The sequence below is a fragment of the Psychrobacillus sp. Z16_25 genome (assembly GCF_056856695.1).
This window is the reverse complement of sequence record NZ_JBXEOV010000001.1, coordinates 1-57671: the sequence shown is the minus strand read 5'-3', so window position 1 is coordinate 57671 and position 57671 is coordinate 1. Positions and strand designations below refer to the sequence as shown.

Below are 57671 nucleotides of genomic sequence, written 5' to 3'. Positions count from 1 at the left end.
ATCAACTCTTTTATTCCATAAACCCTCAAGTCTCTCTTCAAAATGATCAAAAAAATCATACTACTAATATTAGAAACCCAGGTCTGATTATAGATTTTATTCACAAATAACAGAAAATTAAGCTCAATAGGTGCATCTATTATTTTATTTTCCGACATGTGATATAATCCTTTCTAGTCATGTAAAATGATTTTATATTTTATTCTTTTTAATGTATAATCCCTAAATGAACCATGCATATATTAAAAATCATTTTAAAGGGATTGGTTACTAAGTGGTTAAAATTGTTTGTAGATATACTTATTTTAAGTGTGTAATATAAAGTAGATTAATAGTATTTGTATATATAGATTGGGGATCATAATGGATAGAATGTTACAGAAATTCCAGAAAATATATAGTAAATATACGGTCTTTTTCTTTACAGCTGTCCTTCTTTTGTGGATAAAGACGTATATTGTTCAATTAACGCAGTTTGATTTAGGCATAGGAAATTCACTTCAAGAATTTCTTTTATTTCTAAACCCTTTAGGGTCTGCTATTGTATTTTTAAGCTTTGCATGGTTATTTAAAGGAAAAAGAAAGTACATTTGGTTACTTGTTATTGATTTTCTTTTGTCTTTCCTTTTATATGCCAATGTCTTATATTATCGTTTCTTTAACGATTTCATCACATTGCCGACCATCATGCAGACCCAAAATTTCGGGGATGTAAGTAGCAGTATCACTTCTCTTTTGAGACCATATGATTTGTTATTCTTCCTTGATATCATCATCCTAATTGGAATGCTTGCTTTTAAATTTGTAAAAGTAGACGTGACGAATTTCAAGCCTCGTAGAATGGCAATCATCTTCCTATTGGGAATAGGGATTTCAGGGGTGAATTTAGCTTTGGCAGAAATGGATCGACCTCAATTGTTAACAAGAGGCTTCGACCGTAATTATATTGTGAAATATTTAGGAATGTATAATTACACCATTTACGATGCGGTAAAAAGTACAAGTGCATCTGCGCAAAGAGCTTTGGCAGACAGCGATGACATGACAGAAGTGATTAACCACACCAAATCTACACATGCTGAACCAAATCCAACATACTTTGGAGCTGGTAAAGGAATGAATGTCATCTTTTTGCACCTTGAATCCATACAAGAGTTTTTAATTGATTACAAGTTACACGGGGAAGAAGTTACTCCATTTTTAAATTCTCTAACTAAGGAAGAGAATATGATGTATTTCGATAATTTCTTCCATCAAACGGCACAAGGAAAAACCTCTGATGCAGAGTTTATGTTGGAAAATTCACTATATGGCTTGCCACAAGGGTCAGCGTTTACCACAAAAGGTTTGAACACGTACCAAGCGGCACCTGCGATTTTAGATTCTCTAGGGTATACATCAGCAGTGTTCCATCCGAACTCAGGAACCTTCTGGAACCGTAATGAAATTTATAAATCGTTTGGATATGATCATTTCTTTGATTCCAGTTACTATGATATGGACCCAGCGCAATTAGCGGATTATGGGTTACACGATAAACCGTTTTATGAGCAATCGATTTCCTTGTTAGAAACGTTGCCTCAACCATTCTATACAAAATTTATAACGGTATCGCATCATTATCCGTACACGATGAATCAGGAAGAAGCTACGATTGCACCGCATACGACGGGTGATCGATCAGTAGATAATTACTTCCAAACAGCTCGTTATGCAGATGAAGCATTGAAGCAGTTCTTTGATTACTTAAAGGAATCTGGACTATACGATAATTCGATTATTGTCATGTACGGAGACCACTACGGTATTTCTCAAAACCATAACAAAGCAATGGAAACCGTTCTCGGTAAAGAAGTAACACCTTTTGTAAGTAAGGCAGAGCTACAACGAGTACCATTATTTATTCGCGTACCTGGCGTTGAAGGTGGCGTTAATCATGAATATGGAGGACAAATAGATATCCTTCCAACGCTCCTTCATTTATTAGGAGAAGAGACAAAGGATTACGTACACTTTGGTACAGACTTATTATCTCCAGAGCATATTGAGATTGTGCCATTCCGTAACGGTGAATTTGTTAGCCCAGACATTACTTATGTAGCTGACAAGTTTTACGACACAAAAACCGGGTTACTGTCGGAAGAAGATCAACTAGATGTAGCGAAAAACTATCAAAAATTTGTACAGGACAGATTAGATTTATCAGACCGAGTAGTGAATGGAGATTTACTGCGATTCTATACACCAGAAAACTTCACACCAGTCGATCGTTCTGAATACAATTATATCAACTCAGAAATTAAACAAACCGATGTTGAATCAGGTTTGAAATAGTGCTCTAGTTAAGTTTTAAAGGCAGAAATGTTATAAATAACGTTTCTGCCTTTTTTTAATGAAAAATATAGTAAAAAAGAGCTGATTACAGCTCTTGATCTATCACTCGATTACATATTTGATAACTGCCATTTCCTTACCGAATCTGTCGCCATGATCAATAAATCCCAAACTCGAGTATAAACTATGTGCTCCAATGTTTTCAGGGTGATAACCTACAACAATCTTTTTTGCATTCGGTAATTTAGCCATTTCGGTGATCATTAATTTGGTCGCAGCTTTACCTATACCTTGGCCCTGATGTTCCTTATCCACCATTATTCTATAGATCCAATAACCATCAAGTTCTTCTTGAACGGAATTGTACATCAAAAAACCAACTATTTTATCTGCAGCATAAATAGCATATGGCTTTAATGTAGGCTCAAACTTTGACTGAGCTATTGATATGGCATTGGGCTCCATGTATGCTTTTTGTTCGGTTGATACCTCTAATTCGCAACAATCGTACCAATTGTCTGCATTTAATTCTACAATCTTCACATTTTCTGTACTCATAATTTTCCCCTTTCAAAAATCGGGGAAACGCTAAACAATTTGTTAAGCAGTCGTTATCCCCTTGTAATCGTTAAACATATAAATACTTTTATTTGTCATAATGAACGCCTCCTCAACAAATATTGACTAAAAATTATACCCATTTATTTTTAGACTCTTTCATTATACTATTTTTCTCCATTAAATTCCTTTTCCTAAAAATTTTCTTCCTCGTTAATTCAATAAGAAAAAGGCTTTACTCCTTCCTGAATTAAACCTCGTTACTTGAATAACTTATACCAATATAAAGTGGTTTCTATATTAGGATTAAAAGAATGTTTCATTGTGTCCACTCCGCCTAGTACGAATCCTTGCTTCACATAAAATCTGCATGCTCCAAGATTATCGTCTTGAGCCTCTAAAGACATTCCAAGTAGTTTTCTTTGTTTTGCCCACTCTTCCGCTTTCGTTAAGAGCAACTTTCCAATTCCATATTCTCTAAATTCTTTTTTTACAGCGATATTTTCGATATAACAGAAGCGATTCCAATCCTTTATTATTCTAATTTGCCCAATGCAATTATTATGCTGGTAAGCTAAAAATAGAGCGTTATCTTCACGGTCTATATATTGGCTCCAATCAAGTTTATCCTCTGGGAAACGAATTTCTTTTGCTTCTTCAAATAAATGCTCTTCAAAAGACCATTCTCCTGATTGAAAACTTGGTACAACCTTACCAAACACTGTAAAATAATCATTTGTTTTATTGATATCCTCCACTAATTCATCCTGTAATGGATAAATAATGATTTCTTCTGCTATATTCATTCTGCCACCTTCTCATTCTTTACTCTGCTCTCTGTCTATATTCTATTAAGTTAGCAATAATCCTTTTACTTTAGGAAGAAAGAAGTTGGGGTGATGGGGAAAAGTTACAATCGATAACGTAAATAACAGGTTTAATCAGCATCTATATCACCAGTAAAACAAGTAAATAATGAACAAGAAAAAGTGCTCAAAAATCTGAGCACTCTTTAGCGAAATATTCTACTATCCTTATTGAACTAAAGCCCCCGTCGTATTATAAGGTCAGCCAGAGAAATCTGGTTGACTATTTTTTATTCAATTTATAGATTGATAGATTGATAGTAGCCGGGGTAGAACGGAAGCCCCCGTGGGACTTGATCCCGACAACTAAACTGTTCGCCCTCTACTTGTTAACACATGATTAGGCTGGTTGGGACATCGTGATCCCGTATAACAAGCGAAGATATTTCATAGTACTAACCATTCTTTCAGAAATGCCTCCGATTCCTTCCCATACCGTTCGATGAAAAATTTAGAAAACTGATTGCTATCTACATGTTTGTAGCGGAATTCACGGAAATAGGCTGCTAAAAACTTTAGGGCCTCTTCCTCCCCTCCATTTTCTTCAAAAAACGAATACAGAATTAAGGGAACTTTTCCATAAACACTTGATATATATTCGCCTGAATTTGCGAAATGAGTGATTGGATAATTAGCAAATTCACTTTCATTTTCACTGGATTCCAAGAATTTCTGAGGGGATTCGAACCCTTTCGTAGAATCTCCATATTTTTGAGTTAAGTAAAGTGAAGTTGCCAATTGAGCTAACCCTTCATCAATCCACGCATCATAAAACGGATCATTTGAGGTCATATGATAGAACCACTGATGGGCGATTTCATGCACGATAACATGTTCACTTTCCGGGGATATATCGACGACATGCGGGTACTCCATCTGACCACGATTTCCGAGTAGGTCAAGTTCCCGTGAGTCATATTGACCGATTTTCTCCTCAAAAAACCGAAAGGCTTCCTTGGCGGTGCTTTGCACAAATTCGGCCAAACCCTTGTCTCGTTTAAGTAACAAGGTTCGAACCTCGGTATCACCGCTATTTTCTATTAAAGGCATCCAATCTTTTGGATTTAGAAATGCCAAATAAAAATCCTTTACCTGTTTTACTTCGATTTTTCCGGTTGAAACAGGGGTTGCCGGATCACTCTCCCCTGAACTGACAATGAGATAATCTTTTGGAAGTTGATACGTTACATCATAGGAACCGTAACCCGTGTTGTAGGATTCACCTGAAAGATAATAGTAATCCTCAATCCTCCAACCATCGCTGTAATAAGCGAGCATTGGGTACCATTGGGCAAGATAATAGCTGTCATCTTTCATTTTTAGTCTGGATCCATCTTCTGATAATTTCAATGAATATTCGATCCTGACTACCAGAGACTCTCCAGAATGAAGCAATTCGGACAATTCGACGGTCAATCGTTCCTTTTGAAGCTCATAAGACAGATTAACTCCATTAATCTCAATCAATTTGACATCAAGTTGCTGAGCATTTTTAATAAATTCCGGTTTATTTTCCTCAGTAAAGGCATTGGGTATGAAGTAAAAACCAATGTCTTTCCAGTCATCATTCGAGCGGTTCTCTACTTCTATGTCTGCCTGAATGTTAAATGTCCCGGTGTCATCCATCTTGACGATTAATTTGTAGTTACCTACCGCCCCGGATTCTAACTGAAGGGTTTTCGGTAGTTTAATCGGCTCGTTCGGAGGTCCTTCTATTTCAGCAGACTGATTGGATACCACTGAACCGGATACTGGTGCTGTAACTGGAACTGAATCATTTACATCTTTAGCTGAATAATAATTGAAAAATAATATTCCGATTATTGAACAAGCAATGACTCCTGAGGCTGTTAAAATTGTCAATCTCTTGAATCGCGAACCGGTATTTTTTATTACCAATGATGAAGATTTTCTTCCCCAACCTACCAAGACATAAATTAAAAAGAACCAAATTAATCCAGAGGTAAAAGTTCCAATTAAACTCCAAAATAGCAACTGTTTCAACAAAAACGAGGAACAAATACTAATTAGCATTCCCAATCCAATTGCAGGAAGTGCCCATACTGCTATATCTTTTTGGATGTATCTGGCTATTTCTTTTTTTGACCATCCGATCACATAATACATATCCAGCTCATTTTTCCTTAAAGTGAGTAGAGTATTTAGCGTTTCGCTTAAAGCAAATAAGGAGAGAATAAACGTCATGACCAAAATTGTCATTTGGAACCACATTGATTGATCTGCAACAAATTGCCCGAGGCTTGTCGTTTTAGCTTCTTCTAACAAGCTCAGGATGCTAATGAGTTGCATGGATATTAAAGCGGTTGAAAGCGTAACAATAATAGCAGCCGGAATAATGATTCGACGGTAATAGGATATCGAAGGAAATTTTTTAGCTCGAAATGATTGTTTGTTAATAGATTTGTTCGTTGGTTGGAATACAACAAGTAAGAGAATTAGAAAGATGAACCATATGCCTATCGAAAAAAGATAACCATTCCTCCCCAAATGTAAGAGGTTAATCAGTGGCAAGCTAATAAGAAAAGCCAAAGTAATTAGGATGGCTTGTTCGATTACATTGCGGTGGAATATTCGTCTATTTTGCCAACCAACAAGTATTAAAAGAGCATCTTCTTCCCTTAGGGCATTCCTCTCAAATAGGAGACGAGTTGAGAACCAGACTACACCAAAAGCACTGAATAGAATGGTGGACAGAATAGACATGAAATTCCATTCTTCTTCCAATTTTTGAGTGACACCCAAAGTTGTCCAAGGCGTTTCAGCAAGGCCAATCCCTTCTACATTCAGAGTGACCGTTTGGAAGGACGAACCAGCCACAATATCTACTTCGTATCCTTCCTTTAAGAGGCGGGTGGCAACAGCTTCAATCTTCTTTTGAGCCTCTTTCGTATAGGAAGTGATTCCAGCCACGCGAATTCTAACCGCATCAATCGGTTTTGTCCCTTTTATCATTTCTGCCGATTCAATTGATATTAGCCCTCCGGCGGCCTGAGGGATAAAGCTGCCAGGAATGGTGGTCGGTTTCAAAATTTCTCCATTTTCCGCCCTGACTACTTCGGTTGAATAAATACCTAATGGATTAGAAGCCAACGTGTTTCCTATTTTATTTGAGTGTTCAAACATTCCAACTTGATGAAGGATAAATGGATGTGATCTTGTTTCTAATAGACTTTTTCCGTGTTTATGGATTTGTTTATATGACGGCGGATTTCCATTTTCTTCAATTTTCACACCAAGTTGCCCGTCAGCTTGAATGTAGTTTAGTTTATCTGCCGTAAAATAAACTGGTTTATCTACTTGTCCGTAACCATAGTTCCCATCAGCAGGCAACACTTCAAATTTCTCCGTAAGACGTAAAGCTGTTCCATCAAAAGGCTTTTGGTAAGGTGAAAGATCAATTTGATATTTGTCCTCTTCTAAAGGTTTTAATTTTGAAATTTCGTCAAATGCTTTATTTATAAGTTCCGGACCTGCACTCATAATAAATGCTTCTTCGGGAACCCCTAATTTCTCCTGGTATTCGGAAAGTGTAATATCAAGGGACTTCTTTTGAATTTTAAGGATGATCGGGACATTAAGGTCTTGTCTTTGAATGACTTTAATTATGGGGACATTAGGGTAAGTATCGTCCAAAAATCTCTTGTCTTCCTCTGTAACCTCATTCTTCAATTCGGTGAAGTCGATACCAGTGAGCTTTTCTTCGCTTTCTATATCAACCGCGGCAATATGGTAATAAGCGGGAGGCATAAAAGCAAACATCGTAAGACTATTCGCATCTAAATCGGATTTTAGATATTGGATTTCTCCTGTCTCTGTTTTTTCAAAATAGACGACACTTACAGGCTCACTTATTGGATATTCTTGTTTTCCATCCGAAGTAAAAAACTGATATTCCATTTCACCCGGTTGACTTAATTCGGGCAACTGTACGCTAAAATTTTTACCTGTAAAATATCCGACGGAAGACACAGGTGCAGCCACTTCAATGTCGGAGGATTTTTGGATGTCCCTCCATTCCTTAATGGAAATTCCACCCTTACTATCTCCAATGTAATTATCCTCAACTATGCCGGAACTCTTCTCAACAGGGGTTCTGGAATCTGATGGACGGACCAAAATATCATACGTTCCTCTCCCCTTCTCAGCTATCGCATTTTGGACAGCCAAATGGGATTCCTTTGCTTGCTGAATACCCATTGGGACTAAGAGCATTACACTGACTAAAGTTAGAACAAGCATGAAAGAAACAAATTTACGGTTCATGATTCGCTTATACGCTAAACGGATCATAAGGAAACCTCCATTTTCTCCAACAACCCATTAGTCAGTCGATAAGTCTGATCGCCGCGTTTGGCCACTTCTAAGTCATGCGTGACTAAAATGATCGTATGACCAGAACTTTTAATTTCATCAAACAACTTAAGCAGTTGATCGCGATTTTCGGTATCCAAATTTCCCGTTGGCTCGTCCCCGATTAAAACTTGAGGTTTTGCGATTAAAGCCCGTGCAATAGCAACGCGTTGCTTTTCTCCACCAGATAACCTGTTCGGCAACCGATTAAATTTATCTTCAGTAATACCGACTTTTAATAGGAGTTCCTTCGCTCGTTCGTACAACTCAGTTTTCGACTCGTCGTGGATAAGCGGTAAAATCACGTTATCCAATACAGAATAGAATGGGAGCAGCTTGAAATCCTGAAAGATAAACCCGATGCTCATCTTCCGTAAATCGCTACGATGACTTTCGGGTAAACGATAAAGGTCAATGTCAGCAAATAGGATTTTCCCTTGGTCTGGAGGCAGCAATCCCGAAATGCAATTAAGTAAAGTGGTTTTTCCGGTACCTGATGGACCTACAATCGTTACCCATTTTCCTGCTTCTATGTTTAAAGAAAGGTTCTCAAACAATTCAATTGAATCTTTACCTTGGCGATAGGTTTTATAAATGGCTTTTACCTGAATCAATCCAATCTCCCCCCACTATCCAAAAATGTAGATTGATAGATTTTTTTGTAAAACTTCTTATCTTACTTGCATGATAAGGGATGAATACAGATTTGTGTATTGTAGAGTTATAAGAATATTTTTAATATTAACTCCTATTTTTATTCTAAGATTTGTTTAACTTCACTAAAAGTGTAATCATCTCTGTCTTTTTTTGTAGCCTCTACAATTTCGTTCTCAGCTCCCCCAAAAACGGAAACTAAAACTACTAATAAGAAACTTAATACCCCAATTTAGGTTTTTATTATTCAGGATCAATTAGTATATGATTTGAAACAATACCAACTATTTCCTGTGTATTAATAAAGATATTAACGAAAGGTGTCGTAGATCTCAATAATATTTCGAAAAATAAGATTTTAGTACCTTGTTTCATTTTAAAGACTGTGATTTTAATAACAAAGTTTCGACTTTAATCGTGTTTTTTTTGCAAAAACTAAATATATAACCTCCTAAGTAATACTGCATAATATCGTTAGTCATTTCTTCTTTCAGATAAAGTTCTTTTCATTCGATATGCGGTATATCGTTTTGTCTAAATCGTTATTGGATTTTTTTGGTTGCCGAAATTTACAAAACCATCTTTTCATTATGTACTAAAGGAACAAGGGCCAGGACAATATTGAATATGAATGTTCGCCCGAAACCCCTAAGAAAGCAATATGCCTTAAACCTAAATTCAATATTTTTTTCGGGTTCAAACAATAAAAGCCCTACTCCAAAGAGTAGAGCTTATAAAACATTGATATAAATTCGGTGAATCAAAGGTAATGCAATGATTGATCTTCACTGTCACCCCCAGCCATTTATGCCACGTCGAAGATGAAAACTCGCTACCATGACATCCTTAAAATAAGTATTTTGCTGAGGAATTTGACAATTGCGTATGTTTAGGCGTAGTAAAGTGTAGTTCAGTAAAAACCTCTTCATATTTCTTTACTGCTCTACTCCCTTTCCTCGCAAGTTCCATTTCATACGGGGAACAATTTTTAATTTCCTTACAAAAAGTAACGTAAGATGGAATTAATACATTTAAATCTTTACCTTTAATAAGTAGTTCACGATATACTTGTTTAGCTGATTTTAATTTAATCGTTGCATAGTAGTTCTCAGAAATCATTTAATGCATTAGATCAATGTTTCATCGGGTAATTTTTGTAATCTATTTCCTTTATTCTTAGTATGAGGTAAGAGACCAACAAATCCATTTCCATGAAGTTCTTCCGCTCTTTATACTTTTTCATCCAATTCCTAATGGTTCTATCAGATATACTTTATCCTTTATTTCTTCACCTTGCAGATACTTAGAAACGATTTAATATTTACGGTTAGCTTCTTCTAAGTCTTTTTCATTAGCCATAGAAATTATTTTCTTTTATTGAGCATTATTTTCATTAGTTCTATCGTTTGTAAAGGCCTTAACATGCCTTTGTGATATATAAGATTCAAAGATCTTTAATGGTATTTAACAAATAATCACTTTTTATTTTGCGCTCCTGTAAATAATCCTGCAGACAAATGGCACGCTTCTCTTAATCTTTATTCAACAAAAAGGATAGTATTCCTTCTTAAACTAACCTGCCCATTTTCTAGAATAAGGAATTCAACAAAAAGAGCGTTAATCCCTTCTTGGATCAACGCCCTAGTTAGTTCAATATGAATCACTTTTCATAGCTGGTTTAATCAAAAAATAGCCAAAATTAATTTGTATTTAATTGAATATGAATTATTAAAAAAATCTTCTTATATTATATTAGGAATCTATGAATACGTCTATAACCTTGTCACAAATATCATGATGAGCGGTTCCGTCAAAGTTGAGTAAGACAACTACCCCCAAGTTAAGTTCAGGAACCATTGTCATCAGCGCCCTTACAGCCATTTGACCTCCCCCGTGCTCTATAACTTTAAATCCTCTATACATGTCAGTAAACCATGCAAGTCCGTAACTTCTGACTTCACTTCCAAATCGCCATTCCTCACTGACAAGATGAATAGGACTCTGCATTTCTTCGACTAAATCTGAACGTAAGATATTCTGCTCTTTATTTAAGTGAAACGCTAAATATTTCCCTAAGTCATTTGCCGATGAATACAAATAACCGATTGGAGCTGAAATTGAGTTTTTTGGAAAAGGTGTTTCTATTTTATTTTCGCCCATGTAATATCTTGCACTATTTAAATCCATTTCAACTTTATCTGAATCGCAAGTTGTCCGTTCCATATTTAAGGGAATAAGGATTTCATTTTTAAGATGGTTTTCCCAATTGGAGCCTGTCACTTTTTCGAATAAATCTGCCAGTATCACATATGAATCTGTACAATAATTCCATCCCTCTCCCACTGGATACTCCAATTCAACTTTTTGGAACCATTTTGTTACATCTTCTCTAGTTTGTATACTTCCAATCTCACTCTCTGTAAGATTGTAAAAGTCTAGGGCTTCTTGAAATTCAGTAGGTGTTTCAGAAAAAATTTCTTTTACATTCGGAGCTATCATATTTGCAATCCCTAAATTAGATGGAAAACCAGCTGTATGAGATAAGATATACCGTATCGTGATCGTATCACTTTGTTGTTTATTTTTAGTCCTCAAGTATGGTAGGTATTTAACAACAGTATCATCCAATGAAATCAGGTTCTTTTCAACAAGTTGCATAATCGATAGTGCCATAAAATTCTTTGAAATACTTTGGATGCTCATTAACGTATCACCGTCTATCGGTTGGTTTAAAGGGTAGAGCTGTGAGTATCCAAAACCTTTAGAATAGATGATATCAGAGTCTTTTACTATTGCGACGCTCACCCCCACTCCATCATGATCATTAAGAATTAAATTGATATAATCAGTTATCTGATTTAACTTTTCGTTTAACTGTTCCATGCTAACCTCCATTTATCTATTCTGACTAGTAAAACATTTCACATATATTTTAATCTATTAACAACGGTGTTCCTAATTAACTCATACAAGGTCTTTAGGGGAATGAGAAAAGTGAAATCACCAGAATCTTTGCTAAGGCAAGAGTACTTTCAGAAGTACATTTAAATGTAAAAAGAGCGACTTCCGAAAAGTTGTTACCCTATTTGAGTATCTGTCAGTAAAAACCTATTACTTCTGTCTCGGTCAACCATTTATCTATTCCTTTAATCGGAAAATAATATTTATCTCCAATTCTTATAACTGGGATGCTGCTTGTTGTAACACTACCATTTGTTTTTGGCATGAGTTTTAGCACTTCGTCTTCAGTAATGCCAAGATATTCACCTAATTCCGATTGTGTTAGTAGTTGCTTCTCAGGCATTAATTTATCTACTACTTCCTTTTGTTCTTCTTCATGTAATTTACTTGAAATCAACCAACCATTTAATACAATTGCTATTGCTAACAAAAAAATCGAACCTGCAATTAAGTTAGTTTTCAAGTTACTCACCTCCCCTTCACTGCTTTTCCCTTAATTTCACGGATATTGGAACTATATATTTTAAAATCATTTTTCTAAAGTCAGCCACATCTTCTTGACCATAGTCAAGCCTAGAAAGGCTAGCATATCCAAGTTCCATTTGTAGCCGAGTTCTTTTGCTATTTCAGTTCTTACTTGAATTAAAGAATCGGGGAAACGCTAAACAATTCGTTAAGCAGTCGTTATCCCCTTGTAGTCGTTAAACATTCTTTTATTTGTCATAATGAACGCCTCCTCAACAACTATTGGCTAAAAATTATATCCATTTATTTTTAGACTCTTTAATTATACTATTTTTATCCATTAAATTCCTTTTTTCAAAAATTTCATTCCTCGTTAATTCAATAAGAAAAAGGCTTTACTCCTTCCTGAAGTAAAGCCCCCGTTACTTGAATAACTTATACCAATATAGAGTGGTTTCTATATTAGGATTATAAGACTGTTTCAATGTGTCAGCTCCGCCTAGTACGAATCCTTGTTTCACATAGAATCTGCATGCCCCAAGATTATCATCTTGAGTTTCTAAAGACATTCCGATAAGTTTTCTTTGTTTTGCCCACTCTTCCGCTTTCGTTAAGAGCAACATTCCGATTCCATATTCTCTAAATTCTTTTTTTACTGCGATATTTTCAATATAACAGAAGCGATTCCAATCCTTTATTATTCTAATTTGCCCAATGCAATTATTATTTTGATAAGCTAAAAATAGAGCTTTATCTTCACGGTTTATATATTGGCTCCAATCAAGTTTATCCTCTGGGAAACATATTTCTTTCGTTTCTTCAAATAAATTCTCTTCATAAGACCATTTTCCTGATTGAAAACTTGGTACAACCTTACCAAACACTGTAAAATAATCGTTTGTTTTATTAATATCCTCTGTTAATTCATCCTGTAATGGAGAAATGATGATTTCTTCTGCAATATTCATTTTGACACCTTCCCATTCTGAAAAAGAAATTTACTCTGCCCTATGTCTATAATTCTATTAAGTTGGCAATAATCCTTTTCCTCAGGAGGTAAAAATTGTAACAACCAAAAGCATAGGCTTCTTCCTTTTGAAGCGGATAAATGAATAGAAGTATTCTCTACTAAGTGATAAGTGTACAATATCTTCTCTTGTTAGAAGTTTCGTAAATTTACCCCAAATATAAAGCAAGAACACTATTATTAAACAGAATTTTCACAATTGTAATTCACCAATATAATGCTAGGATTAAATAAACGGAGACAGAGTTGGAAAAATCTCAATTTAGGAGGCTGCATGATAACAATCCCCATACAGGCATTTGTATATTTACTGAATCCCGGGGTTTATTAATTATGTAAGGAAACAGTCAATGGTTATTTAGCTACTAAAATTCATACTTTAGGAGTGAAGAAAATGAAACAAAGGTACAAACTATTGTTGTTTTTACATGGTGTCCCTAAAGTCACGAAGAGAGGGATTGCCTTTGCGAATAATTAAAAATACACTAATTATTTTGCTGACTATAACGGTTTGTGTGTTAGCGTACTACAATTTTAATTATCAAAAGCAACTAAAAGAAAACGCAGTTGTGATGAATAAGACTTTAGATGAGAATTCTAACTTAGAGGCACAGCTAAATACTGCTCTCAGTGATTTAAAATTGGTCGATTCTAAAGCAAAGGACTTCCCAATCTATTCTTCTGATGAACTAGGACTAGCAGGTTACAGAGGGACAAAAGAAGATGCAATCAAAGAACTTATGAAGCATTCACATTTGATTCCTTATGAATCTATAGATGATTTAAGGGATATGGAATTTATAGAGGAAGAAGCACAAATACTTACACATCAATGGGCTTTTATGCCGTTTAGTGATGGATTGTCAGGTGGCTATCTCTTATTAAGGTTTAGAGTTGATTCAGATACTGGCTTTTATCCAAGTCATATTGAAGTTATCGATTCATACTTGTATGGTGAAGGTTTTAAACAGGGTGTGAATTTTTCGCCGTAATTACAAGTTTGTAATTCTCTATAAAGTGAAACTTTGATTGGTGGGGGGGTTCTTTCATCCCCCACCAATCATTAGTTGAACCAATCGGGCTTTTAGGGACAGTTGATCTCCCACTTAGCTGTCTCATTTCTTTTGCCTTCTTGAAGTGGGAGTCCTACTGTACCTTAATGCGGGATAAATAAAAAAAGGGACGCCATTTCATATAATGAATAGGCGTCCCCATTTATTTATTCTTCTACTTATGAAGGTATCTTCTTTACTGTTCTAAGACCACCGAACTTTATGACTATACCTTCATATTAAATGTAGCTAAAATTTTTTACTTTAGGATAACTATAAAGGACCCAATTCATAAAGAATCGGAACCTTAGACAAGTTTATTAGTTCCCCTTTTGAATCCTTACTCCTTTATAGTATTTTTTTAGATAGATAAGAGCCGATTTATATTGTCGAAATTCTTCGTAGTACGCAACCAATTCGTTTATTACAGAAGTATCCCCCTATATATACCGAAGAACTGCTAAATTACTTCCTTTGTATGATTTTTCTCTCTTTTATCATAAAAGGAAACTGCTAATAACATTAATGCAACCAATCCCGTCAAGGTTTCTACAATTCCAGCAGCAATAAATAACGTATTTGGTCCTGTGGTATCTAGGAACCATCCTCCTGCTGCCTGTGCTAATGGTACTGCTCCTTGAGCAACAATCATATTAATACTTGATACTCGCCCCATCATTTCTTCTGGAATGGTTTTCTGAAAAATACTTGGTCCAATAGTGCTTACTACTGCTGTTGCTATACCAATAAAGAAGATAGCTGCAATTGCTTGTAAGTAATTTGTCGTTAACCCCAAAAATAATAACCCTAATCCTTGGCAAGATATAGCTATCATATTGACCTTTGGGCTAGGATTTTTAATTATAATAAAAAAAGTTAACATGAAAGAAACGACTAATCCCCCGGCTCCAAGAGCTGACTTCATCAAACCAAATTCCTTCTCGTTTGCTTGTAATAATTCAGCTAAAAAAGGCAGTCCAACTTCTAACATCCTAAAACTCATATTTGCAAAAAGCATGGTAATAATTAAGGTAAGAACCAAACGATTTTGTAGTACATATTTTAAACCGAAAGTTAAATCCTCTATGATAGATCTTTTAAGTTCATTGCTTTCTTTTTCCCTAATAATCGGGTTTAATTTCAAAAAGTACAGAGTTAATGCTGATAGAATAAATGCAATCCCTGTAACAAACACACACATGATTCCCTTGTCTATGTGGTATAGAAATGCTCCCATTAAAGGTCCAAATAATGCTGTTATTTGCCATGTGCCTGACAATAAGCTATTAGATTGCACATACTGTTCTTTTGATACTACTCTCTGACGGATTGCAGTAACTGCCGGCCAATAAAATGCGTCTACGACTCCAAATATAAATCCTAAAGTAAAAATAGAAAACATGTTTATACTATTTGTTACCATTAAAATAAATATGCCAAGCATTACTATAGCCCGTGAGATATCTGAAATGAACATAATTTTTCTTCCGTCGAAACGGTCGACAACTACACCACCAAATAACATCAATATAATTCTTGGCACTCCAACTACTAATAAAAACATCCCCATCATAATTCCAGAGCCAGTTATCTCTTTAATCATCCAAGGAATAACAAAAAAGTATATAGCATCGCCTAAAGCTGAAAAAACGTAACTTAACCAATACATAAGAAAGTTTTTATTCTTGAATAGGCTTGCACTCTTATAATTTATAGATTCCCCCAATTTCACAAGTCCCCCTTACCACAATACCAATTATTATATACAAATTAAACTATATTCCTGCCTGAGCTAAACTGCCCGTTAGTTGAAGGACCTCATTTCACAATCTTTCATTTATTTTAGCATAGCCCCCTCATTTTACTTCCATATTTTTCTTTCTTATATCTAATTCAGTTATATCGTTATCGACTGTATAACACTTATTCTTCAATCTATATTCCTCTTAATAAATACTCCCACTAGCTTCTATTCTCATTTATCATCTAATCTTGATTTTATTTCCTCTAATAATTCGCACTGCCTCTCTTGTACTTCTAAAATCTTATCTGTTAAAGTTACTATTGTTTTCGTAATAGACCACAAAAATACACATAAAAATAGAATGATTACTAAGACCTCTATTTTAACCACCTTCCTTTTCATTCATTTTTTTCGTTCGAGTAAGGTTATCCTCTTGAAAAATAGATTCGGTTACATTAGGAAGGAAAAAATTCCATTGGTTCGGTACAGTGAATGTAGCCATTTCGCTTATAATAATTTATGGAGTCTTCACTTGGCCACACTATGACAAATTCATAGTTATTTTCTTTCACCCATTCATTTATAGCCCCTAGTAATTTACTTCCAATACCCTTACTTCTATATTCAGGTAGTGTATATACGTTTGTCATATAAGCAAAAGGATACGTTATCCTTCCTGGGCGAGGAACCTTCTGTATTAATTCTATGTAAATATGTGAAACAATTATCCCATCTTCCTCCGCAACCCAAATAAACCATTGCCCTCCTTTTAGAACGTTCTCTAAAAATGCTTCACATTCTTTTTCGAAGTCAGAAAATGATTCGTTTTTTTTACTTTCATCATGTTCAATCGTAAAATCCCATCTCATTTTTATTAATTGCTTTATGTCTTTTATCTCTGCTAATCTAATATTCATCATTTCTCTCCATTTCAATTGATCAATTACTGTTCTACTGTTTTCGACAGTATAGAGAAGTGAATTAACTGTACTTGATATCTCCTTGTTCAATAAGAAAACGTTCATCACTTTTTGCTTTGTATTAAATTTATTAAATAAAAAATGAGTGAAACTAAAAATGATAAAAGTATAATGATTGTTGCACCAACTATATAAACCGCTGTTTCGGCATAATCACCACCACCATTAAACACTCCAGCAAATAAATAAATTAACATTACACTAGCCATTAATGTTAAAAAAAATATACCGATATACTTGGACATTTACTACCCCCTATAATTCAAGTTTATTTCCTATTTTCTTTCATTATAATTCCAAATATATCTAAATGTAACAACATTTAATAGCGATATAAATAATATTCGGATAACCCAATTGAAATTAACGACTCTAGTTTTTGGTTATTTTTTCCTTCGTCCTTTACAGAATTCACATTTAACGAAGTTGCTTATGCAGCAAACCTGGAACCATTAGTTGAGCAAGTTTCACAAAAAGGGCATTAATCCCTTCACGGATTAACGCCCTTGTTTTCTTATTCGTTATGAAACTCTATTGAGACTGTAACAAAAGAGTACTTATGGGATCTTTATTTTAATTGGATCTAGCTTATATTCTTTCCATTCTGTTTTCCCATTACCGTTCACAATATCAAATTTTGCATAAGGGATAATTGTTAATTCAGTCACATCGTTTTCGAGCGGTTCAAATAATTGCTTACCGTACTTCGAGCTTATCGGTTGTAACGGATTGTTAGAAGAATCTACCACTTCAAATTCTAAGCCAACGTCTCTTGCATAATCGATTATAACGTCAGTTGATTTATTTTTTTCCTCATACATTGCATCATACGAGATGAGAAAACCAGGGGTACCCCATTTAATTTCTTTTATCTCATATGTAAAGTTCTCTAATTGTTGAGATTTTGCAATATCGATCTTATTTTCATATTGAGCTTTAGCGACTTCCTTCTTAAAGTCGAATAACTCTCCTTTTTTACCCTCAAAAGTTATGCCCAATTCAAGTGTATCTGGGTTAAAACTATAATAATTAATGTTTAAAATCCCTGACCAATTTGTTGGTGAACCTTTACTTAGTTTAACTCCAGCATTAGATGAGGGGGTTCCCCCTTTCCAATTGTGATGGATATCAAAATAATCAGAGTCAATTGGTTCCTCCGAATCAATTGAAAAGCTGGCTGTTGTTCTAGCGTCATCATAAAAGATTTCCCCAAGTGTAATTGTAATCCCGTTGATTGTTTTCGATTCCCCGGAATACTCAGTCATTCCTGCTTCAGAAACATTTTTTAAGCCAATATCGCCGAAGTTCTTATATATTTGACCAATTAGCGGTATAGAGGAAACGACCTGTGCCATTACAGGTGAAACAGATGCAGAGCCAATAAGAACTCCACCCGCCATCACTGCTGCTACGACACCAATGGCAACTTTACTCCGTATTTTTTTGTTTCTATTCAACATCTTTTCCGTACCGATTTTGGAAATGATTTGGTCTAATTTCTCATTCGGAACATGGATCGAATCAAATTCTTCCTTGAATGACGGAATTTTGTCTGTCATCTTTGTATACCCCCTTCAATCTTTCCTTAAGTACAGCAATTCCCCTACTGATATTCGTCTTCACTGTGCCTTCAGGGCAGTCCAAAATCATGGAAATCTGTTGAATTGTATAATCCTGATAATATCTTAGTAACAAGACGGTCTTATATTTCTCGTCAATTTCATTCAATGCATTCAGCAAATCCATTTGCTCATCTGTTTCTACAATTTGGCCGCCTGCCAGATTGTCTAATATTTCTTTGTTTATCAAAACGACTCGTTTTTTCTTTCGTAAAGTTGCAATTGCTGTATTAATTAGAATCCGGATTATCCATGTCGAAAAATACTGGTCCTGTTTTAATTTTTTTATTGATTTAAAGGCTTGATAAACGGTTTCCTGGAAAACCTCCAAAGCCTCGTCTTCATTTTTCATATAAATATAAGCCATCTTATATAATTTTTCTTTCTCCAAATGAATCAATTCCTGAAAAGCAATTGAATCCCCCTTTTTTGCTTTGGTTATTAGTTTCAGCTTCTCCTCCACTGCTATTTCCCCTCCTTTGCTATCTGTTAGATAAACGAACAGCACAATTCGTTTCAACTTTTATAAAAAAATGCCCCTGTTGTTACAGGAGCATCTTCTGGTAAAATTGTAATCTGTCATTATCTTTTTAAGTTAAACTGATATATTTTATATAAGGATTGAGCTATTCTACCACAATATAAATAGTTAAAAATAAATTTTGTTAAACCCTGCAAGTTATTGTCATCTTTTTTTATGAGATGTGTTGCTACATGTTCTAATTTATTATTTAATGATAAGAATTCTTCCGGATTATTAATGCCATATTTCACTTCTGCGTTCATCTGTTTTACAGGATTTTTGATTTTAGAATATCTAACTCCTCTTTTAGAATACGCATCAAATAACAAATGAACCTCGTCAAATCTATTCTCTATGTGTGAAATTAATTCTTTTATTTCATCTTCTGATAGATACATTGTCAATCCTTCCATAATGATTAATACATTTTTCGGATTTTGAATTTGATCTATCCAGCTATAATCTAAGACGGAACTTCCAATCATTTTATGTTTAGAGTCTATATCATAAAAATTTTTCCTTATATCAATTACACTTTCAAAATCGATATCATACCAAACATCAAATCCTTGATTAACTCGTAAACACCTAGAATCAAGTCCACAGCCAAGATGAAGAATCGTAGTATTAGGATGTTCCAATATATATTTATTACATAACTCATCTAGTATTAATGCCCTAACACTCATATACATAGATAACCATTTTGATTGCTTTAATGAATTAAAGTCGTAATCTATTTTAGCTATTATTTCTTCTGCTTTTGAATCATGTAAAAATATATTTTCTTTACTCATCACAGCTTTCCCTAATAAGGGAATAAATAGTGTTTTACTTTCATTATTTAATTCCATGTTTGACCTCTACAAATTACTTTTTGTCCTCCTATTATACTAAAAATTGATTAATCTGAATCAAAAAAGTCAAATTGGTAACTTATTTAATCTTCATCCGCCTAATAGTATGAGGTGAGGGAGAAATGAAAAAGAAAATTTTGCTGATTATAATTGGATTAATAACGGTATTAGCTGCTTGTTCAGAAGAAAAGGTCATGAGAGATAAGGAATATCAAAGTGATGGGGATAATATTGATTCAATTTATACAGATGGAGATGTTTCTATTTCTATCTCCATTAGTCAAGAGAGATACAAACAGGGTGAGACACCGGTTGTTATTATTAGAAATGATGGGAAAACACCGGTGGATTATACAGGATCTGGAACTATCTTAGAATACTTACAAGATAATGTTTGGAGTGCGGTAGATAGTGATGCAGTAGAACTTGATGAATTAAATGTATTAGAAGCCGGCAAAAAAATAGAGCAGAACTTTTCGCCGTCCACTTTACTGCAGAAAGGCGTTTATAGGATTACCTTTCAATTCAACACTATTAAGAATGATGAGAGAATTAGTAAAAGAATAGCTGTCTCGTTTTATGTGGATTCTCCATGATATTCATAAACCCTTTTGATAGGTGATCCATGTAGGACATGGAGGGAACGGAAAAGTGTTTAAGACTTCCATAGCATATTCATCAGTAGTGTCAAACTCGCCCACAATAAATTGATACCGATGCTTATTTGCATAATTTACTTCCTTGAGAACCAGTTGAAGAACCAGCCGCTTATGTGTCGTATCAATAGCACCACACCAACCCAATTCTAATGAATCAGCTTTGTCCGATTCATGGAGGAAAGAATATGCGATTACACTCTTTTCATCCTTGTCTAAGTAAACATAACTGCCATCATAAATTACATCATCTGCGAGGATTAGTTCTCTCCACTTTTCTAAACTAACATTTTGCACTGGATTTACTAAATGTGTTTCTTCATAATTCCTTTTTACAAGTTTAATTAATTCTTCCATTAACATCTGATTAGAGTTAACTTCTTTTAAGGTTCTGATAATATAATTGTCTTCAATATGGTGGTTATATTCAGGAAAATTAGATACATCTAGTGTAGGTGAATAAGTTCTTCTAATTTCTGTGAATCCATTGTCTAAGTACAGACCTATCAAGTTATTAGATGTTTCCCATGTTGAAGTTTGTAAGGGGAAATCTACTATTTTCAGTTCTTTAACCTTTGCTAGCAATTGTTTTTCAATATTTAACGAGCGGTAAAAAGGATTACTTACAATGCGAAAATAAGTGCAATAAGGATGAAAACTACTCTTCCAAGCAAATACAATACAAACTAATTGGTCTTCTAAGAAGGCAGTGTATGCAAATTTCAACTGAGCTGTGTTTACAAGACCGAAGAAAAAATTAGACTCAGGGCTTAAGTGTAGTAATTGCTTTAATTGATCTTTCTCTCTGGCTTCATAATTTTTAACTGTAATTTTCATACTTCAATCCCCTAAAATTTTTCTATCATAGCGTTTAAATGTTAGCTATCTGTCCAATATCCTTGTTTGTCTAATGAATATATTATCTATTGACTCTATAACTATATTCTTTCGTCATTTCATCAAGATAATTTCCTTCACTTCAACTTCCCTGCTACGTTTACTTTGTCCAATAACCTTAGGCTTTTTAAGTACGACGCTTACCATATCTCCTTCAGAAAAATCCTTCATACTTAGCTTTTTTCCGTCTTCGTCCTTGAATATAGTTTTCTCAGATATTTCAACGGAACAAAGATATTCTTTATCAGTTACATCATTTACATTCTGCATTACTTGTTCCGAACAACCTACTAAAAAACGTTCTTCAATAAGAGTTACCCTTCCATTTATCGAAGAGGTTTCCTTACAACCTGTAAGAAAGACGATTGCAATCACTATTAGGAAAAGCCTCGTTTTCATTTCCATACCTACCTTCTGGATGAAATCTAGTATTCTATAGAAGCGTAACTCTTTATTCAGATTGTATGGAAGTTATTAACCTTCCAACTCAAACTATCTGCGAATTCATTTATTTGCTCCATTTTAGCTTTTAGACATAAAGCAGGGCCACTTCCTGTTGCCCTCGAGTGATTTATTTCACCTGCATCTAGTACAAAAATTAATGTATACAGAAATTCGCGTCCCCATTCTTTTTCAGGAACTAGAAAACCATATGTAGGAGAGTAATAAGTGCCGAATTCAGGAATATGATAAATACACAAACCAGGATCTTTATGCTCCAGCATACTTAGATGGGTATTATCTAGACGCTTTAGATCACTCAGCATCTCCAGAAAATCTTCTTTTAAACAATATATTTTTCCTGAATGAACTTTTGGAAAACTGTGACCAGAACGGAAAGATATATTGAACCCCACACTCATTTCATTAACTGATTCTATCGTTAGTTCAACTTCACAACTATTTGAACAGTCTTTTAACGTAACCACCTATACTCCTCATTTCCCTATTTATAAGAAGGCTCACCCCTCAATAATACTGGCTAATGCTTCTCCTATTTCTTTTTCAAACGGGATTTCCCCTGAATTTATACCATGTACATAAAAAATAAGTATATTTCTATTCTCAAATGTTCCATAAGACACCAAATTCATATCTGCTGTCTTTTCACGAAAGTCACTTTTCCCCTTCTTTAGGTCATCTTCTGTTTCAAATTCATATATATAGAAAGGTTTTCCACTTAACTCATATTCACTCGGCTTCACACGATTTAGTTTCGTTCCGAAGGGTTTCCCTCTTGGAATGTTCGCTTCCAACAACTCCACTTGATAATCTTGCAAGACCCCCACCACTTCTTCTTTTGTAATATGAGCACTACTATAAGTTTGACAGGAAACCAAGAACACCAGGAAAAATAAGCCGAAAATTTTCTTCAGAACATTCATCCTCCTCTCGATAGATACTATTAAAAATACGGCTACCTATACCATCCTGGCTTTAACACTTCGAAGCCCTTATGATCTTCCAACACCAGATCTATGCGTTCTAGAAATTTATCAAGCTGCTCTGGGGACTTTTTGATAGACCAAACAATACTCGAAAAAATAGCCATTGCGGAATAGGTGGAATAAAGCCTCCAAAAATCTTCAGGTATATGGTTATCGAAGTATCCGTCAATTTGTCCAACAGAAAAAGTAACACTGTCTACTCTGCTGAAAAAAGCAATTTTTACGAAGTCATGAAAAGGATCTCCCCAATCATAATTATCAAAATCAATTACTCCAACATAGCTTTTATCCTTTACTATTATATTTTCTAAATGAAAGTCATCATGTTGAAGCTGATTAGGACGGTTTTTTAAATAATGAGAATGACCTTCTATAAAACGAATAATCTTATCTTCCTTGTTTATTTTAATACCACTCTTCTTGTATTCCTTTAGGTACCTATGATGTTTTTGGATAGATCGTTCATGCCAATTTTTCACCTCTAACGGAGCAGGATGTAAATGAATCCGCGCTAAGTCTTTTCCTGCCTCTACCCCAATTTCATACCTTTCTTGTTCATTCAGGATTTCTAGCAAACTTTTTGCATCGTCCCCCTCGATATAAGAAACTATGCTATAACAAATACCAAGCTCTTCTATCATTCCAAGGTCAATTGGCTCCGGAGAATGAACCCCATACTTTTGAATATCCCTTAAAACGTTAAACTCTTCCCTTTTCCTTTCGCACCTTTCCAGATTAGTTATGCGTAATAAATAACGATTCCCATTTCCATCCAGAACAATATACTTTTCATCTGGTGAATACCCTTTAGAAAGCCGAGTAACTTTAATGGAGTTGCTAAGGATTTTTATACTATCTATCACTTCTTGAATTTTATTTTCCAACATACCGCTCCTATGCTCCCCATGATCTTATTTCAATAAAAAAATAGAGCCGTATGAACAGCTCAACTAATGGATCATTTAAGTATCTTCACATTATCTAGAGGTAAAATTATTACTTTCGCAGTACCCAGTATTTCTTCCTCAGGAACAAATCCTACTCGGGGATCTCTACTATCTGTGCTGTTAAGACGATTATCGCCTAGTACAAAATAGTTTCCTTCTGGCACTGTTACTTCATCTAAAATTTCTTCTAATGTAAAGTTTCCAGTAAGTGTCCCTTTTGCTTTTTTAAATTCTTCTAGATAGGGTTCTTCTTGCTTCTCATCGTTAATAAAAAGTTCATCGTTTTTATAAGCGATGCGGTCACCAGGAAGCCCAATAATCCGTTTGATATAATTCGTATCTTCGGTTGCTTCAAATACAACCACATCGAATCTTTCATACCCCACAAGTTGCGGTCCGATTTTATTTACGACCACTCGATCGCCATTTTCAAATGTTGGCATCATAGAAGCACCATCAACCACTACAGGTGTAAAAAGGAAAAACCTCACCCCACCAACGAATAAAATCGCAATCCCTATTGCTTTTGCCCATTCCAGAAATTCATTTTTTTCTTTTATTTTCTCCACATCCCACACCTCTTTCTTAATAAGACATTTCCAAACAAACTTTTCGACGCTTACTAATTTGAGACGAGATTAAGAGTTCGAAAGTTTCAATTTTCTTACATTTTTAATTGATAGTTCGTTTAAGGCGTGTTCCATATAAAAGTACGCACTATGAGCGGCCCAATTACTGTAAACAATAGAATAAAAGCATTTCCAAAAAGTCCTATATTCCTTGTAATTCCTTTATGTCCCATCCATGAAAGGATGAAGCCAACAATGGAACCAACCGTCAATAGACTAATGATTACTTCATCTGGCACTAAATCAATCCCATTGAAAAATAAAATATAACCCACTAAATTGAATACACATATTAGGATAGATATCATATTAAGATAACTTTTCATTTTTCATCCTCCACTTATTTTTCAGCTAAGCACCTTATTAGTTCAGTAAAAAAGTTATACCTAAACAATCCATTATCCTTTTGTATAACGGGTCATCTACTCTTTGTAAAATACCCTTCTAAAGGTTCCCAAGGATGAACTACATATTCAAACTTTCCTTCTAATACCGCAGGATCATTTTCTGCAACTTCTCTAGCTTCTTGTAAATTTTCGACTTCCAAAATTACCAAACCTCCAGTATGGTCCATAAATGGTCCAGCAGACACCAGTCTATCTTTTAGGGTCTCAACCAGGTAGTGGCGATGTGGTACTAACTTTTGCTCCCAATGTGGCTTACCTTCTAACCATGCTTTGCCTGTTGAATAGATAATCACTGCTTTCATAAAATAACCTCCGATTATAGAGTTTGGATGACTACACGTTATTCTTTATTTTTTGACTTAACAAGCGTACTCGCATAAGATAGTAATCTCTTTTAGCTGGATTATTAACAAATGAAGTGAAAACAACCGATAGCATTAAAGCAGTATCTAGCCGATAAATGGACTGAACTATTTCATCTGTATTTAATAGAATGTCTGCATTGTCGTATCCTCTTAAAAATTCATCCTCGTTTAATTCTTTTGTCTCAAGCACTCTCATTAACTCCATTATTGGATGACCTATAAATGCATTATCCCAATCGATAATCCCTTTAATAACTCCCTTTACTCCAATCAAATTTGGTGGTCTAACATCAAGGTGGAGTAGGCTGTTCTTTATTGGTGCGGTATTCAGAACTGCCTCCATTTCCTCCGTAGTGGGAATAATGATATTTTCATTTAGTTTTTCTAGCATATGCACTCGTTCTGTTACTCTATTAGAGATAATGTTACTTAACGTCCGTTCTTTCTGATCTATAATGGATAGTCCATCCAAAGGCACTCCATGTATATTAGAAGTAAGTTTTCCTACTTCGTAGGAAGATACCTCTTGAGCATCCCCACATATATAATCAGTAACTAAAAAATTTATTTCTTCACTCAAGTAAAGCTTATGAACTTTAGGCACTGGAATGTCATGCCTTTGACAATGCTCGGAGATAGTTGCTTCCTTTTTTAATGAAGTGATGCCACTTAAATCTATATCATTCGAAGTTTCTTCCGCTCTCCAAGGAGTCCGAATGGCGAGCATTCCTAAATCTTTCTCTTCTATTAAAAAGACTGCATTATTAACCCCATTACTGATAAATTTCACTTCACTAAACTGCCATAGCAGAATGTTTTTTGAAACACTTGCAATGCTACTTTTTAATGTTTCTATTTTATTAATTGTTAAGTTCATAGATAATCTCCTTTTAATAACAAATAAAAAAATAGCCTATTTTATCTATATACACTTAACATTATTTACCAAACAAATACAAACAGCAACCCATTTATTCCGTAAAATAATAATTATCGTTTAATCCTTACTATTTCATTTGGAAATTACTATACAAAAAACGAAAACTACTTTAAGATATAAGCTTCTAGTTACATACATAAAAAGGAAGTGACATCATGCTTTTATTCATGTTTATTGGTCTACTAATATGTATCCCTATTACTTATCTATGGTTGGGAAGTCATTTATATATTGATATAATGCGTTTTTATGCTGCTTCAAGTTATCCAGGGGATATTACCTTTTCAGAGAGACAATTTTATCTTTTCTTTTTTTCAGGAACCCTATTTATCGTTCTGTCTTTTATTCTATTTATATTGTATTTAATCTTTGGAAATAAAATGAAGATGGATGATTTATCATTCCTGAGAAAAACGTTCGCTATTATACTCATCCCGTTCATTTGCACAATCTATATGCTGATTGATTTGTATAATTATCTGTTTGCCAACTTTAACTGAAAAAGCGTATCCATCTGCCGATGAAATACGCTTATAACTCTAATATTTTAACTTAACTGTCATGCTTTCCGTCCCTATTTTCACCTTTACTCCATCCTCCAAGCTTTCCACTTGAAAATGGATATCCTGCAACAAGACGTTCTCTCTCAGCAACTCTTCAAAATGCTTAATCTGCTCTTTTTGTGCGTCTGTTGCGGAAATCAATAGAGAAATGTATTGCTCCACAGGTAAATCTAGCTTTTTCCGTGTGTCTTGGATCACTCGAATGAAATCTCTTATTTGCCCCTCTTCTATAAGCTCCGAGGTTAATTTTGTATCCATCAAGACTTTTACATACTCGTTACCTGCTAGCTCAAAGCCTGGCGCCACTTTATATTCGACGATTACATGCTCTCTCAAAAGAATGATATCACTGCCATCTATATGCATACTTAACTTACCTGTTTTCAAAAGCAATTCCTTATCTGCCTCAGCAAGCTGCTCCACTGCGTCTTTTACTCGATTCACTAACCCTCCAAATGCTGCTCCAGCTGTTTTGAAATTCAGTTTTACTACGGCTGATTGATAGCCTGTTAGATCGTCTGCTAGCTTCACATGCTTGACGTTTAATTCATCCATTAAAATGCTTTTATATAGCTCTAAATTTCTTTTGTCTTTCTGCCATACAATCAGCTCCTGCAGCGGCTGCTTCACCTTCAAGGAGGTGGCATTTCGAATGCTTCGTCCAAGCTCCACGACGTCAAGCACTAGCTGCATATCTGATTCCAGTACCGGGTTTAAAAAAGATTCCTCCACCTCCGGATAATCCTGCAAGTGGACGCTCTCTCCGTAAAGCTTCCGATATATATCCTCCGCCACATAAGGTACAAACGGTGCTAACAAGCGACTGACTGTACTAAGCGCTTCAAAAAGGGTGGAATAAGCCCCTCGTTTATCCTCCGATAATCCTGCTGCCCAAAATCTATTTCTGGACCGGCGAACGTACCAGTTACTCATCTCCTCCACCAGCTTGGCGATTTCCCTCGTAGCTTGCGTAAACTGGTAGTCGTCCATAAACGTTTGGACTGCTTGCACTGTATGATTCAGTCTGGAGAGCAGCCAGCGATCCATCAAGCTTCTCTCCCCTGTTTGATTCCCAGCATAGATAAATCCATCAATTTCTGCATACATCGAATAAAATCGGTACGTATTATCCAGCGTATCCACCAGCTTGGATTTGGCATCCTGCACAATTTTCTTGGAAAAGCGCTTTGGATTCCAAGGCGAGCTATCTACTAAGAAAGCCCATCTCAACGCATCTGCTCCGTATTCTTCTATTAATTCCACAGGATCTAACGCATTGCCCTTACTCTTCGACATCTTCTGTCCATGCTCATCCAGCACATGACCAAGAGACAGGACATTTTTATATGGCGCTACTCCGGTATATAGAGTAGAAACCGCTAGCAGGCTATAGAAGAAGCCCCTCGTCTGGTCGATTCCTTCAATTACGACATCCGCAGGAAACTGCTGCTGAAACTTTTCTTTATTCTCAAAAGGAAAATGATGCTGGGCAAAGGGCATGGAGCCGCTATCGAACCACACATCAATGACCTCAGGTGTACGCTGCATGTCTCCTTTACAGCTCGGGCAGCTCAAAGTCACCTCATCAATAAAAGGCTTATGAAGCTCCACATCATTTAAAGGTCTGCTTGCAAGCTCCTTCAGCTCTGCAACACTTCGAGGAGCCGTCTCCTGACCACAATCATGACAAACCCAAACATTCAACGGGGTTCCCCAGTATCTGTTCCTGCTTATATTCCAGTCCACCAAATTTTCTAGAAAGTTCCCGAAGCGCCCGTCCTTTAAGTGACTTGGATACCAATCAACCCTCTGATTGTTTTCGAGCATCTTCTCCTGTAATGCGGACATCCGGATAAACCAGCTGTCTGTCGCGTAATAAAGGAGCGGGGAATCACATCGCCAGCAGTGCGGATAGCTATGCTCATATTTTTCCTTATGGTATAGCAAGCCTCTTTCTGAAAGCAGCTTGATAATGTCCACATCACACTCTTTGACAAATCGTCCAGCTAAATCAGTTACTTGCTCTGTATATTTTCCTGCTTGATCCACCACGTTCACAAAGGAAAGCACATTGTCCTGTACCGTTTTATAGTCATCCTCCCCGTATGCAGGGGCAATATGCACAATCCCCGTCCCGCTTGCTTTCCTCCACGTAATCGGCCATAACAACCATATGCCCTATGTCTACACTGACATAATGGAAGGGTGGTTCGTAGGATAGCCCTTCTAACTCTGCACCTAGATGCTCGCTAAGGACAAGTGCCCCCTCCCCGACTACCTTGTGCACAAGCGACTTTGCTACGATATAAACCTCTTCTTCCCGTTGAACTCGAGCGTATGTCAGCTTCGGATTCATCGCGAGTGCAACATTTGCTGGAAGCGTCCATGGAGTGGTAGTCCATCCTAGGAAATATTCATTTTCTCTGTCGCTCCGCTTGAACTTTACAGTTGCCGATAAATCCTTCACATCCTTGTAGCCCTGCGAAACCTCGTGAGAGCTGAGAGATGTTTGGCAGCTTGGGCAATAAGGCGACACGCGGTGTCCTTTGTACAACAGCCCATCCTGATGTACCTTCCCCAAGATGTTCCAAACGCTTTCGATATAATCATTGCTAAGTGTCATGTAAGGCTGATCCATATCCACCCAGTAGCCCAGCTCCTCTGTGAAGGAGCGCCACTTTTTCTCATAGGTGAACACACTTTCTTTACACTTTTGAATAAAAGCCTCTATCCCGTATCGCTCGATATCCTGCTTGCCGGAAATGCCAAGCTGCTTTTCTACCCCAAGCTCTACCGGAAGACCATGTGTGTCCCAGCCGGCCTTCCTTTCCACCTGAAACCCCTTCATCGTCTTATAGCGAGCAACCACATCCTTGATCGTTCGGCCAAGTGCATGCCCGACATGTGGCAGGCCATTAGCAGTCGGTGGTCCTTCATAGAAGACAAAAGGAATGCTCCCTTCTCTTCTTTTGATGGATTGCTGAAATACTTCCTCCTCGTTCCAAAATGTGCGGATACGTCTTTCTCTCTCTGTTGCATTTTCCCTCTTTTCCACTGATATCGCCCCTTCGTTGATTGTTTAAAGACATACAAAAAACCCCGTCCCAAAAAAGGGACGGGGTTACCCGCGATACCACCCTAATTCTATTGAACCGTTCAATAGCACTTAGCAACGTACAATCATACGCGTTCCTTTTAACGGTAGACACCCGGATAGACTTACTGCAACTTCAGCCTATCTTCTCAGAGATGATTTTCGCATAAGGTTTGAACGCTGACTTGCACCAACCATCAGCTCTCTGGGGATCAACCATTTACGCTACTTTTTCTCTTCCACGAATTTTGTATGCTTTTATGAAAGTAATTGTAAGTCAATTTAAACTGTAAGTCAATTCATAAAATTACATTAATTTCATTTCTACTCTAGAAAATGAAAAGAGCTTCTTCACCAAATAAAATCCTGCTACTCCTCCTATTATATGTATAACAGTCAGGATGTCCACTGCATCTGCCGACATCACAAGCCCCATACTTCCTAACATATAACGCAGTAAATCAATCCCTATACAGCTCATGACGATGACCGCTACAGCTTTTCTCAGCTGCTTCCCTTGAAAAAGAATAGCTACATAGACACCTAAAGGTAGAAATAAGAGCAGATTCCCCCATATCCCAAAGGTGGTCAAGCTTCTAATAGTAAAATGTGTTGTTTCGAAAAAGGCAAACAAACTTTCAGTAGAAATATAGGTGCTAAACGCTTTATTTCCTTTCTGCAATGGAAGGACGATACCACCAAGCTTTATTTGCAGCAAACACAAACAATAGAATAAAAAACTATACAACAGCATTCTTTTCCCAACCGTTTTTTCTACTTTACGAAAAAAATCGAAGAAAATATCCACGAACATATAAACGAGCAGCAGAATAATTCCATAAGACACGATGTTATAGATATAATAATGAGCCTCCATTTGCTCCCCCCTTGTATTTATATATATTTTACAATATTTTCTATAAAAGGGCAGATTTTAAGAGTAAATGATCTTCTCTACATGAAATTTTGGTATTTAGAGAAGCGACTTCTATATAATGTTGTAAAAATGAGCCGTTATGTTGTAAAAACAGCGTGTAATGTTGTAAAAATAACGATTAATGTTGTAATTTCTCCAGTCCCAGCAGCTTCTGAGAATGTTTTAAAAAAATCATGCATTTGGGCAAGCCGCATCCTTTCTTCCAAACCTTCACACACCATCATTCCTCGAACATTTACACTAAGAACACAAAACTCTACTAGGTATGTAAAATTTTACTATATTAACTGAATTGTAATCTATATAATAAAAGATAAAAGATACAAACATCTAAAAGAAAGAGGAGATAAAGTGGAGTGGAGATATGCTGGTTTTTGGATACGTGTAGCAGCAAGTATAGTCGATTCCCTGATATTATTTATTCCTATTAATGGAATAAACTATCTCGTTTTTAAATTACTTAATCCCGGTATGTCTTACTGGGATACCTTCACTGGTTCTGGTTTTGAGGACTTTGGTTCTTGGACAACCTATGAGACCATCAGAATGATTTTTGGTTTGATGATTGGAATATTTTATTATGGCTTTTTGACTTCGAAATTTGGAGGTACAGGAGGCAAATTACTATTCGGGTTACATGTGGTAGGGGAAGATGATGAATTTATCTCTTTCGCTAGAGCAATTGGAAGATACTTTTCCTATATATTATCGGCCTTCTTTTTCGTCGGTTATATTATGGTAGCTTTTACAAAGAAAAAACAAGGCTTACATGATCTGATTTGCAATACGTATGTGATAAAAGAGTAAGATAATGAACGGTTTCCTGAAAAGTTAGCCCTATATATATTTTGGAAAAGCGAAAAAATTTTACTAACAGGTTTTAATAACAAACTAGGAAATACAAATGGAGCCTACATTAGTAAGCTCCTTCAAGCACTTATTATATTATAGATAGTTCTGTGTAGTAACTTGCCTTATTGCCTCAGCCTTTTCAATTACAATTTCCAAACAGAGAGGTAAAATCTGCTTCTATTCATGTATTAAGCCATGTTCTAAAATCTCCCCAAGCAGGTGGATTATTCACAAGACCAGTAGATTTTTCAAAATTATTTGAGTCAAAAAAGTGGATTACTTTCTTTGGAAAATATCTTTTGATTCTTTCAGAGATAGCATCTTTTCTACCTAAGTCATAAATCCCATAAGCTATTACATCTACCTGAGATTTTGCAATTGCCTCTACTATATGTTTATCAACAGTATCATTTAGCTCATGTCCAAAAATTGTTAAATGACCATTTATATTACTTAAAGAATCATAGCAGAATCTTAAATACTGATTTGACTGTATCTGCTCTAATTTATCTTCCCATTTACCCTCTGATACATAAAGAGGTATATTATTCTGCTCCATTGACTCAATTACAGCATCAATTAAGTATTTATGACCATTCTTTTTCTTTTTAACTTTTTGAATTGTATTTCTCTTATTAACAAATATATGTAATCCTCCATGCAAATAAAATAAATTTAAGCAACCATTATTTTCATTAGGTATAAATTTCAAAGGTGAGCCTCTGAAAAAGTCATTTACTTCCCTTTTACCTTCAAGCAGTTTAATAAGTTTTATATGTAACCAGTATGGTATAAGGTCATAATTTGTAGTAAATATACTCTTCTCAAAAATACTAAATATAGAGTTAGAGTCAATATCAGCATATAACTGCCAATCCTGGCTATTAGGATGAACCTTAACAACTGCATTTATTAAAGCACTTTTGATTCTATCATAGCTCTCAAAAAGCTCTTTAGTTTCATAATCAAATATCTTGTTTATGTTTATAGCTCTCTTTAAGTTTTCCAAAACATATTCAAAATTATTTGTTTGTAGTTCCTCAAATAAACTTCTATCTTTCACATCCAGTGTATCCCTCTGGTTTTCATACAGAGAGGAATAGTTAAATTTTTCCCATATACCTATTGAAAATCCATTTCCTATTAACAAATGTTCTTTTTTAATTTTCCCCTCAATCCAGAGCTCATAAAAACTAGGTAGCAATATTATAACCTCCTCTTTATCTATAATCACTATAAACATCCTAGTCCATAGACACACCTAATTTTACCAGTTTATGTGATATAATGGTATTCTTAATAATTTCAATTTGCCCAAGGAGTGTAATGATATGGCAATCATACAGGATAATCATATTATCTATATAAGAAATAAAGTGAATGACTACTTTGAAATGTTTACTTATGAAAATGCAAATAGAATGATTGATTTTTATGAGGATATTAGTTTTCCAGTATTCAAAGAGTACTTTTCTTCTATTCATTTTAATCTCAATAAATTGTTTAAACACTTGAATACAAAATCTAAAGGCAATAAACATTACAATGCACATGAAAGTAGAAGATTAAATTTTTTGATAGAAGAATTACTTTCAGTGCAATCAACTCTGAAAAATACAAAGTATTATTTTACTCTTATTCCTTACTATAAAGGGATATTGGATAGCTGTGAGAAATTTCTTGTTGACAGCAATGGAAGTACAATTCCTGAGGATTTTCCTTTAATTAATTTAATTGATGCTGAGCCTATTTTTACTTTTGAGACTCAAGTATCTATAACTAGAGCTGATAGAAGAATTTCATTTCCAACTACAGCAATTGGCACTGGCTCTTATGCTACTGTCCATAAATACAAAGATGATTATTACAACAGAGTTTTTGTAATAAAAAAAGCTAATAAGGATTTAACAGAAAATGAGTTGGAAAGATTTAAAAGGGAATTTGAAGAGATGAAAAAGTTAAATTCACCTTATGTTATTGAGGTATATAACTTTGATGATGAAAAACAACAATATGTAATGGAATATGCAGATGAAACATTGGATTCTTATATCACAAAAAATAATAGTAGCATGGATATTAAAGAAAGAATTGGTTTAGTCAGACAGATATTAAGAGCCTTTATTTACATTAACAATAAAGGAGTTTTACATAGAGATATAAGTACTAAAAATATATTAGTTAAAAGATATGAAGAGTTAAATGTGATTAAAGTATCAGATTTTGGATTAGTTAAATTAGAATCCAGTATATTAACTAATAAGGATACTACAATAAAAGGATATTTTAATGACTCTAAATTAGAGCTAATTGGATTTGATAAATATTCTATACTTCATGAGACATACGCTTTAACTAGAATTGTTTATTTTGTTATGACTGGAAAAGTCAATCTTGGCTCTTATAAAAATGATGAGTTTAAAAATTTTATTGAAAAGGGACTAACAGATAACCCAGATGATAGATATAAGGACGTTGAAGAGATGCAAGAGGCTTTTAATAAAATAGTACATACTTTATCTTGAGGTACTTTTTTTCATTTGGCTTTTTCAAGCTGTTTGGATACGTATGTGCTGTAATTCTAAGTCACAATTGGATTCATCACCATAAGTAGGGGATGAATTTGTAAGAATATTTTATTGAAGTGTCGGCTGGCGACTCCTTTGGGATTAGTGAATTTATTTGCGACGAAAGTGTATCGACAGGAGCACCGTACGAAATAATTGTTGCGGAAGGAGCCAAGAAGGAAGGAAAACTAAAAATGGAAATTCGTGTGCCAACGTTTTCCTGAACAATATCCTGTTGTCCCGAATACGCACCTACAGGAAAGCCTACAGCCAGAACGGAAATCAACCACATCATATGATAAAGAAGCTACAATAACGTAAAACCACAAATAAAATCCATTTATTGTAACTTCTTCTTCCATCCGTATACTAGTTACTTACATCGAAGAGGGGGAGTTCCCATGACAAGAAGTGAGGTAAATCAGTTAATAGAAAGTACAGAGGTGCTAACGCATACTAGCACATATGTCACCGTTGCGATGATCTTTGTGATAACACTTTTAGTTTTCATGCTGCTCATGTTCAAGAAAATTAGTAGATATGCATTTTTCGGCACTTTAATCATTTCTTTTATTACCACCGCTTTTCTATCCATGATTGTGATTGGTTCCGTGAATTCTATCGAGAGTGATAGAGCAGCGGAAGTAGAGGAAATAATTAAGGAAGAGTATATAAATAATCTAGAGGTTCACGAAGTAGAAGTCACCAAATTCCGAGAAGTACCTGCTATCAAAATGGAATATAGCGATTTTACGAGTGATACGCGCTTATACATTAAAGATTATGAGGTAACCTTTATGCAAAATGGGGAGTTAGTAACCAAAAGGTTAGCAGTAGAATTAAAAAGAGTGGTGGGACTAGAACAACTAAGGTTAGAATACCAATATCTAGATGAAAGCATCCATATACGGAGTCCTCACTTATTCCAGAAAGGCTACTACAACACTAAATTATTTATCCAAAAATAAAGGCGCACTCCTCAAAGGAGTACGCCCATTTTTTATTTCAACAATCCATTCTTCAAGTCCTCATGCCATTTCAGTAGCATTGGTAGATCCTCTTCTGAAATAGAGCCCTTCTCACGCGCCACCTCCGTGAGCGCGTTGAAATTCGTTAGGCTCACATAACTAATTCCTGCTTCGTCGAAGGCCTTCTCTGCTTTCACTAATCCATATGTAAAAATAGATACAACCCCCAGCACTTGAAGACCAGCCTGCTTCAAGGCCTCTACTGCCACTAGGCTGCTGCCTCCTGTGGAAATTAAATCCTCAATCACTACAACCTTTTGACCTGGGACTACCTTGCCTTCAATTTGATTGCCTCTACCGTGCTCCTTCGCCTTTGAGCGCACATACATCATCGGAACATCTAGCACATCACTAACCCATGCAGCATGGGGAATGCCAGCTGTTGCTGTGCCAGCTACTGCCTCTACATGTGGAAAGTTTGCTTGAATCGCCTCGGCTAATCCTTTTGCAATTTCCTTTCGAATTACTGGAGAAGACATCGTGATACGGTTATCACAATAGATCGGTGACTGAATACCGGATGCCCAAGTAAACAAATCGTTCGGCTTTAATTCTACTGCTCCTACCTCCAGTAGTGCAGCCGCTATTTTCTTTTCTAGTGTCATTTGGATTCCTCCCACATGTTCAAGATTGTTTGGTAGCTCGCTACTGGATCAGCAGCTTGTGTGATTGCACGCCCTACTACGATATGAGTGGAGCCGAAAGCTTTAGCATTCGCCGGTGTAGCTACTCGCGCTTGGTCGTGTGTGTTTCCTTCCTGCAAGCGAATCCCTGGTGTTACTCGTAAGAAATCCTCTCCACAGCTCTCAGCAATAGCCTGCGCTTCTAGTACGGAGCAAACCACCCCGTCCAACCCAGCCTTTTGCGAAAGTTTTGCATAATGAAGAACGGAATCCATTAGCGACGTCTGTATTAGCTGCTCCTGTTGCATCTGCTCTTCAGAAGTCGAGGTTAACTGCGTTACACCAATAATAGCCGGTCTCTCTTTACCTGCTGGCGTTCCTGCCTCCAAGCCTTCTCTTGCTCGTGACATCATTGTTTCGCCACCAGCCACATGCACATTAATCAGGTCTACGCCAAGTCTTGCAAGTCCCTTCATTGCCTGTTCGACGGTGTTTGGAATATCATGTAACTTCAAATCTAGGAAAATGTCATGCCCCTTTTCTTTTAAGGCATATACAATCGACGGACCTTCCTGTAAATAGAGCTCCATCCCTACTTTTACGAATAAAGGCTCTTGAAACGGAGTGAGAAATTGATAAACCTCCTCCGCTGTTGCGAAGTCTAAAGCAATGATTGGGGTTGATTTCATAATCGATGGCTCCTTCCTACTAATTCCGCTACTGACTCTATACCAAGCTCATCCAGCTTTGCAGGTAATTGTTCAATTAAGGTTGGGCAAACAAAAGGATCCACAAAGTTTGCCGTACCTACTGCAACCGCGCTTGCTCCAGCTGATAAAAAGTCGATGACATCATCAATCGTAGAAATACCGCCCATCCCGATGATTGGGAGAGTCGTTTGCTTTGCCACATCATATACCATGCGAAGTGCAACCGGCTTAATCGCTGGCCCTGATAGTCCACCAGTAACATTCGCGATAACAGGTCGGCCAGTCTTTGTATCCAATCGCATTCCTAAAAGTGTGTTAATCATCGTAATGCCATCTGCTCCACCAGCTTCAACTGCCTTGGCAATTTCCACGACATTTGTGACATTCGGAGAAAGCTTCACATAAACCGGCACGGAGGATACTGCCTTTACTGCTCTCGTGAGATCCTCTGCCACTACTGGATCGGTACCGAATGTAATGCCTCCAAGCTTTACGTTTGGACAAGAAATGTTTAATTCCAACGCATGCACGTTTGGCGCTTTGGAGATTTCCTCCGCTACTGCCACATAATCCTCTGTCAGTGTCCCAGCAACGTTTGCGATGATTGGCACATCATACTGCTCTAGCCAAGGTAATTCGTTGCTCATTACTTTTTCTAAGCCTGGATTTTGAAGCCCGATGGCATTTAACATCCCTGCTGGCGTTTCTGCTACTCGTGGAGTCGGGTTTCCGAGCCTAGTTTCTAGTGTGGTTGCCTTGATCATAATGGCTCCTAGCTGCGAAAGGTCATAAAGCTTAGCGAATTCCTTGCCGAACCCGAAGCAGCCGGAAGCAGGCATGATTGGATTTTTTAAACTTAGTCCTGGTAATTCAACGGTTAATCTACTCATAGTTGCACAACTCCTGACTTGAAAACTGGCCCATCTGAGCAAACCTTCACGTAATCTGCCTCTACTTCCTCTGTCGTCTTGCAGACACAAGCAAAGCATGCCCCGATGCCACAGCCCATGCGCTCTTCAAACGATAGATAGCCTTCCTTCTCTGGAAGCATTTGCTCTAGAGTCGCTAGCATTGGCGTTGGGCCACAGCTAAAATACTTCGTAAAGTCATCCTCAAGTTCTGCTAGAACATTGGTCACAAAACCTTTGTGACCGTAGCTGCCATCTGCTGTTACGACATGGGTTTCTCCAAGCGCTTGAAATTTTTCCTCATAAAACACGATATCCTTTGATTGGAAGCCAAGCACATGCATCGGCTTAGCTCCTTTTTCTACTAATCTCTTTGATAGCTCATATAGAGGAGGAACCCCTATGCCGCCTCCCACTAGCAATACCTTTTCACCGGCTTCCACTTTGTCTACTGGAAAGCCATTACCGAGGGGACCAAGCACATCCACTGGGTCGCTCTCCTTCTTTTCTGCTAGTAGTGTAGTGCCTCGTCCTTCCGCTCGGTAAATCATCGTAAAGGTAGAAGCGGTGCGGTCAATCGAACAAATACTAATCGGTCTTCGTAATAAAGGCTCCATCTGATCAGACACTCGTATATGGACAAATTGACCTGGCTCCTTCATTTCCTGCACCAGCTGCCCCTTTACGGTAAGCTCATAAATGTTTGTTGCAAGCCGCTCTTGACTTACAACAACCATTTTTTCTTGTCTGATCATACGAGAACCTCCTGCTTCTTCATTGTATCTGTAGAAAATGTCATCGATTCGATTACACGCAGCATTGCTTCCGCAGTGTCTAGAGAAGTTAGACATGGGATTCCATTCTCTACAGACTCTCTTCGAATACGGAAGCCGTCACGCTCAGGCTGCATCCCCTTCGTCAATGTGTTGATGACAAACTGTGCTTTTCCTTTTTGGATGACATCTAATAAGGTCGCGCCTCGACCACCGATTTTATCTACTACATCCACAGGGATACCTGTTTTCTCGATTGCCTCTGCAGTTCCCTTTGTCGCAATGATTCGGAAGCCAACATCATTGAAGCGCTTCGCAATGGCAATTGCCTCTTCCTTATCCTTATCAGAAATCGTCATTAGTACAGAGCCATGGTCTTTTATTTCCATGCCAGCTGCCACTAAGCCTTTGTATAACGCTTTTTCTAATGTAATGTCCTTGCCCATAACCTCTCCGGTGGATTTCATCTCAGGACCTAGCGTGATGTCCACTCGGCGCAGCTTCGCAAAGCTGAACACCGGAACTTTCACATATACTCCGGGGCTGTTTGGTGCTAGACCTGGCTTGTAGCCCTGCTCAACAATGGACTGACCTAGAATTGCCTTCGTTGCAATATTCGCCATCGGGATAGAGGTTATTTTGCTTAGGAACGGAACAGTACGGCTAGAGCGAGGGTTTACCTCGATTACGAATACTTCATCCTTCGAGATGACATATTGGATGTTCATCAGTCCTACGATGTTTAGGCCCTTAGCTAGTCTCGTCGTATAGTCTACTAGCGTGTCAATATGCTCCTGAGAAAGCTTTTGCGGTGGGTATACAGCGATAGAGTCACCAGAGTGAACCCCTGCACGCTCGATATGCTCCATGATTCCTGGAATCAACACATGTTCCCCGTCACAGATGGCATCCACTTCTACTTCCGTTCCCGTTAAGTAGCGGTCAATTAAAACTGGGTGCTCTGGACTAGCGTCTACCGCATGCTCCATATAATGTTTTATTTCATCCTCATTGTAGACAATTTGCATCGCACGACCGCCTAGCACGTAGGACGGACGAACAAGCACCGGATAGCCAATTTCGTTTGCAATCTCTACGGCTTCCTCTACTGATACCGCTGTCTTTCCAAGTGGCTGAGGAATGCCGATTTCATGTAAAGCAGCTTCAAACTTGTTACGGTTTTCTGCTCTGTCTATATCCTCCAGTGTCGTTCCAAGGATTTTTACGCCTCTTTCCTCTAACGCCTCTGCCAGGTTGATCGCTGTTTGCCCACCGAATTGAACAACTACACCCTCCGGCTGCTCTAGGTCAACAATATGCATCACATCTTCCACAGTCAGCGGCTCGAAGTATAGCTTGTCAGAAATCGAGAAGTCCGTAGAAACTGTTTCTGGGTTGTTGTTGATGATGATTGCCTCATAGCCCGCTTCTTTTATTGCCCACACAGAATGTACGGTTGCATAGTCGAACTCTACCCCTTGGCCAATTCGGATGGGACCAGAGCCAAGTACGATTACGCTAGGCTTATCTGTTTTAATGGACTCGTTTTCTTCCTCGTATGTGCCATAGAAGTAAGGAGTTTCTGATTCGAATTCACCCGCACAAGTGTCTACCATTTTGTAGACTGGAATAATGCCATGCTCTTTACGGAAGTTATACACTTCGATTTCTTTTACGTTCCAGTACTTTGCGATTGTTTTGTCTGCAAAGCCCATACGTTTCGCTTTATATAGAACTTCTTGATCGAACGGATTTTCTTGAATCACTTTTTCGTACTGAACGATATTTTGTAATTTATTTAAGAAAAATAAATCGATTTGGCTCCATTCATGAATCTGTTCAATGGTTACCCCTCGTCTTAATGCCTCACCGATAAAGAATAGACGCTCATCTCCTGCTCGGCGGATACGCTTTTTCATCCACTCATCTGTGATGTCCTCGCTGTTTTTCATTTCTAGGTGGAAATGTCCTGTTTCGAGTGAACGAACTGATTTTAGAATTGCTTCCTCAAATGTGCGTCCTAATGACATAACCTCACCAGTTGCTTTCATTTGCGTTCCTAGGTTACGTTTTGCTGATTCGAATTTATCAAATGGCCATCTTGGAATTTTTGCGACAATGTAATCTAGTGCCGGCTCGAAGCAAGCATATGTTTTCCCTGTTACCGGGTTCATCATTTCATCTAGCGTCAGACCAACTGCAATTTTCGCTGCAAGCTTCGCAATCGGATAGCCTGTTGCTTTGGAAGCAAGAGCTGAAGAACGGCTTACACGAGGATTCACCTCAATGATGTAATATTGAAAGCTATGCGGATCAAGTGCCAGCTGTACGTTACAGCCACCCTCAATCTTTAGCGCACGAATGATTTTTAACGATACATTACGAAGCATTTGGTTTTCACGGTCCGATAATGTCTGCGTCGGAGCCACTACGATAGAATCCCCTGTATGGATCCCCACTGGGTCCACGTTTTCCATGTTACAAACGACGATGGCGTTATCCGCAGAGTCACGCATTACCTCATATTCGATTTCCTTAAAGCCTGCGATCGATTTTTCTAACAGACATTGCGTTACCGGGCTGTATTTCAATCCGCTTGTCACGATTTCCTGTAAGTCAGCATCGTTGTAGCAGATTCCTCCGCCAGTTCCACCAAGTGTGAATGCAGGTCGGACGATCACTGGGTAGCCGACCTCCTTGACAAAGGCCTTCGCTTCTTCAAGATTATGAATAATATCGCTCTCAGGTACTGGCTCATTTAATTCGTTCATCAACGTACGAAACAGGTCACGATCCTCCGCTTGATGGATTGCATCTAGCTTCGTCCCAAGAATCTCGATTCCCAGCTCGTCTAGAATCCCTGATTCATGCAGCTGGATAGCCATGTTCAATCCTGTTTGCCCGCCTAGTGTTGGAAGGATAGCATCTGGACGCTCTTTACGAATAATTTTGCTCACAAATTGCAGGGTGATTGGCTCGATGTATACTTTGTCTGCAATCTCTGTATCTGTCATGATTGTCGCAGGATTTGAGTTTACAAGGATTACTCGGTAGCCCTCTTCCTTTAAAGAGATACATGCTTGCGTTCCTGCATAGTCAAATTCTGCTGCTTGACCGATGACAATTGGACCGGATCCGATAACTAAAATAGTTTCAATATCTGTACGTTTAGGCATGTGCAGTCTCCTTTTTGCTCGCTTTATTCATTAGCTCGATAAATTGATCAAATAAATGCGTGGAATCCTCTGGACCACAAGAGCCCTCTGGATGGAATTGTACACAGAACACTGGGTGCTTCTTATGTCGAACTCCCTCTACCGTTCCATCATTTAGGGCAATATGTGTTATTTCTAAATCCGTGCTGGCGATAGAATCGGCATCAATTGCGTAGCCATGGTTTTGAGAAGTCAGCTCTGTTCTACCTGTTGTTAAATCCTTCACCGGGTGGTTCCCGCCACGATGTCCGAATTTCAGCTTGAAGGACGTTGCACCACTTGCTAGGGAAATCAGCTGGTGACCTAGGCAAACTCCGAATATTGGCACATCTCCAATTAGCTCTCTGACCATTTGGATTGCTTCCGGGATATCTGTTGGGTCCCCAGGTCCGTTTGACAGCATCACACCATCAGGGCGCATTGCTAAGATTTCCTTGGAGGATGTGTTATAAGGAACGACGATCACGTCACAGTCACGCTTGTTTAATTCTCGTAAAATACCATGCTTCATCCCAAAGTCTACTAGCACGACACGTTTCCCGCGACCTGGACTTGGATACGGTCTTGTGATAGAAACCTGCTGTACGACATTTCTTGGAATCTCTGCTGCTTTTAGATAAGCAACTGTTTCTTCCACATTTACCTCTTCTCCAGCTCTCGTTAATAAACCCTTTAAAGAGCCATGCTTACGAATGATGCGTGTAAGCTTACGAGTATCAATTCCTTCAATACCAGGAATATTTTTGAGCGCAAGAAACTCGTGTAACGTGCTTTCTTTTCGGAAATTCGAAGGTGTATCTGCTAGCTCTCTCACCACGACCCCAGCCAAGCCGATATCGATAGCTTCAAAGTCGTCCGGGTTGATCCCATAGTTACCTACCATTGGATAAGTGAATGTAAGGATTTGGCTACAGTTAGATGGGTCCGAGATAGATTCCTGATAACCAGTCATTGCTGTCGTGAAGATAACCTCTCCCATTGTCCCCTCTTCACTTCCAAATGCATTCCCTTTAAATACCGTACCATCCTCTAAAATTAAGTATCTTGTTTTCATAGCTGCTCCTCCTGCCATACGATTTCTCCGTTATAGATTGTTACCTGTGGCCAACCTGTACAGTCCCACTCATGGAACGGTGTGTTCTTCCCTTTTGATAAGAAAGTTTCCTTATCAATTGCCTGTTTTTTATTCAAATCTATTAAGACTAAATCTGCCGGTGCCCCTACCTCTAATCGACCATACGGAAAACCAAATACATCTGCTGGCTTTTTCGTCATGTAATCGATCAGCTGCTTCAATGTCCACTCCCCAGTTTGCACAAAATTTGTATACAAAAGTGGAAATGCTGTCTCTAGTCCGACAATTCCAAACGGAGCCTTTTCAAATGCGTTCGCTTTTTCCTCCTCTGTATGTGGTGCATGGTCGGTGGCAATAAAATCTATTGTCCCGTCTAGCAGTCCCTCTCGAAGAGCAAGCATATCCTCTCTTGCCCGAAGTGGAGGATTCATCTTCCAATTCGCATCATTCGAAGGAATGTCGTCCTCACATAATAAAAGATGATGCGGACTAACCTCTGCTGTTACATGGATCCCTGCTTTTTTTGCGTCTCTTATAACTCTTACCGATTCCTTCGTACTCACATGGCATACGTGATAGTGAGCGCCCGCTGCTTCAGCAAGAAGGATATCTCTTGCTATATGTACTGATTCTGAAACAGAAGGAATTCCCTTTAGTCCTAGCTCTTCATTTCGCTTCCCTTTATGCATCACACCACCATAGATCAACGTATTGTCTTCACAGTGTGCAACAATTGGGATTTGTAATCTTGCCGCTTCCTCCATTGCCTCTAACATCGTACCAGCCTGTTGAACCCCTACCCCATCGTCTGTTAAAGCAAAAACTCCTAACTCCTTCAACGCTGCGATGTCTGTTCTTTCTTTTCCAGCCTGGCGAATCGTGATAGACCCGTACGGTAGCACTCGTACTAGTGCATTCTTTTCCACTAAGTCCAATACTTTTTGAAAGTTCTCGGGTGTATCTGGTACTGGTCTAGTATTTGGCATTGCACAGATTGTTGTATAGCCGCCTCTAGCAGCAGCCTTCGTACCTGTTTCAATCGTTTCCTTATGCTCGCCACCCGGCTCCCGTAAATGGACGTGCACATCAATGAACCCTGGAGATAATAACATTCCTTTACCGGCGATTTCCTTTGCATTCTCTAGCTGGATATCTTTCCCGATCCCAGCTATCTTGCCATTTTGGATTGCTAGACTGGAAGACTCTAGCTCTCCCTTATCGTTTAGTAGCTGGATATTACGGATAATTTTTGTCATGTTATTCTCTCCCTTTCATTATCATTTCGAGTACTGCCATGCGAATAAATACGCCGTTTTTCATTTGCTTAAAGATTCTGGAGCGTTCACATTCCACCAGCTCACTTGCAATTTCTACCCCTCTATTAAAAGGTGCTGGGTGCATGATGATTGCGCCCTCCTTCATTCTTTTCTCTCTATCTACCGTTAATCCATAATTTTCGTGATAGATTTCTTTCGAAAAGCTCGTGATTCCGTCATGTCTTTCATGCTGTACTCGTAAAAGCATGAGGACATCTGTGCTTTCTATTACTTTATCTAAATCATGAATTGCGTTAAATTCCGCCTGCCATTCTGGTGGGCAAACAAATTGTACCTTGGCGCCTAGCCTTGTTAGCGCATCTGCATTTGACCTCGCCACTCTGCTATGGGCAATATCTCCAACAATCGTGATTACTTTATCCTGCAGTGTTCCATACTCCTGCCAAATTGTATAGATATCTAGTAGACTTTGAGTGGGATGATTTCCAGTTCCGTCTCCTCCGTTAATAATGGCCAGACGAACCTTCCCTACGAGTTCCTTAAAAAACTCGTTTTGTTCGTGTCTAATAACCAAAGCATCTAAGCCGATGGACTCCAAAACCTTCACCGTGTCGTATAGCGTTTCACCCTTCAGCGTGCTGGAGAAACCTGCATCAAATGGTACAACCTCTAAACCTAGTCTTCTCTCCGCCATCTCAAAGCTCATCTTCGTCCTTGTACTTGGCTCAAAAAATAAATTCGCCACATGATATTTCCTTGTTAGTGAAGAAGATGTACCGTCCTCAAAAGCCTGTGCCTGCTTTAAAATATCCATCATCTGCTCCACAGACAATTCCTTCATCGAAACAAGATCCGTTAAACGCCTTCCAGAAACTAGATTCACCACAAAATCCACCTCTCATTATTGAAATGCGCAAGCGCCTGCTCTGCCCCGACAAGCAAATGGGGACCGGCGAGGAGGCAGTCCCTCAGCCACCGCAGTCGGGGCACATTTGACCTCGAGGGGCAAGGCGCTGAAGCTGGACATATTGAAATGCGTAAGCGCCTATGTCTGCCCCGACAAGCAAATGGGGAGCTTTTTGCAAAAAGAGGCTATAAAAAAACCTCCTCGAGAGTCGTCGAGAAGGTTCGTGAAAGCATAGGCAAAGTAGAGTAGCTCCCCGTGCACACTCTTTACCTATTCTTAAACCCTTCGCAGACTCTCTGTTCTACTGTTAAAAGGTTACGCTATTTAGTTTATTTCCTCCGGCAGCTCTTTTTTTCTACCAGGAAGTATTAGATTTAAAATCACACCAATGATTGCAGCTAATGCCATTCCTTCGATACTGAATGCTTCATTAACTACAAATTTCGCTCCGCCAATTCCGATTACCAAGATAACCGAAGCGATGACCATATTACGGCTATCTCCAAAGTCTACTTTTGCATCCACCAGCATACGCAATCCGCTAGAAGCGATAATTCCGAATAGCAGGATGGAAACCCCACCTAGAACCGCTGTTGGAATCGTCGTGATGACTGCCATCACTTTTCCCATGAATGATAGGAGAATCGCTACAACCGCTGCACCAAGAATGACATAGACACTGTACACTCGAGTAATTGCTAGCACACCGATGTTTTCGCCGTAGGTCGTTTTCGGCGGACCACCGATCAGGGCACTTACAAATGTTCCAAGCCCATCTCCTAATAGAGATCTATGTAAACCAGGCTCTTTTATATAATCTTTTTCTACTACTTTTCCAAGAACAAGCTGATGTCCGATATGCTCTGAAATTGTCACAATAACCACCGGCACCATTGCTAGTAATATAGTAGAAGTTATCTGAAACTCATAGTCTATACCTGGAATCAAGAAGTCTGGCATTGCAAACCAGCCAGTTTCCTTGATTGGGTCAAAGTTTACGATTCCAATGATGATAGAGTAAATATATCCAACTACCAACCCTATTAAAATAGGCATTGTACTAATAATATTTTTAAAGTAGATGGTGCAGATAATCGCTGTGAACAAGGTAACTAACGCTGCTGAGAAATGAAGGAAGCTATACGCCTTTTCTCCTGCATCTCCTACTGGAATGTTCATCGCCATATCCACTGCTACTCCAGCAAGGCCTAGCCCGATTACCATGATTACTGGGCCAACCACGATAGCTGGTAGTAGCTTCATAATCCAGTTGTAGCCACTTTTCCATATAACCAGTGACACAATCCCATACACCAATCCGACCATCATGGCACCAATCATGGCATTTCCGGGATTTACAGACATCCCCGCTTGATCTATACCAGCTACATAAATGATTGGAGTAATAAACGCAAAGGACGAGCCTAAATAAGCTGGGACTTGAAACTTGGTGATTAGTAGAAAAATAATCGTTGCTATCCCACTTGTTAATAGCGCAATTGCCGGGCTTAACCCTACTAACTGCGGAACCAGAATAGTGGATCCGAACATTGCAAACATATGCTGAAAGCTCAGGGTGATTAATTGTCCTTTTGATGGTTTTTCATGAACATCTAAAATCGCATTTGACATGGGGAGTCCCTACCTTCATTTGTTTATTCGTAAATTGTGACAGCATCCTGCTGATCTGCTTCTACTACCTTTACGACGATTCTTTCATTACTAGAGGTTGGAATGTTTTTCCCAACATAATCTGCTCGTATTGGTAGCTCGCGATGCCCTCTATCTATTAGAACCGCAAGCTGAATTTGTGCAGGTCTTCCTAGATCCATCACTGCATCCATTGCTGCCCTCACCGTTCTACCGGTGTATAACACATCATCCACCAGCACGACTTTTTTATCTGTCACATCATGCGTGATATCTACCTGCTGCACTAACGGCTCCGAGCCATTTTTCAGAGAAAGATCATCTCGATATAAGGTAATATCGAGCTCCCCTGTTTTAATGGCCTTGCCTTCAATTCGCTCGATTCTTTCCGCAAGCCTCTTTGCTAGGAAAGCACCCCTCGTTTTGATTCCAACAAGGATACAATCTTCAATTCCTTTGTTTCGCTCGATTATTTCATGCGCAATCCTTGTTAGTGCCCTACTTATGGATTGCTCATCTAATATGCTTGCCTTTTCTTCCATGTGAACCTGACCTCCTTTTCGTGTAAATAAAAAACCTCTTGAGCTAGAGAAGCCCAAGAGGTTGTATGTGCGCAAGAAATTAGAGTGATTCCTATAAATCCGCAGATTGATAGTGAGTCACGTTCACATTGTACCTTCTCAGCCTCTCTGGACTGTTATTAAAGGTGAAGCTATTTACTTTTTTAACAGTATAAAGGATTAATCCTCATTATGCAATGACGTTTTTCGTAAATCATCCAATAAATGTTGAAAATCTTCCGGCAGCGGATATGAAAACTCTAGATATTCACCTGTTCTTGGCTGAATAAAACCAAGCACTCCAGCATGTAGCACTTGTCCATTGAAATCTATTGTTTTCTTCGGACCATACTTTGGATCTCCAGCAAGCGGGAATCCAATATACTTCATGTGCACACGAATTTGATGGGTTCTACCAGTCTCTAGCTGACATTCCACAAGCGTGTACTTTTGGAAGCGCTCCAGCACTCTAAAATGAGTGACTGCATGCTTGCCATTATCTACAACACCCATACTTTGACGATCCTTTTTGTCACGGCCGATTGGCGCATCAATCGTTCCCTTATCATGAGCAATGTGTCCATGAACAAGAGCAGTATACTTACGAGTTACGGTCTTTTTCACCAGTTGATCCACTAACGATACATGAGCCACATCGTTTTTTGCGACCATCAATAAACCAGACGTGTCTTTATCGATACGATGCACAATACCAGGGCGCATAACGCCATTAATACCAGATAGGTCTTTAATTTGATACATCAACCCATTTACTAATGTCCCAGAAGTATGACCAGGAGCAGGGTGCACAACCATTCCTCTTGGCTTGTAAACTACGACAACGTCCTCGTCCTCATAGATAATCTCCAGGTTCAAGTTTTCAGCTACGATATCTAATGGCACGGACTCTGGAGGAGATACAACAATCACGTCTCCCTCCTTTACCTTATAATTAGACTTGGCAGGCTCATTATTCACCAGAACATGGCCTTCTTTAATGAAGTTTTGAATCTGCGTACGAGACCAATCTGTTTCGAAGGACGCGATTGCCTTATCAATTCTTTCTTTTTCTAATTCCTTTTCTATTACATACGTTTGTTCTTCCATTATTTCACCTTTTTCTTTTCTGCTCGTTCAATACGTTCCTCTTTTAGGATGAACAAGATAATAAATATTACCCCAAAAGTTAATGCAGCATCTGCAATATTAAAAATCGGGAAATCATAGTTGATGATAGGGATTAATACATCTGCAAAATCCACTACCTCGCCTCTCCACATGCGGTCAATAAAATTCCCTATAGCTCCGCCTAAGATAAGCATCAACCCTGTTTGAAAGAAAGGTTTACCCTTTGCTTCCTTATGGAAATAATAAATAATCGCAGCAACCACCACAACGGTGATAACAGCAAACAATGCCATTTGCCCCTGTAATATTCCCCACGCTGCTCCACGATTTCTATGTGAGAGGAGCGCAAAATAAGGATCCCACAGAATAATCCGTTCTCCTAGCTCCATGTTTTTTACTACCAGCCATTTCGTCCATTGGTCCAGTAGAATGACAAACGCTGCAAGCCCATAAAATTTCCACACAGTAATTCCCCCGATAATTGTTCACATTGTCTATAATTTTGCTTTATATAAGTCAGAGCGCTCTAACAAGACTCAAATTTAACAATCTATTCTAGTTTACCATACATAGGGGAAGTTCGTAAAAAAGTATCATAGGAGAATTTATTCGCCCCTTCTTATTGCCTCCATGTTCTCTCTTACATGCTCTTTTCGTTTCATTCCAACCATGACCGCACTTACTTTTTTATTTTCAAGTATGCTTCTTAATGTTTGCCGCGCATCCATTCCATCATCAAAGGCTTTCCCTAAGTTGAAGGGTGCACTCGTTGTCACATGAATTTGAAGCATTTCAGCTGCTTTTAATAAAGAGCATTTCTGTGCACTAACTGTTTGATTGAACAGCGATTTTCCCTCTTGCATCGAAAAATTAAAGGGAAACTGAATGAACCTAAAATGGTGCTGCTCCCCTGCCACTAGTTCCGCCGTTTGAACCACTTTCTCTAACGAGAGATAACCTGCATCCTGAGGATTTCGCAAAAATCCATGCCACGTTGCCAACCCATAGTATCTAATCTTTTCCTTCTCCACCTGCTCCTCGAAAAATTGAAACAGCTTCTCTAACTTTTGATAGAACTTTGTCTCCCCAATTACCTCCAACGAAATTTCCGGATTATGAAGGTAATAGATATCTAGCGTTTCTACATGCACATTCCTTCTACTCTCCTCTATGGCAAATTGAAAATAGCTTGGCTCCAACACATGCTTACTGGTACCCATTACGTGAATATCCTTCTCCTGGATGATCTTTTCCTTTAGAAGGACTTGCTTTAAATACTCGGTAGGCACCAATTTGGCGTCAATATCACCTGGTATTAGGCCTGCCTTGGTAGATAGAATAATCTCTTCCCTTTTCAACACTTGATCTTCTACGATTATTTTTTTCAAAACCTGCCCAATATCTCTTTCCGATCTCTTTCCACGATAATTTAAGGCAGTATCCACAAAATTTATCCCATTTCGTAATCCGTATGTTAATGCCTCTTTATATAGCCTTGAATCCTCGTCATTCATTTCCCCAAGATGCGTTCCAATAGCTATAGGAGACGTACAAAACATCGGCAGCCTCTTCATTTCCACATAATGTTGTTGAAGATATCGAACAGTTTGCGCTACATTCGCTGACCCACTAATCAAACCATGCACCCCTTTTCTTTTATAAATGCTATCTTAGCTTGTAATTTATAGAATTATAAGACTTATATGCAAATAAAGCCCATGGTATAATTAACCTATAGAGACGGAGGGAACGGCATGGTGTATGTGAAATGGGGAGAAAATACAGTCAGACTTACTTGGAAGCCTGAATTGGTTCTGACAGAAGATAGAATTGTTACAAGTGTGCACGGTATTTGTGTATTGGACGGTAAAATCCTGTTAAGTCATATTGAAGGCAGGGGCTTTAATTCTCCTGGTGGTCATCTAGAAAATAACGAGACACCAGAAGAAACATTACACAGAGAAATTTACGAAGAAGCGTATGTACGAGGGACAGCTACTTACTTAGGCTGTATTGAAGTGAGCCATGAAGAAAACCCAACTTACAATGGTAAATATCCAAAGGTTGCCTATCAGGCATTTTACCGAGTGGACATTACAGAGTGCCTACCTTTCCTTAGAGAATTTGAGGCAAAGACACGCATATGGGTAGAGCCATCGGAAGTGATTCAAGTAGTAGATGATCACGAATTAATACTAGAGATTATAGAGGATGCAATGAAGGTTCGCTAAAAGGAAAAATGCTTGTGGAAAGGTCGTCATATGATGTTAATCTTGATAGTGTCAATCGCTTCTATCGTTATATGGAGCACAGTGTCTCAGGAACTCGGAAAGTCTTCGAAGGACCAGGACAATAGAAGAATTATTACCTTAATGTCCGCAGGTACTCTGTCCACGTTAATTCTTACGATTAAATTGTTTCAAACTATTCCATTTTCATGATAAATCGTTTGAAAATGTGTTTGATTATCCTTCATATAAGTTGACCTTGGGAGGTATTTATTTGTTATATAGTCCAAAATGGAGCAAAGCTAAAAAACAATTAAAAAGCTTCACTTGCGAATCCTTACGTTCAAGAGTGGACTTTCATGTCATTAATTATAGACGTGCACACGACCAGCTAGGTAGAGCTATCATTACTGTGGACAAAGTAGAAAAGTTAAATATGTGCACAATCACTGTGGAGAGAGAAGAATATTACAGAGGTAGAGCTATAAGAAAAGAATTAGACGACTTTAATTTTGATGATGTATCTAATAACCGTGCCATTCAAGATAAGGCACATCAAATACTTAAGAACGAAGCCATCTATGCACAATATGATTTCTTTTCTACTTTAGAAAAATATTTCAACACGTCTATAGAAGATTGTTTACGCTCATCCGATAGTTTAATGAAAATATTATGCCTGTTGGATCGTCGTATTGGGAAACGAACATTAATGAAAATGAACGACACAATTGCAAGTGAACATCCGTTAGTCCAAGACTTTTTTAAACTGCGCTGTGAAGCAGAAAATGTAAGAAGCTGCATTTGAGAAACCATGTCATAATGAAATAGCATACTTATCAGGAAACACACCTAAACTATCTTGAAGAACCTTGTTGAAAACATATTCTTCAGGGAGAAAGGACTTTGAATTTAGTAAGTGTGTAACCTTCTTATGAGTTTCCCTTCTTGAAGTAAAGTACCCGTTCGTTAAAGTACAATTTTTCACATTATCATTTTTCTCTTTTTTGTTTCTGGGACCTTTTGGTTACTAAGGACAAAACAAATAAATGCTGAAATGCTACAAACATATGGTAGGAAAGGATAACCCCAATTAGATATCACATAACCACCAATGATTGAACCGATGGTAATGCCAATATATAGAGCCGTATTATTCCACGCCATAACCATTCCCCGTTCTTTGGGATATTCAACTGTTAATCGTGCTTGATAGGATGTAAATCCTGCATACCCAACCAAAGCCCATATGAACAAAATGAAATAAATCCAACCCCCAGTTGAGAAGAAGATTCCTAAACAAACGAGTATAAGGGTTAATAAAACTAACGTAGCTTTAGAAAATTTCTTTTCCCCAAACCTGTCTGTGAATTGTCCACTTATAAGACTTCCTAAAACAGCACCAATCCCATAAAAAGTAACAGCTAATGCGATTTCTGATGATATGAATCTATTTTCGGAATAAAGAGCCGCACCTAAGTAAACATAAAGAGTATACATCGAAATTGCCCAAAAGGTGGTAACACTTACCGAACCGAGGATTCTCAGCAAATTTCCTTCTAATAGATTCCTTGTTAAATCATTCTTAGGAACACATTTCCATGTTTTATAATTCACTACCACCAATAAAGTTCCTATAACAGCCATTACAACAAAAACTGAACGCCATCCAAGAAAATTCTCTAGTAACGTACCGATTGGTGCTCCTGCCCAAAGAGCTGTTAAATGTCCTGAAATCACAATAGAAAGCCAAGTTCCTCTTCGATTAGATGGTGCAATATCCCCGATGATTGCATAAATCACAGGAGTGATGGCAGCAACCGCCAAGCCAGCTAAAATACGACTAATAATTAACCAAGTAAAAGAAGGAGAAAAAGCAGTTAAGATATTAGAGAAGGAAAATAACATTAACCCAAAGGTAATAAAAACTCCTCTTCCATTTTTATCTGAAGCCCAACCAAAGAAAGGTGTTGCAATAGCATAGGTTATAGCAAAAACAGTTACCATCCATCCTGTCATCGCTGAACTAACACTATAAGCTTCCGAAATGAAAGGTAGTAACGGAGATACTACAAATAAATCTGTACCCATTAGAAACAAGGTTATCCAACCAACAATCAAACTGGCTCTCCCTTGCAAATCCATTACACCCCCCAATTTGCAATTATTATATGTATATTTTTTAGAGTCGTTACTTCCATAAGTAATTCAATATAAAAAGGCATTAATTTCTCTTGGATTAACCGTTATATACTAAATGCCTAATCCGGTATTCTATAAAGAAAAATAGAATATGTTCGATTAGAAAAAAAGCTTTACTCCTTCTTGAAGTAAAGCACCCCGTCAGCTGAATGAGGTTACTTCACCCAATAGAAAAATCCATTATGACGAAGCATTCCCCTCTTGGTTTCTAAATAAATATTTTAATAAAGACATTCCAAGCCTAATTAGTAAAATGTAAATAAAACTTCGGCAAATACTTAGAACTAAGACAAATACATATATGCCAAAATCTTCGACTTCGTTTAATCCGTAATATTGCAGTTGCCAATCAAAAAAAATATTATAATAACTTATCCCTAATGATATAGGAATTAATAATACCCAATAAGCTTTAGGCAAACTGACTTTATACCCCTTAACTAACATTTAATCACCATCTCCATTTTTAAGTAAGAGTGTAAATCTTCTAGACCCTCCACGGTATGCTCAACCTTCATACTGTTTCATGTATTATACGAAAAAGATAAAAGGAAAGAAGATATAAGCGTCATCCACATTATGAACCAAGTAATACCATAAAGGATACGTTATACCGCATATCACGATTGATGTGATTAATGGAACTACATAATATTTCTGTTTTTTATATAATCCAAGATTCACTGCTATTCCAATTAACAATACAAAAATCGTAGGTAATAATATATATAATCCTATTGAGAAGCCCCCAAGAAAACTCATGAAGTAAAGTAGAAAAGCAAGAACATAAAACCTAATCGCAACCATCTTCATTGATCCCCCCCAATATCCCCTTAAGAAAAAAGTCGTCTAAGCTACCCATGATCTTGATTCAAAGCCCCTGTTAGCTGAAGAAGGAATTATTTTCTTTGATCATCCAACTTATTGATTCAATAATAATATCTGGTCTATCAATATGTATTGAATGACTTGCCTCTTGTGCTAATATCAATTTACTATTTTGAGAAAGATTAACTTGGTTCATAATTAGTTCTTGCCACTTTTCTTCAAATAACCTTAACTCCGACTCTGGTAAACCATCCTCAATTCCCAACCTAATATTATGTTCTTTATCTCGCCCAATTACCATTAAAGGTACATTAGGAAATTCACCTAAGTTCTTTATGGTATCTGCGTCCACCTTCCAATTGCTAATTTCAGAATGCATTGCTTTGTATAGCAAAGGATTTATCTGGAATTTTATTAATCGTTGTTGTACATCAAAAGGGAGTTGTTTTTGTTTTATTGAAAGAGTAGGATTAATGATTTCTCTTAATTCTTCCTGATTCATAAGAGAATAAGAAGCACATTTTTCCATCCAAATCTCATCGGTTGAACCTTCATTCAACACTGGTGTATCCAACTCGTCTAAGACCTTTAAATCAACAGAAGTTGAATCTACTAAAACTATTCCCGCCACCTTTTTAGGATGCTCTTTCACAAAATGCTGGGCACATAAACCACCATAGGAATGGCCAACTAATAATACGGGTTCAAATATTTCAAGTAAAAGCATCAACTCATTTATTTCGTTTACGACCGCCTGTGTATTACGGACTTCATTCCGAATTTCACTATTACCAAGTCCAGGTCTATTAAACATTATTACTCGATTTGATTTACTTAATGGGTCTATCACATCGTACCACTCATCAAATGAGCAACCCATCCCTGTAAGGATAATTATTGGTGTACCATTTCTTCCTTTTCGAAGAATTTCCATTTTATTATGATTAATTGTTAAGAATTCATTAATATTAATCACCCTTTGCATATTAATTATTGATATATTAGTCCTGTTGAAATCAACGTTCCTTTTACCTGGTTAATTTACTTTTACCTTAGAATTACTCTATTGTCGCTATATTTCGGACGATAAAACTTGCAATCTCAGATTTAGATAGGGTCCCATCTACAATGAGGTCAGAGTTCGGTTTTGTCGTATTTAACATATCCAGATACCCCCGCCTTCCTCTAAGAATGTAGTTTTCTAGATCCAGCTTTATATCCTCGGCAGAACTATTTTTAAAATCTCGCATTATTCTCCGTGCCATTGCAATATCCAATGGAGTATCAATAAACACTGCAAAATCAATAAATTCTCTTGTGTTAGTATGTAAATAAGCAAATGGAAAATCTAAAATTATGTAATCCAATGGTTCATTAACTAACTTCTTTATATCTCTAATTAGTGGCGATAAGTCCCATTCATCAGGATTACATCCATTATCAATCCATTCTATAATGTTATCAGGACCATCAAAATCATAATCATCAAAAGATATTGTTTTACTATTTTGCAACTGCCCTTTTAGGTAAGAGGTTATTGTAGTTTTGCCCCCACCCGAGACAGCAGCAATTGAAATCACAAACGGAAATTTCTTTTTCATAAAATCCTCCAAGTTTCGAATTTCTTCGTCCGCTAACCTGCTCCTTAAGCAACATATGAAAAAAGACCACTCTTAAAGCAGTCTAGTTCATAAATTCTATTCTTCATTGGAATAATCTATAAGGACTTTTTTACAACCCTCACATAGATAAGCATCTACATAATTAATTGAAAAGCGACTTTGATTCGATAATAGAACTGATTCTTTATTCAACCTGGGTTCAATACTCAACTTAGATACTTTTGGTACCCAAGCAAGTCTAGTACCACTCTGTATATACCCTTTTTTCATTTCACTGCCGCAGTTAGGACATTCATTCAAAAGCATCCCTCCTTACTGTACACTTTCTATATAATAACATCATTGTTATGTATTCTCTTAACCATCCCATAAATCCTTCTTCCGCTAACCTACTCCGTACCCGTTATTTGAGTAGCATGCATATGAAAATTCATTCGTAGACAATTAGTTACTATCTTTTAACACAAGTGTAGCGAATGCAAAATTACTGTTATTAATTTTCGTTCTAATTAACAAACAATGTATAAGGTTTCCGTCTATTGCATAATCCGTATATCTCCCAAAATCATGAGTTTGCTCGAATTGTAATTAAACGATTCCATTTTCTCCAACTCTTGGGACGACTGGGGCGATATCGTACTCGGAAATAATGTATCCATTCTCATCTAAAATGTAGTCATAAACCTCAAATTCATCAGATTCAAAGTTTATAGATTCAATTTGTATGATTTCACTATGACTAATGGAGGGTAACTCACTAAATTTTTTACCTACCATATAATCCCTGACTCTCTCTACAATTTCTTCCTTTTCTTCGTTATACAGATCTCCAAATGAAATAGTGGGTAATTGTTCAGAAGAATGGGTTATTCTAATTTCGGGTTCTTCTGTTCCTTGTTGACATGCAGCAAGAAGCATTATAGTAAATATAATAACAACCCACATTTTTGGTCGAGTTTTCAATTTTTCACTCTCATTTCTCATTTATGACTTTAAAAAATTCGATGAAATACTAGAATAACTCGTCATATTACTACTTCAAGCAATTCCAAGTTAACATTTTACTGAACTAGCCTGCCGTTTTAGTTAATTTCTAATAAAACTAACTCTTCATTCATATTAACATTCACGCCTATTATTAATGGTTCATATACAGCAAGTTCTTGCTTACTATATCCGACAGTATCAAATGTTATAAAGCCTTTTATATAAATATTGCCATCTTCCTTAGTAAACTCAGTTAATTCACTATTAATCTTTCTTTGATCTAGCCAATTGCTAGCTACTACTTCAATATCTTCTTCCAGCACTTCATTCTTGCCTATCTGGCCTATGGTGAAAGAGTAACTTAACTCAGTTACGTTTGAGTTGGATTCGTCTTCAAGAGTAATAAGATAATCTTGTATTCTCATATTTTCTTTATCTTTATGCTCAACGTTACAACCAACTAAAATGAATGATAAACACACCCACACTACTAATTTATTCATAACTTTCGTCCTTTTTATATTTACCTGCTTTTAAATAACTCAGCTTCACATTTCTCAATAAAATTATGTAATTCTGGCTCTATATTTACTTTTATTTCATGTAATATCTGGGACATTAGTTAAGGAATATCTTTATTTTCAACTTCTCTGTTTAGTGTTCGTTTTGCTAGTTTTACAATATTATTTTTCGCCTCTTCATTACCTCTTAAATAATATTTTAAATTTAATATCCATAATTTTAAAAAATGATGGTACTTATTAATTGGTACCTTTATCAAAGAAGGAATATGTGGGGTAGCCATAACTTGAATGTCTATTATCCAAAATATAGGTAGATCTCTATAGACAAAAGATATCACGTACTCTTTATGTAATCACGAAATCTACACCTATTTTAACATAAACATCCATTTAATGATTCGTAATTTTACAGAATTATAATACTTATTTGTAAATTAAATTTGCATTATAATTAAACTATAGAGATGGTGAGAAAGGCATAGTGAATGCGAAATAGGGAGGAAAAGCATGGTTAAATCGGAAACCACATTGGGAATAAATCATGGACCACACTTGGGGGTTGGTTATTGTAGAGGTTGAGAGATACAAGAAGCAAAAGAAATTGCCAAAAACGCCCCTCCTGTATCGGAAGAAAAGTTTGAGGATACAGTACATCCTTGGGAACCACTGGAAGGTTTATTTACTAAGAATGAGGATTAAACTAGAAAAGGCTTCGGGGCACTTCTATTGAAGGTCTGGTACGAACGAGAGTAAATCCATTGTCTGATAGATGGTCCTTCACGAAGGTTGCCTGCCTGTCAATAAAAAAGGCCTTCACCGATTTACTCGGTGAAGGCCTTTCTGTTGCCTAGCGACGTCCTACTCTCACAGGGGGAGACCCCCAACTACCATCGGCGCTGAAGAGCTTAACTTCCGTGTTCGGTATGGGAACGGGTGTGACCTCTTCGCCATCATCACTAGACTGCTTCGGCTTTCAATACGAGGCGCATTGAAACCCTCAATGAGTTGTTCACTCAAAACTGGATAAAGGACATCAGAAACAAACAAATTGGTTAAGTCCTCGATCGATTAGTATTCGTCAGCTGCACATGTCGCCATGCTTCCACCCCGAAC

Annotated in this window: 51 protein-coding genes, 1 rRNA gene, 1 pseudogene and 1 other annotated feature; of the genes and pseudogenes, 8 read left to right on the top strand and 45 right to left on the bottom strand. The window is 37.4% G+C overall.

The features are described from left to right. The first annotated feature begins 363 nt into the window (after positions 1-363). On the top strand, positions 364-2334 hold the full coding sequence (gene ltaS / locus AC1VU3_RS00265) for a lipoteichoic acid synthase (protein ID WP_482982418.1): 1971 nt from the start codon (positions 364-366) through the stop codon (positions 2332-2334). Between the two features lie 102 nt (positions 2335-2436). Here the strand turns inward: ltaS and AC1VU3_RS00260 are convergent, their stop codons facing one another. The 7 genes from AC1VU3_RS00260 to AC1VU3_RS00230 form a co-directional block, all read right to left on the bottom strand. After that, a complete protein-coding gene (locus AC1VU3_RS00260) occupies positions 2437-2892 on the bottom strand; it encodes a GNAT family N-acetyltransferase (RefSeq protein WP_482982417.1) in 456 nt (151 codons plus the stop codon). Positions 2893-3152: 260 nt separating this feature from the next. Beyond that, complete coding sequence (locus tag AC1VU3_RS00255; RefSeq protein ID WP_482982416.1) at positions 3153-3698, bottom strand: GNAT family N-acetyltransferase; 546 nt, start codon at positions 3696-3698, stop codon at positions 3153-3155. Positions 3699-4145: 447 nt separating this feature from the next. Further along, positions 4146-8069, bottom strand: a complete 3924-nt coding sequence (locus AC1VU3_RS00250; RefSeq protein WP_482982415.1) for a M1 family aminopeptidase — start codon at positions 8067-8069, stop codon at positions 4146-4148. Further along, a complete protein-coding gene (locus AC1VU3_RS00245; protein ID WP_482982414.1) occupies positions 8066-8743 on the bottom strand; it encodes an ABC transporter ATP-binding protein in 678 nt (225 codons plus the stop codon). The genes AC1VU3_RS00250 and AC1VU3_RS00245 overlap by 4 nt, the downstream gene beginning before the upstream one ends. Positions 8744-10535: 1792 nt before the next feature. Further along, positions 10536-11666, bottom strand: a complete 1131-nt coding sequence (locus AC1VU3_RS00240; protein ID WP_482982413.1) for a serine hydrolase domain-containing protein — start codon at positions 11664-11666, stop codon at positions 10536-10538. Between the two features lie 214 nt (positions 11667-11880). Then, positions 11881-12207: a hypothetical protein gene (locus tag AC1VU3_RS00235; RefSeq protein ID WP_482982412.1), complete on the bottom strand. Its 327-nt coding sequence runs from the start codon at positions 12205-12207 to the stop codon at positions 11881-11883. 424 nt (positions 12208-12631) lie between these two features. Next, positions 12632-13177, bottom strand: coding sequence for a GNAT family N-acetyltransferase (locus AC1VU3_RS00230; protein ID WP_482982411.1), 546 nt, complete (start codon positions 13175-13177; stop codon positions 12632-12634). Positions 13178-13700: 523 nt separating this feature from the next. On the opposite strand from AC1VU3_RS00230, the gene AC1VU3_RS00225 reads away from it, so the two are divergent. Then, complete coding sequence (locus tag AC1VU3_RS00225) at positions 13701-14228, top strand: hypothetical protein (RefSeq protein ID WP_482982410.1); 528 nt, start codon at positions 13701-13703, stop codon at positions 14226-14228. Between the two features lie 520 nt (positions 14229-14748). On the opposite strand, the gene AC1VU3_RS00220 is transcribed toward AC1VU3_RS00225, so the two are convergent. From AC1VU3_RS00220 to AC1VU3_RS00195, 6 genes are all read right to left on the bottom strand, one after another. Continuing rightward, positions 14749-16014: an MFS transporter gene (locus AC1VU3_RS00220; RefSeq protein ID WP_482982409.1), complete on the bottom strand. Its 1266-nt coding sequence runs from the start codon at positions 16012-16014 to the stop codon at positions 14749-14751. 473 nt (positions 16015-16487) lie between these two features. Next, positions 16488-16949: a GNAT family N-acetyltransferase gene (locus AC1VU3_RS00215; RefSeq protein ID WP_482982408.1), complete on the bottom strand. Its 462-nt coding sequence runs from the start codon at positions 16947-16949 to the stop codon at positions 16488-16490. Positions 16950-17056: 107 nt separating this feature from the next. Beyond that, positions 17057-17257, bottom strand: a complete 201-nt coding sequence (locus AC1VU3_RS00210; protein WP_482982407.1) for a hypothetical protein — start codon at positions 17255-17257, stop codon at positions 17057-17059. Positions 17258-17569: 312 nt separating this feature from the next. After that, positions 17570-18571, bottom strand: coding sequence for a DUF4179 domain-containing protein (locus AC1VU3_RS00205; protein ID WP_482982406.1), 1002 nt, complete (start codon positions 18569-18571; stop codon positions 17570-17572). Continuing rightward, positions 18534-19094 carry a sigma-70 family RNA polymerase sigma factor gene (locus tag AC1VU3_RS00200; protein WP_482982405.1) on the bottom strand — a complete coding sequence of 187 codons (561 nt, stop codon included), beginning with the start codon at positions 19092-19094 and terminating at the stop codon, positions 18534-18536. Before AC1VU3_RS00200 ends, AC1VU3_RS00205 begins: the two co-directional genes overlap by 38 nt. Positions 19095-19213: 119 nt before the next feature. Then, on the bottom strand, positions 19214-20008 hold the full coding sequence (locus AC1VU3_RS00195) for a class I SAM-dependent methyltransferase (protein WP_482982404.1): 795 nt from the start codon (positions 20006-20008) through the stop codon (positions 19214-19216). 125 nt (positions 20009-20133) lie between these two features. On the opposite strand from AC1VU3_RS00195, the gene AC1VU3_RS00190 reads away from it, so the two are divergent. Then, positions 20134-20607, top strand: a complete 474-nt coding sequence (locus AC1VU3_RS00190) for an immunoglobulin-like domain-containing protein (protein ID WP_482982403.1) — start codon at positions 20134-20136, stop codon at positions 20605-20607. A gap of 3 nt (positions 20608-20610) precedes the next feature. Here AC1VU3_RS00190 and AC1VU3_RS00185 read toward each other — a convergent pair whose 3' ends face one another. The 11 genes and pseudogenes from AC1VU3_RS00185 to AC1VU3_RS00135 form a co-directional block, all read right to left on the bottom strand. Further along, a complete protein-coding gene (locus AC1VU3_RS00185) occupies positions 20611-21504 on the bottom strand; it encodes a hypothetical protein (RefSeq protein ID WP_482982402.1) in 894 nt (297 codons plus the stop codon). A 114-nt stretch (positions 21505-21618) separates the two neighbouring features. Continuing rightward, positions 21619-21963 (bottom strand): hypothetical protein, encoded by a 345-nt coding sequence (locus AC1VU3_RS00180; protein ID WP_482982401.1) that lies wholly within the window; start codon positions 21961-21963, stop codon positions 21619-21621. A 56-nt stretch (positions 21964-22019) separates the two neighbouring features. Further along, positions 22020-22493 (bottom strand): hypothetical protein, encoded by a 474-nt coding sequence (locus AC1VU3_RS00175; RefSeq protein WP_482982400.1) that lies wholly within the window; start codon positions 22491-22493, stop codon positions 22020-22022. Between the two features lie 33 nt (positions 22494-22526). Next, entirely contained in the window at positions 22527-22949 is a 423-nt protein-coding gene (locus AC1VU3_RS00170; RefSeq protein WP_482982399.1) for a hypothetical protein, read from the bottom strand. A 32-nt stretch (positions 22950-22981) separates the two neighbouring features. Beyond that, entirely contained in the window at positions 22982-23896 is a 915-nt protein-coding gene (locus AC1VU3_RS00165) for an aminoglycoside phosphotransferase family protein (RefSeq protein WP_482982398.1), read from the bottom strand. Between the two features lie 74 nt (positions 23897-23970). After that, on the bottom strand, positions 23971-24528 hold the full coding sequence (lepB, locus tag AC1VU3_RS00160) for a signal peptidase I (RefSeq protein ID WP_482982397.1): 558 nt from the start codon (positions 24526-24528) through the stop codon (positions 23971-23973). A gap of 119 nt (positions 24529-24647) precedes the next feature. Then, positions 24648-24914: a hypothetical protein gene (locus tag AC1VU3_RS00155; RefSeq protein WP_482982396.1), complete on the bottom strand. Its 267-nt coding sequence runs from the start codon at positions 24912-24914 to the stop codon at positions 24648-24650. 92 nt (positions 24915-25006) lie between these two features. Further along, positions 25007-25297, bottom strand: a complete 291-nt coding sequence (locus tag AC1VU3_RS00150; protein ID WP_482982395.1) for a YciI family protein — start codon at positions 25295-25297, stop codon at positions 25007-25009. 31 nt (positions 25298-25328) lie between these two features. Then, positions 25329-26237 (bottom strand): phosphotransferase family protein, encoded by a 909-nt coding sequence (locus AC1VU3_RS00145; protein ID WP_482982394.1) that lies wholly within the window; start codon positions 26235-26237, stop codon positions 25329-25331. Between the two features lie 602 nt (positions 26238-26839). Then, a pseudogene (gene ileS, locus AC1VU3_RS00140) lies at positions 26840-29924 on the bottom strand (isoleucine--tRNA ligase). 47 nt (positions 29925-29971) lie between these two features. After that, positions 29972-30208: a binding site (T-box leader), on the bottom strand. A gap of 56 nt (positions 30209-30264) precedes the next feature. Further along, positions 30265-30834, bottom strand: a complete 570-nt coding sequence (locus AC1VU3_RS00135) for a VanZ family protein (protein ID WP_482982393.1) — start codon at positions 30832-30834, stop codon at positions 30265-30267. Between the two features lie 411 nt (positions 30835-31245). Here AC1VU3_RS00135 and AC1VU3_RS00130 point away from each other — a divergent pair, with 411 nt between their 5' ends. Continuing rightward, a complete protein-coding gene (locus AC1VU3_RS00130) occupies positions 31246-31701 on the top strand; it encodes an RDD family protein (RefSeq protein WP_482982392.1) in 456 nt (151 codons plus the stop codon). 226 nt (positions 31702-31927) lie between these two features. On the opposite strand, the gene AC1VU3_RS00125 is transcribed toward AC1VU3_RS00130, so the two are convergent. Continuing rightward, a complete protein-coding gene (locus AC1VU3_RS00125) occupies positions 31928-32980 on the bottom strand; it encodes a DUF4917 family protein (RefSeq protein WP_482982391.1) in 1053 nt (350 codons plus the stop codon). Between the two features lie 97 nt (positions 32981-33077). Here AC1VU3_RS00125 and AC1VU3_RS00120 point away from each other — a divergent pair, with 97 nt between their 5' ends. After that, positions 33078-34271 (top strand): protein kinase domain-containing protein, encoded by a 1194-nt coding sequence (locus AC1VU3_RS00120; RefSeq protein ID WP_482982390.1) that lies wholly within the window; start codon positions 33078-33080, stop codon positions 34269-34271. A gap of 443 nt (positions 34272-34714) precedes the next feature. Beyond that, positions 34715-35281 carry a hypothetical protein gene (locus tag AC1VU3_RS00115; protein WP_482982389.1) on the top strand — a complete coding sequence of 189 codons (567 nt, stop codon included), beginning with the start codon at positions 34715-34717 and terminating at the stop codon, positions 35279-35281. A 32-nt stretch (positions 35282-35313) separates the two neighbouring features. Here the strand turns inward: AC1VU3_RS00115 and pyrE are convergent, their stop codons facing one another. From pyrE to AC1VU3_RS00050, 13 genes are all read right to left on the bottom strand, one after another. Beyond that, complete coding sequence (gene pyrE, locus AC1VU3_RS00110; RefSeq protein ID WP_482982388.1) at positions 35314-35946, bottom strand: orotate phosphoribosyltransferase; 633 nt, start codon at positions 35944-35946, stop codon at positions 35314-35316. Continuing rightward, entirely contained in the window at positions 35943-36653 is a 711-nt protein-coding gene (gene pyrF, locus AC1VU3_RS00105) for an orotidine-5'-phosphate decarboxylase (protein ID WP_482982387.1), read from the bottom strand. Before pyrF ends, pyrE begins: the two co-directional genes overlap by 4 nt. Then, a complete protein-coding gene (locus AC1VU3_RS00100) occupies positions 36650-37564 on the bottom strand; it encodes a dihydroorotate dehydrogenase (RefSeq protein WP_482982386.1) in 915 nt (304 codons plus the stop codon). Before AC1VU3_RS00100 ends, pyrF begins: the two co-directional genes overlap by 4 nt. Next, the gene (locus AC1VU3_RS00095) at positions 37561-38337 is read right to left on the bottom strand and encodes a dihydroorotate dehydrogenase electron transfer subunit (protein ID WP_482982385.1); all 777 of its coding nucleotides are present in this window, start codon (positions 38335-38337) and stop codon (positions 37561-37563) included. The genes AC1VU3_RS00100 and AC1VU3_RS00095 overlap by 4 nt, the downstream gene beginning before the upstream one ends. Then, positions 38334-41531, bottom strand: a complete 3198-nt coding sequence (carB, locus tag AC1VU3_RS00090) for a carbamoyl-phosphate synthase large subunit (protein ID WP_482982384.1) — start codon at positions 41529-41531, stop codon at positions 38334-38336. Before carB ends, AC1VU3_RS00095 begins: the two co-directional genes overlap by 4 nt. After that, a complete protein-coding gene (locus tag AC1VU3_RS00085) occupies positions 41524-42624 on the bottom strand; it encodes a carbamoyl phosphate synthase small subunit (RefSeq protein WP_482982383.1) in 1101 nt (366 codons plus the stop codon). Before AC1VU3_RS00085 ends, carB begins: the two co-directional genes overlap by 8 nt. Then, positions 42621-43901, bottom strand: coding sequence for a dihydroorotase (locus tag AC1VU3_RS00080; protein WP_482982382.1), 1281 nt, complete (start codon positions 43899-43901; stop codon positions 42621-42623). Before AC1VU3_RS00080 ends, AC1VU3_RS00085 begins: the two co-directional genes overlap by 4 nt. Before the next feature lies 1 nt (position 43902). Then, positions 43903-44763 (bottom strand): aspartate carbamoyltransferase catalytic subunit, encoded by an 861-nt coding sequence (locus AC1VU3_RS00075; protein ID WP_482982632.1) that lies wholly within the window; start codon positions 44761-44763, stop codon positions 43903-43905. A gap of 390 nt (positions 44764-45153) precedes the next feature. Continuing rightward, positions 45154-46461 (bottom strand): solute carrier family 23 protein, encoded by a 1308-nt coding sequence (locus AC1VU3_RS00070; protein WP_480388129.1) that lies wholly within the window; start codon positions 46459-46461, stop codon positions 45154-45156. Positions 46462-46484: 23 nt separating this feature from the next. Continuing rightward, the gene (gene pyrR / locus AC1VU3_RS00065; RefSeq protein ID WP_480388128.1) at positions 46485-47021 is read right to left on the bottom strand and encodes a bifunctional pyr operon transcriptional regulator/uracil phosphoribosyltransferase PyrR; all 537 of its coding nucleotides are present in this window, start codon (positions 47019-47021) and stop codon (positions 46485-46487) included. A 198-nt stretch (positions 47022-47219) separates the two neighbouring features. Next, positions 47220-48146, bottom strand: a complete 927-nt coding sequence (locus AC1VU3_RS00060) for an RluA family pseudouridine synthase (RefSeq protein WP_480388127.1) — start codon at positions 48144-48146, stop codon at positions 47220-47222. Then, positions 48146-48631, bottom strand: coding sequence for a signal peptidase II (gene lspA / locus AC1VU3_RS00055; RefSeq protein ID WP_480388126.1), 486 nt, complete (start codon positions 48629-48631; stop codon positions 48146-48148). Before lspA ends, AC1VU3_RS00060 begins: the two co-directional genes overlap by 1 nt. Positions 48632-48772: 141 nt before the next feature. Then, positions 48773-49804: an aldo/keto reductase gene (locus AC1VU3_RS00050; RefSeq protein WP_480388125.1), complete on the bottom strand. Its 1032-nt coding sequence runs from the start codon at positions 49802-49804 to the stop codon at positions 48773-48775. A gap of 117 nt (positions 49805-49921) precedes the next feature. Here AC1VU3_RS00050 and AC1VU3_RS00045 point away from each other — a divergent pair, with 117 nt between their 5' ends. Together AC1VU3_RS00045 and AC1VU3_RS00040 are read left to right on the top strand one after the other, a co-directional pair. Then, positions 49922-50398: an NUDIX domain-containing protein gene (locus tag AC1VU3_RS00045; RefSeq protein WP_480388124.1), complete on the top strand. Its 477-nt coding sequence runs from the start codon at positions 49922-49924 to the stop codon at positions 50396-50398. Positions 50399-50669: 271 nt separating this feature from the next. Continuing rightward, positions 50670-51203, top strand: coding sequence for an SF0329 family protein (locus AC1VU3_RS00040; RefSeq protein WP_480388123.1), 534 nt, complete (start codon positions 50670-50672; stop codon positions 51201-51203). 176 nt (positions 51204-51379) lie between these two features. Here AC1VU3_RS00040 and AC1VU3_RS00035 read toward each other — a convergent pair whose 3' ends face one another. The 7 genes from AC1VU3_RS00035 to rrf all read right to left on the bottom strand — a co-directional run bounded on the left by AC1VU3_RS00035 (position 51380) and on the right by rrf (position 57519). Beyond that, positions 51380-52540, bottom strand: coding sequence for an MFS transporter (locus AC1VU3_RS00035; RefSeq protein ID WP_480388122.1), 1161 nt, complete (start codon positions 52538-52540; stop codon positions 51380-51382). 940 nt (positions 52541-53480) lie between these two features. Beyond that, positions 53481-54401, bottom strand: a complete 921-nt coding sequence (locus AC1VU3_RS00030; protein WP_480388121.1) for an alpha/beta fold hydrolase — start codon at positions 54399-54401, stop codon at positions 53481-53483. An 82-nt stretch (positions 54402-54483) separates the two neighbouring features. After that, on the bottom strand, positions 54484-55026 hold the full coding sequence (locus AC1VU3_RS00025; RefSeq protein ID WP_480388120.1) for a nucleoside/nucleotide kinase family protein: 543 nt from the start codon (positions 55024-55026) through the stop codon (positions 54484-54486). 96 nt (positions 55027-55122) lie between these two features. Continuing rightward, positions 55123-55347 (bottom strand): PF20097 family protein, encoded by a 225-nt coding sequence (locus tag AC1VU3_RS00020; RefSeq protein ID WP_480388119.1) that lies wholly within the window; start codon positions 55345-55347, stop codon positions 55123-55125. Positions 55348-55635: 288 nt separating this feature from the next. Then, positions 55636-56010: a hypothetical protein gene (locus AC1VU3_RS00015; RefSeq protein WP_482982381.1), complete on the bottom strand. Its 375-nt coding sequence runs from the start codon at positions 56008-56010 to the stop codon at positions 55636-55638. Positions 56011-56129: 119 nt separating this feature from the next. Further along, positions 56130-56537 carry a hypothetical protein gene (locus AC1VU3_RS00010; RefSeq protein ID WP_480388117.1) on the bottom strand — a complete coding sequence of 136 codons (408 nt, stop codon included), beginning with the start codon at positions 56535-56537 and terminating at the stop codon, positions 56130-56132. 866 nt (positions 56538-57403) lie between these two features. Continuing rightward, a 5S ribosomal RNA gene (rrf, locus tag AC1VU3_RS00005) occupies positions 57404-57519 on the bottom strand. Positions 57520-57671: the final 152 nt, after the last annotated feature.

Bases quoted from the DNA above. Each gene is read 5' to 3' on its own strand.
- AC1VU3_RS00240 (WP_482982413.1), bottom strand. From the start codon at position 11,666: ATGGAACAGTTAAACGAAAAGTTAAATCAGATAACTGATTATATCAAT.
- AC1VU3_RS00135 (WP_482982393.1), bottom strand. From the start codon at position 30,834: ATGGAGGCTCATTATTATATCTATAACATCGTGTCTTATGGAATTATT.
- AC1VU3_RS00100 (WP_482982386.1), bottom strand. From the start codon at position 37,564: ATGAGTAGATTAACCGTTGAATTACCAGGACTAAGTTTAAAAAATCCA.
- AC1VU3_RS00115 (WP_482982389.1), top strand. From the start codon at position 34,715: ATGACAAGAAGTGAGGTAAATCAGTTAATAGAAAGTACAGAGGTGCTA.
- AC1VU3_RS00205 (WP_482982406.1), bottom strand. From the start codon at position 18,571: ATGACAGACAAAATTCCGTCATTCAAGGAAGAATTTGATTCGATCCAT.
- AC1VU3_RS00025 (WP_480388120.1), bottom strand. From the start codon at position 55,026: ATGAAAAAGAAATTTCCGTTTGTGATTTCAATTGCTGCTGTCTCGGGT.
- pyrF (WP_482982387.1), bottom strand. From the start codon at position 36,653: ATGAAATCAACCCCAATCATTGCTTTAGACTTCGCAACAGCGGAGGAG.
- AC1VU3_RS00190 (WP_482982403.1), top strand. From the start codon at position 20,134: ATGAAAAAGAAAATTTTGCTGATTATAATTGGATTAATAACGGTATTA.
- AC1VU3_RS00035 (WP_480388122.1), bottom strand. From the start codon at position 52,540: ATGGATTTGCAAGGGAGAGCCAGTTTGATTGTTGGTTGGATAACCTTG.
- ltaS (WP_482982418.1), top strand. From the start codon at position 364: ATGGATAGAATGTTACAGAAATTCCAGAAAATATATAGTAAATATACG.
- AC1VU3_RS00195 (WP_482982404.1), bottom strand. From the start codon at position 20,008: ATGGAATTAAATAATGAAAGTAAAACACTATTTATTCCCTTATTAGGG.
- AC1VU3_RS00080 (WP_482982382.1), bottom strand. From the start codon at position 43,901: ATGACAAAAATTATCCGTAATATCCAGCTACTAAACGATAAGGGAGAG.
- AC1VU3_RS00150 (WP_482982395.1), bottom strand. From the start codon at position 25,297: ATGAAAGCAGTGATTATCTATTCAACAGGCAAAGCATGGTTAGAAGGT.
- pyrR (WP_480388128.1), bottom strand. From the start codon at position 47,021: ATGGAAGAAAAGGCAAGCATATTAGATGAGCAATCCATAAGTAGGGCA.
- AC1VU3_RS00095 (WP_482982385.1), bottom strand. From the start codon at position 38,337: ATGATCAGACAAGAAAAAATGGTTGTTGTAAGTCAAGAGCGGCTTGCA.
- carB (WP_482982384.1), bottom strand. From the start codon at position 41,531: ATGCCTAAACGTACAGATATTGAAACTATTTTAGTTATCGGATCCGGT.
- AC1VU3_RS00170 (WP_482982399.1), bottom strand. From the start codon at position 22,949: ATGAATGTTCTGAAGAAAATTTTCGGCTTATTTTTCCTGGTGTTCTTG.
- AC1VU3_RS00120 (WP_482982390.1), top strand. From the start codon at position 33,078: ATGGCAATCATACAGGATAATCATATTATCTATATAAGAAATAAAGTG.
- AC1VU3_RS00260 (WP_482982417.1), bottom strand. From the start codon at position 2,892: ATGAGTACAGAAAATGTGAAGATTGTAGAATTAAATGCAGACAATTGG.
- AC1VU3_RS00185 (WP_482982402.1), bottom strand. From the start codon at position 21,504: ATGAAAATTACAGTTAAAAATTATGAAGCCAGAGAGAAAGATCAATTA.
- AC1VU3_RS00230 (WP_482982411.1), bottom strand. From the start codon at position 13,177: ATGAATATTGCAGAAGAAATCATCATTTCTCCATTACAGGATGAATTA.
- AC1VU3_RS00085 (WP_482982383.1), bottom strand. From the start codon at position 42,624: ATGAAAACAAGATACTTAATTTTAGAGGATGGTACGGTATTTAAAGGG.
- AC1VU3_RS00060 (WP_480388127.1), bottom strand. From the start codon at position 48,146: ATGGAAGAACAAACGTATGTAATAGAAAAGGAATTAGAAAAAGAAAGA.
- AC1VU3_RS00145 (WP_482982394.1), bottom strand. From the start codon at position 26,237: ATGAACTTAACAATTAATAAAATAGAAACATTAAAAAGTAGCATTGCA.
- AC1VU3_RS00075 (WP_482982632.1), bottom strand. From the start codon at position 44,763: ATGAAGGAATTGTCTGTGGAGCAGATGATGGATATTTTAAAGCAGGCA.
- AC1VU3_RS00155 (WP_482982396.1), bottom strand. From the start codon at position 24,914: ATGAAAAGTTATCTTAATATGATATCTATCCTAATATGTGTATTCAAT.
- AC1VU3_RS00010 (WP_480388117.1), bottom strand. From the start codon at position 56,537: ATGAATAAATTAGTAGTGTGGGTGTGTTTATCATTCATTTTAGTTGGT.
- AC1VU3_RS00250 (WP_482982415.1), bottom strand. From the start codon at position 8,069: ATGATCCGTTTAGCGTATAAGCGAATCATGAACCGTAAATTTGTTTCT.
- AC1VU3_RS00255 (WP_482982416.1), bottom strand. From the start codon at position 3,698: ATGAATATAGCAGAAGAAATCATTATTTATCCATTACAGGATGAATTA.
- AC1VU3_RS00045 (WP_480388124.1), top strand. From the start codon at position 49,922: ATGGTGTATGTGAAATGGGGAGAAAATACAGTCAGACTTACTTGGAAG.
- AC1VU3_RS00180 (WP_482982401.1), bottom strand. From the start codon at position 21,963: ATGAAAACGAGGCTTTTCCTAATAGTGATTGCAATCGTCTTTCTTACA.
- AC1VU3_RS00215 (WP_482982408.1), bottom strand. From the start codon at position 16,949: ATGAATATTAGATTAGCAGAGATAAAAGACATAAAGCAATTAATAAAA.
- AC1VU3_RS00070 (WP_480388129.1), bottom strand. From the start codon at position 46,461: ATGTCAAATGCGATTTTAGATGTTCATGAAAAACCATCAAAAGGACAA.
- pyrE (WP_482982388.1), bottom strand. From the start codon at position 35,946: ATGACACTAGAAAAGAAAATAGCGGCTGCACTACTGGAGGTAGGAGCA.
- AC1VU3_RS00210 (WP_482982407.1), bottom strand. From the start codon at position 17,257: ATGTCCAAGTATATCGGTATATTTTTTTTAACATTAATGGCTAGTGTA.